Below are 56,709 nucleotides of genomic sequence, written 5' to 3'. Positions count from 1 at the left end.
CTGCCGGTCGAATCCGGCGGGAAGCCCATCGACTTCGAAAACCCGCCGGACGACGCCGAATTCGGCCGCGGCAAGATCGAGGACTTCACCTGGAAGGGCATGCTCGACTTCGCCACCTGTACCGAGTGCGGGCGGTGCCAGTCCCAGTGTCCCGCCTGGAACACTGGGAAGCCGCTCTCACCCAAGCTCGTGATCATGGATCTGCGTGATCACTGGATGGCCAAAGCGCCCTACATCCTCGGTGAGAAGGAATCCCCGCTGGAAAGCACCCCCGAGGGTGGAGTGGGCGAAGAGCTGCGCGGCGAGAAGCACGCCGAGCAGCACCATGTGCCCGAGTCCGGGTTCGGCCGCATCATGGGTTCCGGTCCCGAGCAGGCCACCCGTCCACTGGTTGGCACCGCCGAGCAGGGCGGCGTCATCGACCCGGACGTGCTGTGGTCCTGTGTCACGTGCGGCGCCTGCGTGGAGCAGTGCCCGGTGGACATCGAGCATGTCGACCACATCGTGGATATGCGCCGCTACCAGGTGATGATGGAGTCGGAGTTCCCCTCTGAGCTGTCCGTGCTGTTCAAAAACCTTGAAAACAAGGGCAACCCGTGGGGTCAGAACGCCTCCGATCGCACCGCCTGGATCGACGAGGTCGACTTCGACGTCCCCGTTTACGGAGAAGACGTCGAAAGCTTCGACGGCTACGAGTACCTGTTCTGGGTGGGCTGCGCCGGCGCGTATGACGACAAGGCGAAAAAGACCACCAAGGCTGTTGCCGAACTGCTGTCCATCGCCGGAGTCAAGTACCTGGTGCTGGGCACTGGTGAGACCTGCAATGGGGACTCAGCACGCCGCTCAGGCAACGAGTTCCTGTTCCAGCAACTGGCGCAGCAGGCCGTCGAGACCCTCGACGGGCTGTTCGAGGGCGTCGAGACCGTCGACCGCAAGATCGTCGTCACCTGCCCACACTGCTTCAACACCCTCGGCAAGGAGTACCGCCAGCTCGGCAGCAACTACACGGTGCTGCACCACACTCAGCTGTTGAACCGGCTGGTCCGCGACAACAAGCTGGTGCCGGTGAATTCCGTCTCCCAGGAGATCACCTACCACGACCCGTGCTACCTGGGACGCCACAACAAGGTGTACGAGGCTCCGCGTGAGCTGATTGGCGCCGCCGGAGCCACTCTCACCGAGATGCCCCGCCACGCCGAGCGCAGCTTCTGCTGCGGTGCCGGTGGTGCCCGCATGTGGATGGAAGAGCACATCGGCAAGCGCATCAACCACGAGCGGGTCGACGAGGCGCTGGCCACCAATGCCGCCACCGTCGCCGTCGCGTGTCCGTTCTGCCGGGTGATGGTCACCGACGGCGTCAACGACCGCCAGGAGGAAGCCGGCCGCAGCGGTGTCGAGGTGCTCGACGTGGCCCAGGTGCTGCTCGCCTCGCTCGACCGCGACAGCGTGAAGCTGCCGGAGAAGGGCACGGCGGCGAAAGAAGCCGAAAAGCGGGCAGCCAGGGTGGAGAAGGCCGAGCCCAAGGCCACTGCCGCTGCCCCGGCGGAAGCACCCGCAGAAGAGCCGACCGAGAAGCCCGCCGCGGCGGCGCCCGCAGCGCCGGTCAAGGGCCTGGGTCTGGCAGGCGGAGCTAAGCGTCCCGGAGCCAAGAAAGCACCGGCAGCTGCCGCTTCTCCCGCAACCGTGGAAGCCGCCACCCCGGCCGCCCCCGCCAAGGGGCTCGGGATGGCCGCCGGCGCCAAGCGACCCGGGGCCAAGAAAGCGGCGCCGGCCGCCCAAGCCGGCAAAGCCACCGAGGCGCCCGCGGAGGCTGCGGCGACCGAACCGGCCACGCCTTCTGCTCCCGTCAAGGGTCTGGGCCTGGCCGCCGGCGCAAAGCGTCCCGGCGCCAAGAAGGCGGCCCCCGCAGCGGAGCCGGCCAAGGCGCAGGCGGCGCCCGCGCCTGCTGAAGCCGCCGCCGAACCGGCCACACCGGAAGTGCCGGTGAAGGGGCTGGGAATCGCGGCCGGCGCCAAACGCCCGGGCGCGAAGAAGAGCGCACCCGCAGCACCTGCGGCAGCACCAGCACCGGCCAAGCCCGCCGAGCCGGAGCCGGAAGCGGAAGCCGATGCGAAGCCCGAAGCAAAGGCGGAGCCTGCACCGTCCGCTGAATCCAATGGCGACCCGATGCCGCCTGCAGCGCCGGTCAAGGGCCTGGGTTTGGCCAAGGGTGCACGCCCGCCGGGCAAACGCTGATCAAGACCTTGCACCGATCAGCAAATATCAGTGGACAGCGATGCGACCATGGTTGACGTGACTACGCACCAGCTGCCCGCGCACACCTCCGGCCATCACCGGCAGCGCGTGTTCGCGCAGTCGTCCAAACTGCAGGACGTCCTCTACGAGATCCGCGGTCCCGTGCACCAGCACGCCGCGCGACTGGAGGCTGAGGGACACCGCATCCTCAAGCTCAATATCGGCAACCCTGCGCCGTTCGGATTCGAGGCGCCCGATGTGATCATGCGCGACATGATCCAGGCGCTTCCCTATGCCCAGGGGTATTCCGACTCCAAAGGCATCCTGCCGGCACGCCGCGCGGTCGTCACCCGCTACGAATTGGTGGACGGCTTCCCCCGGTTCGACGTCGACGACGTTTACCTAGGCAACGGGGTGTCGGAGCTGATCACGATGACCCTGCAGGCGCTCCTGGACAATGGCGACCAGGTGCTTATTCCGGCGCCGGACTACCCGCTATGGACGGCGTCGACCTCGTTGGCGGGCGGTACGCCGGTGCACTACCTGTGCGACGAGACCCAGGGCTGGCAACCTGACATCGCGGACCTGGAATCCAAGATCACCGAACGCACCAAGGCATTGGTGGTGATCAACCCGAACAACCCGACCGGAGCAGTATACAGTCGCGAAATCCTCACTCAGATGGTCGATTTGGCGCGCAAGCATCAACTACTACTGCTCGCCGACGAGATTTACGACAAGATCCTGTACGACGACGCCAAGCACATCAACGTGGCGTCGCTGGCACCTGACATGCTCTGCTTGACCTTCAACGGGCTGTCCAAGGCCTACCGGGTGGCCGGATACCGCGCCGGGTGGCTGGCGATCACCGGCCCCAAGGATCACGCCGGCAGCTTCATCGAGGGGATCAGTCTGCTGGCCAACATGCGACTATGCCCGAATGTTCCGGCGCAGCACGCGATCCAGGTCGCCCTGGGCGGCCATCAAAGCATCGAGGACCTGGTGTTGCCCGGAGGTCGCCTACTCGAACAGCGCGATGTTGCCTGGAACAAGCTAAATGAGATACCGGGGGTTTCCTGCACCAAGCCGGAAGGGGCACTTTATGCCTTCCCCCGGTTGGACCCCGAGGTCTACGACATCACCGACGACGAACAACTCGTCCTGGACCTGCTGTTGCAGGAGAAGATCCTGGTCACCCAGGGCACTGGTTTCAATTGGCCCGAACCGGATCATTTGCGCATCGTCACGTTGCCCTGGGCACGTGATCTGGCGGCGGCAATAGAACGCCTGGGAAACTTCTTGGCCAGCTACCGGCAGTAAGGCCGGTCACTCAGGCGATTCCAAGAAGCCCGGACGACCTCGCCCAATAGTGCCCCCGCGTGCGCGGATGGGCATACGATGAAGAATTCACCGTCCCTGGTGACCTGCGGGCCCGAGTTAGCGCCACCATGGTCCCAACCTGTCGGGAGGGTACATGTCCATTGTCAGCGTGGCGCCGGTGCTGCTGTCCGCAGCCGCATCCGACGTTGCCGGTATCGGATCGGTACTCAGCGAAGCCAACGCGGCCGCAGCAATTCCAACGACAGCGGTACTCGCCGCCGGCGCTGACGAGATTTCCGCCGCGGTGTCTGCGATGTTCGGTCTGCACGGGCAGGCCTACCAGGCCCTCAGCGCACAGGTGGCGCAGTTTCATGCTCAGTTTGTGCAGCTATTGACTGGCAACGCCGGCGCGTACGCCAGTGCCGAAGCGGCCAACGCGCAGCAGGTTGTGCTGAACGCCGTCAACTCGCCCATCCAGGCCCTCACCGGGCGTCCGCTGATCGGCAACGGCGCCAACGCGGCGGCAGGGTCGGGGTTGAACGGGTCGCCCGGCGGGTGGTTACTCGGCGACGGCGGGTCCGGCGGGTCTGGGTCCTCAGGACTAGCAGCCGGCCAGCAAGGCGGCAACGGCGGTGCGGCCGGCCTGTTCGGCAACGGAGGCGCGGGCGGCGCCGGCGGCACCGCCTCGACCGGCACTGGCGCAGCAGGCGGCACCGGCGGGGCCGGCGGATTACTGCTGGGCAACGGCGGTGCCGGCGGCACCGGCGGGAGCGGACTCAACGGCGGTGTCGGCGGCAACGGCGGCGGGGGCGGCATGCTCTTCGGTGCCGGCGGGGCCGGCGGATCCGGCGGCATCGGCAGTACCGGGCTAGTCGGCGGCGGAGCCGGCGGCAATGGTGGTGCGGGCGGCTTCTTCGGCGGCGGTGGTGGCGCCGGCGGCTCCGGCGGCCTTGGTAGCGCCGGTCCCGGCGGGGCGGGAGGCACCGGCGGGGCCGGCGGCACCCTCTTCGGCGACGGGGGCGTCGGCGGCACCGGCGGGTTCGGCACCACCATGGGCGGCGCCGGCGGCACCGGCGGAAACGGCGGGCTGATCTCCGGCGCCGGCGGGGCCGGTGGAACAGGCGGGCAAAGCGCCAGCCTCAACGGACCCAGTACAGGGGGTAGCGGAGGCCAAGGCGGCGCCGGCGGCCTATTCGGCAACGGTGGGGTGGGCGGCACCGGCGGCGCCGGATTCGCCAGCTCAGTCGTTGGCATAGCCATTGGCGGTAATGGCGGAGCCGGCGGTGCCGGCGGCACGCTATTCGGTACCGGCGGGGCTGGCGGAAGCGGTGGCGCCGGCCTTGTCAGCAGCACGCTCTTCGGCTACGGCGGCAACGGCGGCACCGGGGGCAAGGGCGGGCTGCTCGGCGACGGCGGTGCCGGCGGCGCCGGTGGGACCCCCGGACCAAACGGCGGGTTCGCTGGAGGCAATGGCGGTAACGGCGGCAACGCCGTGCTGATCGGCAATGGCGGAAATGGCGGCAACGTCGGCAAATCCGGCGACGGGACGCCCGGCAATCCCGGCGCCGGCGGGCTGCTACTCGGCCAGCCCGGGAATCTCGGGTCGTTCTAGGTGAGTAGTTTCAACTTGATCAGTGGTCGTAGGCGATCAGCGACCTCTTGAGGCCATAACGCATTCGCAGCCAACGGTGTTCGCTGTGGGCGCCGAGCAGCGCCTGTGCCACGGCCAGGCACACCAACTCGGCGTCCGTCAATTGCTTCGGCCGTCCGGCGCGCCGCCGGTCGGGTTGCACCCCGTGATCATCGATCCGCCACACACAGTTCGGTCGGGAGAGCATCGAGGCCTGAATTCACAACTGTCCACCGGCGCCCCCCCAGTCACATCCTGACAAGCCGACAAGCCGAGAGTGCAACCACTGCGGGCGCCGCCCGGCGTGTCGCCGCCGCCAGCGCACACTCGGCGCAGCCGGTGCACACTCGGCGAGCGGTAGGGAATTAATCACCTAGGTGGTCCCGAATCACTTGCGCTCCAACAACTCCAGCAGGTAGTCGCCGTACCCCGACTTGACCAGGCTCTGGCCGCGCCGGGCCAACTGCTCGTCGTCGATCCAGCCCAGCCGCCACGCCACCTCTTCGGGAACGCTGACCTTGAGCCCCTGGCGCAGTTCCAGCGTGCGAACGAAATCGGCTGCGTCCAAGAGGGAATCGAAGGTACCGGTGTCCAGCCAGGCCGTCCCGCGGGCCAGCACCTCAACGGCCAGCCGCCCGTGGTTCAGGTAAGTCTGGTTGACTTCGGTGATCTCGTACTCGCCGCGCGCCGATTTCCGCAAGCCCTTGGCGATCTCGATCACGTCGTTGTCGTAGAAGTACAGGCCCGGTACCGCATAGTGCGACTTCGGGGTGGCCGGCTTCTCCTCCAGCGAGACCGCCATTCCACCGGCATCGAACTCCACCACCCCGTACGCCGACGGATTGGCCACCCAGTACGCGAAAATTGCGCCGCCGTCGATGGATTGGAATCGACTCAGATTCGTTCCCAAACCGGGGCCGTAGAAGATGTTGTCTCCCAGCACAAGTGCCACCGAGTCAACGCCGATGTGGTCGGCGCCGACCACGAATGCCTGGGCCAGTCCGTCCGGTCGTTCCTGCACCGCGTAGGTCAGGTTGATCCCGAATTGGCTTCCATCACCGAGCAGTCGGTGAAATCCGGACGCGTCGTGCGGGGTAGTGATCAGCAGAATGTCGCGGATGCCCGCCATCATTAGCGTGGTCAGCGGGTAGTAGATCATCGGCTTGTCGTAAACCGGCAGCAATTGCTTGCTGATTCCCAAGGTGATCGGATACAAACGGGTGCCCGAGCCGCCCGCCAAGATGATCCCGCGCATCGTTGACCCCTCAGTTTCACTCGACCCGGTCGCGCTCGGTGAGTTCGGTAGCAGCCAACGCCGACGCCAGGTCCGCGTGCCGGAACACCGAGGTGACGTGATCGTGGACCACTCGAAACGCTGACGCCGCTGTGGCCAGATTGAAGGGCTTGTTGCGATCGGTGATCGTCTGCTCGACCACCACGATCCCGTCGTGCACATACATCCGGCCAAGCTCCGCGGCGGTCGAAAGCGAGCCCGCCCACCGGCGCAGTGCCGCATGCCCCTGCGCGGCTCCGTGCGCGTCACCGATCTCGATGTCGTCGCTGGACAGGCCGACCAAGGTTTCGAGGTCGGCACTGTTGAGGGCGTCGTGCCAAGCCAGGACGGTGGCGATCTCCGATGTAGTCATGGTCTGCAAGTCTAGAGAGGCGTGCGATCCAGCCATCTTTGCCACACGGCGTCGTCGCCGAACAGCTCGATCCCGGCGTCGGCGAGCGAGACTCGGCGGGTCATCGCCAGCAGCAGTTCGGTGGCCCCGCCGCGCAGCCCGACCGTCGCTTTTCCGTGTTCGTGCGACCACGTGACGACGACATCCTCCACGGCAACCGTCCATTCACCGGCTTCGCCCAGACCAGGATCGCTGGCGTGCAGGTGCAATGTGTCGCCTCCTTCCAGGGGAAGTGCCGTGCCGTCCTTTCCCGCCTGGATCACTATGCGTTCCAGGAACTCATTGATCCCGTCGGCCGCCACTTCGGCTTCCAGGGTGAAGCCAGCACCGACGGCCAGCGCGGCGTCCGCGCGATGCACGGCGTTCTCGTGCAGCCGTCGCCGGATCCACCAATTGGCCGGCCGCGGCCCGAGGAAGGACCAGACCGGTGTTTCGGCTCCGGTTGCCTCGACCGCATCGACCAGCCGCTGGGCACCTCCGTTCAGCCAGGAGATCGCGTCATCGACGTCGGGTGGCGGCGTACCCTCTTCGACGCTGCGGAAGTCGAGGAAGCTGTCCATCCGGTCGCGGACGATTTGCGCGGCCCAACGGTCGCCGCGACCGACGTGGCGGAACAGTTGCTCAAGCGTCCATCCCGGACAGGTGGGCACGGGCGTCGATTGATCGGCCGCGCGGATCAGTTCGCCGAGGACCCGGGTTTCTTCGAGATAAGCCGACACGTAATCCACTGGGGTGACGCTACTCGTCGATCAAGCACATAATCAGAAGATGGCGCCCGAACCCCCGTTCATCGTGACGTTTCGCGGCAGGGAGATCGGCCGCCACGAGACGGCCGAATCGGCGATGGCGGCAGCGCGCTCGGTGATCGATACCGAGTTGGGGCGCCAACTAGGCCGGCCACCCGAGTCCATCCCGCCTGACCTGCCCAGAATCGAGTGGCAGCCACCACGGGTACCGTTTCCCTTCGACGCACCGGGATATTGGCACTGGCGAGCACGGGCGCTGCGCTCCGAGCGACGACCGCCTACCGCGCCGGGCCCGGTGCATGTGCCGAGTCCGCCATCGCCGCCGGGTCCGCCACCGCCACCCGAGCACGTCTTGCCGCCGGGCCGCGACGAGCCGCGGCCCATCGGTCCGACCACTGTGTATGAAGTCCCAGTGCCCCCGGTGCCGTCGCCACCGGCTCCCGTGTACGGCGGGTCTCCTCCGATAGAGGAGCCGGAGTCGGGCAGGAGACGATGGTTCGGCAAAGGTCATGACTGACGTTGCGCTGCACGGTCACGTCGAGGGCTGTCCGTCCCTTCCCGCGTCTGCCGGCATGCCCCGGCTCTCCTCCGAGGACATCCACTGGCCGGCCGGCTGGCCCGCGCTTGAACCGATTGTCTAGTAGGCGGATACGACATTCTTGCGGGCCCAGTCCTTTTCGGCCTCGGATCCACCGGGAGGCGGCACGTACCCGTTGATCATCCAGAGTTCCTCGCTGGTCTCGTCCACGTGGAATTCCCAGTGCAGGTCCGGCTTCCCGGCGAACAACGGTGCCACAATGTCGTTGATCCACCGAGTGATCCGCTGCCGGTGTTCCGTGCTCTGCGAATGCCGGGCAATGTGATCGATGACGATCCTGATGCCCGCCGAGGTCGGCTCACCGCCGACGTAGAAGTTTTCCGGACTGGTCTCGGTGAACAACGTGATCACGTAGAACCGGGGCAGCCCGGCCCTCTCGTAATGGTCAGTGATCCGAGATGCCAATTCGTGCTTCTCGGCGTCGGTGAAGATTCCGGGCGAATGATGAATTGTCCACAATGGCATGGCATTTCCTACTTCGCCAGTGAGAAGGCCAAGTTCTCCACCGGGCCGGACAGTGAGGCTTTGACGTTGACGGTGACGGCGTCGGCGAGAACTTCGGCCGCGCCCGCCTCCAACCCGTCCACGATGCGTGCGGCCACCTCAGCCGGCGACGTTTTCTCCACGGGGATGTTTGCGACCATGTCGGTATCGATGAAACCGGCGTGCACACCCACGACTTGAGTTCCTTGCGATGCCAGCTCGACACGCAGCGAGTTGGTCACCGACCAGATCGCGGCCTTGGAAGCCCCATAGGCGCCACTGCCGGCCAGCCAGGACAACACCGAGTGCACGTTGACCAGCGCTCCGCCGCCGTTGGCCGCGAGGACGGGTGCGAACGCCCGCGCCACACGCAGCGGTCCGAAAACATTGATATCGAAGGTCTCCGTGACGTGATCGAAACTTCCGGTGAGCAACGATTCCGGCAGCAGAACGCCGGCGTTGTTGATCACGATATCGGCGTCGCTTGCTGTTTGCGCGAACGCGGCGACGGAATCAGCGGAACGCACCTCCAATTCGCCGGTCACCACCCGTGGGCGCTCGTCGGTAAAAGCACTTCTGGCCGTGGCGTACACCTTGCGCGCACCGCGCGCCAGGACCTCGTCGACCAGTGCCGCACCCAGCCCTCGTTGTCCCCCTGTCACCACGACCACCTTGTCGGCTACCGAAACCATCTCCTCAATCCTTCCGCTGATCTGACTAACGTTTCCGTTATCTAGATACAAGCACGCTATGCTGGATAACGCAATCGTTAGTCACGTGAGGTGCGTCATGGAGTTCGAGAAGAAACTTCGCGACCGGCAGAAGTGGTCGATCGGCGACGGCTGCTCGATGGCGAAGGTCCTCGACCTGTTGAGTACGAAGACCACATTCCTGGTAGTGCGCGAATGCTTCTACGGCACAACACGATTCGAGGACTTCGTGGAAAGGATCGGCACGTCGGCCCCAGCGGTGTCGCGGGCGATGAAGCAACTGGAGGCAGCCGGAATCATTACCCGAGTGCCCTATCGCGAACCGGGCAGACGGGCGCGGGACGAGTACCTCCTGACCCCGGCCGGAAAGGACCTGCTACCGGTGTTCCTCTCGCTGGTGCAGTGGGGCGACAAGCACCTGCAAAACGGCCGGGGTCCGCTCAGGTTCGTCGATCCCGAAACCGGCCGGACCCTTGGGGTGCAAGTCATCGATGAAATCGGTGAGCCGGCGAGGGATACCGACGGAATAGAGATCCGGTTGAACGCGGCGGCCAGGCGGCGTTGACACGCACGGCGGGTTACGAGCGGGAGATACCGAGGCCGTAACATGGCCCCCGCACCGGGGACGCGCTGCGCGCGTCTGCGTGACTGGGTCGCGCCGGTGCTGGACGCCGATCGCATCGACAGACTAGGTAAGCTGTCCACTCAGTGAGGTGGTCACATTGACTTTCGACGCAGTGGTCGTCAACGGCAGGTGGTTCGACGGCAGCGGGGGGCCTTCGGCAATCCGCAACATCGGGATACGCGACGGCCGCGTGGCTGCCCTCTCCCCCACCCCGCTCGATACCGAGGGGTGTCCGAATGTCATTGACGCCGAGGGCAAGTGGGTAATGCCCGGCATCATCGACATCCATACTCACTACGACGCTGAGATATTGGCGGCGCCCGCGCTGTCGGAATCGGTGCGCCACGGTGTCACCACCATCGTGATGGGATCGTGTTCGCTGTCCACCGTCTATGTCAATGCCAGCGAGGCCGCCGACCTGTTCGGCCGGGTGGAAGCGATCCCGCACGAGCACGTGGTCCGCATCGTCGGCGAGCACAAGTCGTGGACGAATCCGCAGGAGTACATCGACGCACTCGAATCGCTGCCGCTGGGTCCCAACGTGACAGCTTTCATCGGTCACTCCGACATGCGGACGTCAGTGCTGGGCCTGGATCGCGCGACCCGCAAGGACGTCACGCCCACCGCCGCGGAGCAGGCTCGGATGGAGCAGATGCTGAACGACGCGCTGGAGGCCGGTTTTCTCGGAATGTCTTCCCAGCAGCTGCTTTTCGACAAGATCGATGGGGAAACCTGCCGGTCCCGGACGCTGCCCTCGACTTACGCCACGGGCCGCGAGCTGCGTCGGCTCAAGTCGTTGTTGCGGCGCACCGGCCGCGTCCTGCAGTCCGGTCCGGACATCAGTCACCCGCAGAACATCGTCTCGCAAGCGCTGCAGTCACTGGGGATTCGTCGGCCTCTGTTGAAGACCAGCCTGCTGGCGGCTGCCGACATGAAGTCGGCGCCGGGCTCCATCTGGCTGACGAGCGCATTGGCCGCCCTGGTGAATCGGTTCGGCGGCGACTTCCGCTTCCAGCATTTACCGGTGCCCTTTGAGGTGTACGCCGACGGAATCGACCTGGTCGTGTTCGAAGAATTCGGCGCAGGGGCGGCCGCACTGCACCTCAAGGATGAAGTCGAGCGCAACGAACTCATGCGCAACGAGGAGTACCGCCGGCAGTTCCGCAAGGATTACGACACCAAGTTCGCGCCGCGTGCATGGCAGCGGGACTTCTTCGACGCAGAAATCGTCTCCTGCCCCGACGAGTCGGTGGTGGGCAAATCGTTCGGTCAGGTCGGCGTGGAGCGCGGTGGCCTGCATCCGGTTGACGCCTTCCTCGACCTGGTACTCGAGCATGGCACCGCGATCCGCTGGCGCACAACGATTTCCAACCACCGCCCGAAGATGCTGCGCCGACTGGCCCGGATGCACGGCTTGCAGGTGGGGTTCTCCGACGCAGGCGCCCACCTGCGCAACATGGCGTTCTACAACAGCGGGTTGCGCCTGCTGAGGCATGTGCGCGACGCCGAGCGCCAGGGCCACCCGTTCCTCTCGGTCGAGCAGGCGGTGCACCGGCTGACCGGTGAATTGGCCGACTGGTATGGATTGGACGCCGGTCACCTACGGGTGGGCGACTGGGCCGACCTGGTTATTGTCGACCCGCAACGGCTCGACGACTCGTTGGACGAGTACCACGAGGCGAAAGTCGAGGTCTACGACGGCCTTTCACGGATGGTGAATCGCAACGACGCCACGGTGCAAGCCGTGTTCGTGTCGGGCCGAGAGGTGTTCCGCCACGGGCAGCCAACCAAGATTCTGGGACGTCAACGCACCGGCGGCTTCCTGCGCGCCGACGGCCGCCCGCGTAACGTGCCGCAGCCCGTCACCGCGTAGGGCGCCGCGCTCCGAGCCGGAACAGCTGCCAGCCCGCACGTTCCCAGCGGCCCACGTCGAGGCAGTTGCGGCCGTCGACGACGACGCGGGCCCGCACCCGATCGGCGAGGTCGTCGGGGTCGAGGTCGACGAACTCCTGCCACTCGGTGAGCACCAGAACGGCATCCGCACGCTCGCAGGCCTCTTCGACCGAAACCGCGTAAGTCAACGTGGGGAACAGCCGGTTCGCGTTGTCGAGCGCCTTCGGGTCGTAGACGTTGACGGCAGCGCCGTTGAGTTGCAATTGGCCGGCCACGTTCAGCGCGGGCGAATCCCGCACATCGTCGGACTCCGGCTTGAAGGCCGCGCCCAGCACCGCGATGTTCGCCCCGAGCAGGGATCCGCCGCAGGCCGCGGTGGCCAGTTCGACCATGCGGGTCCGGCGCCGCATGTTGATGCTGTCGACCTCGCGCAGGAAGGTGAGCGCCTGGTTGGCGCCGAGCTCCCCGGCGCGGGCCATGAATGCCCGGATGTCCTTGGGCAGGCAGCCGCCGCCGAAGCCGAGACCGGCATTGAGGCATTGCCGTCCGATACGCGGGTCGTATCCCAGCGCATCGGCCAGCAGGCTGACGTCGGCGCCCGCGGCCTCGCACACTTCGGAGATCGCGTTGATGAACGAGATCTTGGTTGCCAGAAAGGCGTTGGCGGAGACCTTGACGAGTTCGGCGGTCTGCAGATCGGTGACCAGGAACGGCACACCCGAGTTCAGCAGCGGTTCGTACAGCTCGCGCACCACGGCCTCGGCGCGGAAGGAATCCGGTTGAACACCAAGCACAATGCGGTCCGGATGCAATGTGTCGTGTACTGCGTAGCCCTCGCGGAGAAACTCCGGATTCCACGCGATCTCGACGTCCAGCCCGGCGGGTGCCAGCGCGGCGGCTCGCTGGCTCAGTTCAGCTGCGGTACCCACCGGCACAGTCGATTTGCCCACCAGGACGGATGTCCTGGTCAACCGGGGCACCAGCGCATCGATGACGGCATGGACGTGCCGGATGTCGGCGCCGTATTCGCCCTTCTTCTGCGGTGTGCCGACTCCGAGGAAATGGACGTCGGCGAAATCGGCCGCCATGTCATAGTCGGTGGTGAACTGCAGCCGCCCGGCAGCAAGATTGGCAGTCAACAGCTTTCGTAAGCCGGGTTCGTAGAAGGGAATGTCGCCACCGGCCAGCTTGGCGACCTTGCCCGGGTCGATGTCAACGCCGACGACCTCATGTCCCAGCTCCGCCATTCCGACAGCGTGGGTGGCGCCGAGATAGCCGGTACCGAAAACGGTGCATCGCATACCACCGTGTGTAGGTGCCCGCGATGAGCGAACCGCATCGCGACGCTGAACGGCAGGTGACAGCTACCCGGCGAAATCAGATGCTCAGAAGCCGGGGATACCGGGGATGTTGAACCCGCCGCGGCCGCCCTTGCCGCCCCGCTCGCCGCCGCCTTTGCCGCCGCCGGGGAACTTCCCGGGTCCCCTGCCCTCGTCGTCGTCGCCGCGGCCGCCACCAACGCCGGGGCCGAAGGGGAATTGCGGGGTGAAGATCTGCGGCAGCTGGGGTATGGGCACAGGGACCGGCACCGGCGCAGGAGCGGCGGGCACCGGCACCGGAGCGGGAGCGGCGGGCACCGGCACCGGAGCGGGTGCCGCGGGCACAGGTGCCGGCGCCGGGGCTTGCGGGACTTCCACGGGTATCCGGGGAGCCTGCGGAGCGGGCGCCGGAGCCTGCTCGGGGACCTGCGGCGTCGGCGCCTGTGGTGCAGGCGCGGGAGCCTGCTCGGGAACCTGCGGCGCCTGTGGTGCAGGCGCGGGAGCCTGCGGCGGTTGACTGGGGGCGACCAGGGCCTGGCCCGGGTCGGGCCGGGCGGTCGAGGTGTTTCGCATGCTTACCCCCAGCGAAACGACCAGCGACGCCACCCCGAGCACAAAGATCGACAGCAGCGCGCTGCCGAGTAGTCCCAGTGGCCGCCGACCTTCGGCCCGCGGCTCGTCCTGATCGACGGCAACGGCGCTGTAGGCCAGCGCGCCATCGGTCGCATCCACGCTTTCGAAGTAGACCGGGTCGAGGCCCAACGCCGTGTAGGCGCCGGTGCCGGGATCCTGAGCGTAGGCGCGCGCGGCGGTCGACGACGACAGCAACGGCGTGTTCGCCGAGGCCAGCGCAGCCCCCCACGCCAGGGCCGTCTCCGGCTCTTCGGGCAGGGTCACCGGAAGCGTGGTGGCGGCGTCGAGGGCCGGCTTGATCATGGGGACGTCGACGCCCGATCCGACGACGAAGACGGCGTCCGGATGCGTCTCCAACGATTCGGCGGTCGACACCAAGTCGGCCAGCCGTGCCACCGCGGCGTCGTCGTCCGCGGGCAGCGGCTCGCGATGGATGTCGGCGAGCGAGCCATCTGCGCTGTTGACCACGGCCAGCGTCGCGGTGTCGGGTTCGATGAAGAGCAGTGCCGTCTGCGCGTAGTTCGTTTCGTTACCCACCGAGTGCGCCAGCGCGGCGGCGGCCAGGAACGCCGAGACCAGCATGACGTTTTCGACTTTGCGACGGGCCAAGGCGTCGCGTAACGCCGCCGCCTGAGCCGGATCCCGCCAGGTGACGCCGGTCGAGGCCAGCTGATAGCCGCCCTCGGCCGCGCCTTCCCTCGTACCCAGTATCGCCGCGATCACCTGATCGGCGGCACCGCGCATGTCGGCATCTTGGTCGGCGGCGACCTCGATGCTGTCTTCGTCGACCAGGGCGCCGTCGCCGTTTTCGCCTTCGACAAGCACCATCCGAACTGCTGTTGGTGCCATCGACACGCCAAGTACGGTGTCCAAAGCTCCCCCAAACTGGTTCTTCGGTTCCCCAACCCTCGCTATACAACGGTACCCGTGTACCGGTGTCATACCCCTTTGAGTTTGCTTTGTGGAAAAACTCACAGGTTCCGTCAGCAGGGACTAATGACGCCCTCCGCCGCCACCGTGTCCGCCACCGAAGCCGCCGCCCCCGCCGCCAAAGCCGCCGCGGCCGCCACCCGGGCCGCCGCCGAACGGGCCGTGCCCACCCGGGCCGCCGCCACCGAACGGGCCCTGGATACCGGGTCCACCGCCGCCGCCGCCGAACGGGCCGTGCCCACCCGGGCCGCCGCCACCAAAGGGACCCTGGCCACCCGGGCCGCGACCGCCGACCGGGCCGTGCCCTCCGGGACCGTCACCGCCGAAAGGCCCCTGACCACCCGGACCACCGCCGAACGGGCCCCGCCCCGGGCTGGGCACCGGCGCCTGCGGGAGTTGAATGATCGGCACCCGCGGGATCGGATTCTCGACGCGCGGCGGGGTCGCCGGAACGGGCGCGCGCGGGACGGGCAGCTGAGGCTGCTGGCGCGGCACCTGCACGGGGACTTGCGCTACCGGGGCCCGGGGTACCAGGTTGGGGATCGCTGGCGGAAGGACCACCGGGTCCGGTACCCGCGGGGCGGGCAGGGCCGGAACGCGCACCGGCGGCGCGGCCGGTGCCGGTACCGGGATCACCGGCGCCACTCGTGCCGGTTCGGCCGGAGCAGCAGCTGCCGGAGCCGGTCGTTGCGGAATCTCGGCGTGCGGTGCTGCCGGCACATCAATCTTGTGCTGCGGCGCGGCCACCTCAGGTGCCGCGGGCGCCGGCTCCATCGGGGCGACGAAGTGGTTTTCGTTCGGCTTGGGCTGCAGGGCAACGGTCGGGCGAATGGTGATCGCCAGCGCCACTTCCAGCGCAACGGCGGCCGCGCACGCAACTACCGCCAAGCCACTACCGAGCAGCAGCGCGGGCCTGCGCCGGCCAGTGTCCTCGTCGGCGACGTCGCTGTCCGCGAACCCGGACACGTCATTGATATCGTCGAAATCCTGCGCATATGCCAGGGCAGCGGTGCTGGCGGCGAACAGCGGGGAACTGCCCGATGCCAGCGCGGCACCGCGGGCCAGCGCCATCTCGGGTTCCTCAGGCACGCTGATGGTCAGGGTGGTGGCCGCGTCCAGCACCGGCTTGATCATGGGCACGTCGACGCCCGAGCCCACCACGTAGAGGCCATCCGGCCGCGGGCGCATCGACTCCGCTGTCGATACCAGCTGCGCCAGTTCGGCCACGGCCGCGTCGTCGTCTTCGTCCAGCGGCTGGTTCAGCACGTCGCACAACGAGCCGTCCTGGTTGTCCACCACCGCCAACGTGGCGCTCTCGGGCTCGACGAACAGAACACCGGTGCGCTCGTAGCCGACGGCAGCCCCTACCGCTTGGCCCATCGCGACCGCCGCCAGGAACGCCGAGACCAGCATCACGTTGTCGACTTTGTGTGCGGCCAGGGCATCGCGTAGCGCGGCCGCCTGGGTTTGATCGGTCCAGCAAACCCCGACGGAGGACAGTCGCAGACCCGCTTCACCGGCACCCTCGCGAGTGCCCAGGATTGCGGCCATCACCCGGTCCGACGCGCAGGTGGCCGCCGTCTCACGAGGCAGGCGGAAACTGTCTTCTTCGACTATGACACCGTCAGCGTCCTCACCCTCGACCAGCGCCATGCGCACAGCCGACGGTGCCATCGAAACCCCCAGTACGACGTCCAAAACCCCTCCCAAGGTTTAGCGGTCTGCGGAGGGACACACGGCACATGATCGCAATTCGATTGTGGACCCGAAGGCTATGCCACAGCTAGGTGGACCGTATGAAGTTCTGGTAGGAGCGCGACGGTGTCGGCCCCCGCTGACCCTGATACTTCGAGCCTACTTGCGAACTGCCGTATGGATGTTCAGATGGGCTGGTTAGTCGCAAGATACATAACTGGCCGATTTTCATGCCGGGCCACAGCGTGATCGGCAGGTTTGCCACATTGGACAGCTCCAGCGTGATGTGGCCGCTGAATCCCGGGTCGATGAAGCCCGCGGTCGAGTGCGTCAGCAACCCCAGTCGGCCCAGCGAAGACTTGCCTTCCAACCTCCCCGCCAGGTCGTCGGGCAGCGTGCACACCTCCAAGGTCGAGCCGAGCACGAACTCGCCGGGGTGTAGTACAAACGGCTCCCCCTCAGCAGGCTCCACCAGGCTGGTCAGTTCGTCCTGCTGCAGGGAGGGATCGATGTGCGTGTAGCGGGTGTTGTTGAAAACGCGGAACAGCGAGTCGAGCCGGACGTCGATGCTGGACGGCTGAACCAAGGCATCGTCGAACGGGTCCAGGCCCAGTCGACCCGCGGCGATTTCGGCTCTGAGGTCGCGATCGGAGAGCAGCATTGGTAGGCAGGGGCGCGGTGTCCGCGTTGCGGATCCGTTTCCCCATCCCCCTTTCAATCCGTGCATGCGGTTTTCCCGCACACGGCTTACCGATGATCTTCTAGACATGGTTACGCTGCCCTGTCCGAAGAGGCTTTCGACACCCCGCTCAGCCCGCCGCGTCTCCACGACAAACCGGGGCCGCTGCCCGGCGCTCCGGTACCTACCGAGACGGGACTCCCACCCGCTAGCCTGATCCAACTTCCAGGACGCACCACCCGACGAGCGTAGCTGTCGGGCCAGCTGAGATCGGCCTAGCGGACGTAGATTTCGTCCCCAGTGGGGTAGCCGCCACCGGTGGTGGTGACGTGGACATGATCGTAGTGGCCGTAGCCGCCGGATTGAGCGCCTCCGCCCGGTGTGTAGTAAACGCCGCGCCAGATGGCGTCCTGGATGCCGAAACGCTCGGCATTCTGCAGCACGAAGGTGACGATCGCGTTGCCGAGCTCGATCCCCGAGTCGGAACCCGGGTCCGGAATCATCACGTCGAGCGCCAGGCCTTCGGGGTGCCAGCGCAGCGCATCCGGCCGAACGCCGCCGATCTGGTGAATCTCGGGAAACAGTGCGCTGATGGCGCGTTCGACCAGGATGGTCTTGACCTGCAGGCCGCTTTCCGGTGCGACGCCGACGGGCAGGATGCGGGGTCTCACATTGGCCCGCGATCTGTCGGCCCGTGATCTCGCCGCCGGCGCCATCTCGTCGATGCTGACTCGGAGATGGGAGGTGTCGATGTTGGGGGATCTTGCTGCTCCGGCGAGCTGAAGACAGCACGCCGGGGACTCGGCGAACAACGGCTTGACTTCCGCGCGGGCGGCGCTGATGGGACTGACGTCACCCCCCGCGGCGAAGTACACAGCGGCTGACGAGAGCACTGCAGCCAGCGCTGCGGGCGATTTCCGCGTCTTCCTAGCTAACTCGTGCCTGCCCACGGAGGGTCACGATACGACGTTACGAATGATAACGAAAGGGTAAACATCACATTTTTAGGATTTGCATTGAATCAACGACCATTCACATTGTGAATTACGTGATGGTCATCAAGCCCGGGTCGGCGGTCAGTCGACCGGCCAGTTCGACGGTTCCTCGAGCATCTGGCGCGCGTAGTTGCCCGAAGGTGGGCGGTGCGGACGTGGCCTAACGCCGCCGCTCAAACATCTTGTAGCGCAGCGTGATTCGATCACCGGTTCCGGCCGCGGTGAAGAGAAACTTGCCTCCGATCCTGGTCAGCAGACCGTTGCAATCCGTGATCTGGTACGTCCACGATTCCTGTTTCGACGCCGACGACGGTCTCGCGAATGCTGCCCCACGGTCCCAACTCAGGAACTCGCGTCTGGCCGGGGGCATCGCGCCAGTCGTCGGTGTCTGGCCCGCTAACTTCCCGGATCGGGGGAATTGGCTCCTACCGGCGGCGGAACATCACGGGAACGTCCATCTCGATGATCCCCCGGAACGCCTGTTCAGGACTCACCGGGAGGGTTCGATTTTGTTCGACCCGCACACCATCGGACATCGACCGATGTTAGCCTTCAGGGGCGACCGCGCCGATGTAGTTCAATGGCAGAACATCAGCTTCCCAAGCTGAATACGCGGGTTCGATTCCCGTCATCGGCTCCATACATGCAGGTCAGGGCCGCAACCCAGTTTGCCGGCAAACCCCAACGAACGAAATCCCGTATTTTCCCCGTAAATTGGGTTAGCCAGCCTTGTTGCTGGCCCATTCCTCAAGCACAGCGCGGGTATCCGGCCCTGCCGTCACCCGCTGCACGTAGTGGCCTTCGGTCGTCGCAAGCTGCGCGTGGCCGAGCTGGTGTTGAGCTGCCTCTACCCCGAGCCCGTCCCTGACGACCGTTCCAGCGGTCCGCCGGAAGCTATGGGGTGTCACCCATCGCAGATGCTCGTGTGGCGCCAGCGACTCCCGCAGCGAGGACCGGATATTCGATAGGCTCACCAGCCCGCCGTCGCGGTTCTTCAACACTGTTCCGTCTGGACCAGTCACCCCGTATAGCTCGGTGAGCACCTGGACGCCGAACTCGGGCAGCGTGACCGTGTGCGCCGGCGCGCGGCCCTTACGTTCGTCCTGCCGGTGCAGCGCCTTGCCCGCGACCCGGCCGGCATCGACGACTGTTCCGTTGACCGTGACGGTCGCCGGGTCTGCGAGCAGGTCGACGTCTGCCCATTGGATCGCCAGCACCTCCCCCGGCCGCGCCCCGGTCGCTGCGAGCAGTTCGACGAATGCGGGCAGCATCAGGCCTCGTCGAGGCCCCGGACCCTTGCGCCCGCAATACGTCTTGACGGCCTGGCGCAGCTGCTCGAACTCCATCGACGTGAGTGCCCGCGCCGGCTTACGTTCCGCCTTGGCGGTCTTGGTCTCGCGCATCGGATTGTGCTTCACGACGTCGAACCGCGCCGCCAGGCTGTACATGCCTGTGAGGATGATGCGGAGGTAGGTGGCCGGCGACGGAGGCAGCGCCTTTAGGTGCGCGTCGGCGCGACTGGTCGATAGCTCCGAGATCCGCAGCGCGCCGAACTGCTGTTCGCCGTGCAGCCGCCATGTGTCCCTGTACAGGGTGACGGTCCGCTCACCGATGCCATCCTCTGCAACCTTGGCGGGAATCCATGCCGTGAACAGTTCGGACAGGGTGGTGCGCTGGTTCATGACGCCGGTTGGTTCCCCAGCTTCGAGTTCGGCCGCGATCCGACGTTTCAGCTCCCGCCGCGCGTCCTCGGCCGACTTTCGCGACGACGCTTGACGCTCTCGGAGCTTTCCGCTGTACAGCCGCAGATACGTTGTGGCGTAGAACAGTTCACCCCGACGGGTGTCTGTCACCTTCCCATGCTCGCCAGGAGCGAGCCGCTGCCTAGGCATCGTCTTCCATCCCACGCAAATCGTCTTTGTACCGGTCTAGCGCTTCCTCAAGCGACTTGATGAGTCCGCGGTAGTGTTCCGCCTCTTTGGCTAGCCGCTCGCGGTACTGGTCGGGCATATTCAGACGTTTAGGGCCTTCCTCGGCCTGGAAAAGGTTGTGACGCTGGGTTTGTAGCTTCTCTTCGACCTCGGCTATCAGCATCCGTAGGACTGCCCGATCGGAGCGGGCGCCGGGAATGTCGACGCCGGCCGTGGCCCTGTCCAGCCACTTGGACCAATCCGCTTCCAGCGCCACGCCCAGCGCGATCAGTTCCGGCAGCGTGACGCCCTGCTCACCCTTCTCAATCCGCGGTATCGCCACCCGGTGAACCGGGGCGCCAATCTTCTCGGTCGCATCGGCCAGGCGGACATACGACATTCCCCGTTCCTCGCGCGCCGACCTGACGGCCTCGCCTACCCGTTCCGCGACTTCCTGTGGCCAACCCCGGCTGTCGTCCATGACGACATCATGGCACAGCCGTTGTTGACTTCCCGACATTCAGCTGTACCTGTCGAGTTCGCGACAGCACGGTCGCGAACGCGACAGGAGATGCAGTGAACAAGAACAACGACCATGCCGCGGTGCGCGCCCAACTCGGCGTCAGCCGGACGGTGGTATTCGCACTCTGGAAGTCGGGCGAATTGGGCTCGGTCACCATCGGGCGCCGGCGTTTCAGCACGGACCGGCAGATCGACGACTATCTGTCGCGGCTTGAGCAGGCCAGCGCGTGATTACCGAAGCGCACCAGATCGCCGCCCACCTCGCGGCGGCAAGCGAAGTGTTCGCGATCAAGAAGACGGACGACTGGGACTCCCGCGCCGATGCGACAGCAGAAGGCAACGTCATCACGGTTGTCGTCACGGACGACCTTGGCCGCGCGAAGCGCGAGTACCGGGCTGTCGTCCAGCGCGTCGCCGAGATTGCACGCACAACGGCCCAGTGAGAATGCGCCGGGGCCTTGCGGTATGACACCGACACAATGGCGAAGCTGGCGGAGACACGTTCTTGCGCATTCCGAGCTGACTGCCGCCCAGAAGCTCGTCTTGCTCGCTTTGGAGACGTTCGCCGATTACCCGGCCGGAACCAATGCTCGGCCTGGGGTCGTACGACTCGCCGAAACCTGCGGACTCAAGGTCCGAGTCGTCGAGGGAACTCTGACCCTTGCGAGGCAACTAGAACTCATCGAGCAGACGGCACGAGCAAACCCCAAACGGGGCCGCGCGGCGTGCTACCGCCTCATTTCAACCCGCACCGACATGCATGTTGAAACTGTTTCTACCCGCACCCGCGTGCAGGCAGGAAGCGGGTTTCAACCCGCACGAAACGAATTTCAACCCGCACGAAACGGCGTTTCAACCCGCACGAGCGTGCAGCCCACCGAGTCAGAACACCAAGTCATTTCACCAATCAGCGCTGGCGCGCTGCGGCGCGCGCGTGGCGAGTCCGTAGACGAAATGATTGAGTCGACCATCAGCGTCAGGCTGCCGGGGCAAACTCGCGCACGGCTCCGCAAAGTCGCTATCGAACTTCTCGAAGAACTCGACGACCCCGAAACCCTTGCGGCGGCACTCACCCGGTGGGGCGAACGGTCCGACGCCGGGCCCGGTTTGCTCCCCGACCTGTACGCCGACGTCGTCCGTGAGTTTGAGCGCAGCGACGCCGCCGCCGAAGTCACAGACTGGGTTAACCGCATAGCGCTTTGCGGCCGCTGCGACGAGGCCGGGTGGCTGACCGGGGCTGACGGAACACCGGCGGAACCCGCGCGGCATTGCGAACACCCAGGCGTCAAGGAGTCGGCGTGAGTCGCCGCAGAGCCGTCGATCAGGCCGCGCGCGAAGAACGGGTAGCTGCGATCCGCCGGTGCCGCCGCTGCGACCCCTGCGGCTGGCAGCTCGGACCGGACCGCACACCCATCGAGCCCGCCGTCCGCTGCGACCACGGCGCACCGGCCACAACGCCCGCAGTTCGCGACATCACCGAGCCAATCCACCATCGCGAGGCCGAGCAGTGAGCATCCGCGCCGTGCTGGTCTGTCACCAGGGCACCGAGACGGGGCCCATTACCGCTGAGTGGACGTACTGGGCTGACGTCGAGGAAGCGCGACAAGCCGAAGCCGAACTCGCCCGCCCTTGCGGTCCGCTGTGCATCGGCGTCCACACCATCGTGCGCCAGCTCGTCGAGCCCGACCGCAGACGCAAGCCGCCGGCGAGGACCAGGACATGACCGACCAACACGATTGCCCGCCGGCACCGCTGCCACCGACACCCGCTGCTGTGGCAGATCCCCGTTGGGCCAGCGGCGACCAGGGCACCCAACCCCCATACCCACCCACGCCGCCGCTCAAAGGCATATGCGACATGCCCTCCCCGAATTTCGGAAGAAAACAACAACGAGAGGAATCCGAAAGTGATTGAGAGAGAGGACTTGTGGGCTGCGGCTCGGGAGTTGTTCGCCGGTGTGGGCAAGCGTCCGCCGGGTCCGCGGTATGAGATGACCCTGGCTGATGTCGAGGACTATTCGCGGCGCTGGGTGGAGAACCGGGGCGCCGGCCGGTTCACGACGACTGACGTGGACATCGTGACCGACGCTGATGGTCGGCCGTTGGCGGTCGGCCGGTCGGTGGAGACGTTCGTGTTCAACAGCCTGTTGCTCGACCAGGCGCACGCTGACCGGCTCGGCATCACGGCGGCTATCGAGGCCGGCGAGTATCCCGGCGTCGAAGTCTTCGATCCGTACAACACGAAGGGCGACAACCGATGAGCACGACCGACACGACGACCACTGACACCGCGACAGTCGAGTCACAGCCCGACGTCGCAGACCTCGACACCACCGCGGCCGACGGCACCGCGGACGAGTCGGAGGGCGACGAGGCGCAGGAGCCCGACGCGGACGCGGACGCGGTCCAGGACGGTGACGCCGACGAGGACGACGACGCCGCCGATGGATCGGGCCGGGAGGCGGCGAAGTATCGCCGGCGGCTGCGAGAGGCTGAGGCTCAGCGCGACGAACTCGCTGCGCGGGTTGAGTCCCTACAGCGGGCCGAGGTCGAACGACTCGCGACGGCCGGCCGGCTGCAGCCGGCGGCGCTGTGGGCGTCCGGCGTCGAGCTGGCGGACCTGCTGACCGACGACGGCACAGTGAACGCGTCCAAAGTATCCGCGGCGATCGAGGCGTCGCGCGAGCAGTTGGGGATCCCGGCGCCGCCCGTCGGCCCGCGGGTGCTGAAGGAGGGACGCAGCTCCGGACGTCCGCCGAAACCATCGGGAAAGGCGGCGATGGTCAGCGTCGTTATGGGGCGTGACGACGCCGACGGCTAGAATCGGATGCCGTGGCCGGGCGCTGATCCCCGCGGGACGCCCCGGCCACAGCGCAGCCCCAGGAGGGCAACCGCGAAAAGCCTTGCAGGCAAGCGGAATTCACCACCCGTTAGGCACCTGTGCCAAATGGCACACCTGCCGCCCTCCTGAGAGGTTTCTCCAATGGCAACCAAGATCACCCCCACGTCGCCGAAGGCGTGGGCACCTGACCAGACGGCGTTTGTGCCGGGCGACGTCATTCCCGACGCGCTGATCCTGAACACGGCGACCGTAGTCGGGCAGATTGAAGGCGACGAGCCGGCCATTCGGGTTCCGTTCGTCGCTGACGATGGCGTCGTCGGTTTCGTCGCGGAAGGCGCCGAGATTCCCGACGCGGACCAGGATTTCGACGAAGTTGTGGTACTGACCGGCAAGGTCGCCGCGCTCGGCAAGTACAGCTTCGAGACGCTGGCGCAGCCCGAGGCCGCGCGGATGGTCGTCGAATCGCTGTCGCGCAGCGTCGTCACGAAGGCGAACGCCGCCTATCTCGGTAACCTCGACGCTGCGCCCGGCCCGACCGGGCTGCTCAACACTCCGGGCATCATCGACTTCGAGACGCCGATCGGGGATGACCTCGACCAGCTGGTCGATGCGGTTTCGTTCATTGAACTGGATGGCGGCTCGGCGACGCACATCATCGCGAATCCGACGGCGTGGGCAACGCTGAGCAAGCTCAAGCGGGGCGCCGACAGTAACGAAGCGTTGCTCGGCGCCGGCACTGCTGCCGGTGAACGTGCGTTGCTTGGATTGCCGGTGCTCGTCACGCCGGCGATGCCCGCCGGTTCGCTGGTGGTCGTCGACAAGACCGCTGTGATCGGGGCGCAGTCGCCGGTCCGCGTGGCCCGCTCCGACGACGCCTACTTCTCGTCGGATTCGATCGGCGTGCGGGTGACGTGGCGTCTGGGCTGGAAGGTCATGCACAGCACGCGCGTCGCGAAGCTGACCATCCAGTAACAGCCTGCGCCGGTGCCGCGTTCCCCTTCTCAGGCGGGCGTCGGCGCACACAACGGTGACGACGGCCGGGGGGATGCCGTGGCCCCGGCCGTCGTCACCCAGGAACGGGAGGCCGCGACCAATGACCGAGCCGACAACGGATCCGGATCCGCTGCTTACACCGGCGGACCTGGCGCCGTTCGCGACCATCGCGAAGGCCAAGGCCGAGCAGATGATCGAAGACGCGCTCGGGATGGCCGAGGTCGTCGCGCCGTGCATCACGGCGGACGGGTTCGCGTTCCGGAGGGCGGCCAAGGCCATTCTCCGGGGCGCGATCCTCCGCTGGAATGAGGCCGGCAACGGTGCCGCGACGACGAAGACGGCCGGTATTTACGGGCAGACCGCGGACACCCGGCAGCCGCGCAAAGCGATGTTCTTCCCGTCGGAAATCGAGCAGCTGCAAAAGCTCTGCCGCTCCGACGACGACACCGGCGGCGCGTACTTCGTGAACCTCTTACCGCGCGGACCGCGGCTGTCCGCCCGCCAACTTTTCGAGTTTGACCTCGATACCGCCCGATGATGCCGACCAGCTGCGGCACCACGGCACCACCAAGGGTGTCCACACTGTGTACGCCCCTTCTCGACGTCGTGGTCCAGGTCGTCGGCGTGGGATCCGATTGCCCGCGCCCGCACGGCTGCATGATGACCGGGTGACGAAGCGCGCGGAATACACGTTCGCGCTGCACGAAGGCTCACTCGCCGATCCCGGCGATCGCAACCCGTATGCCGGCCGGTCGCTGGTCCTCGCGCAGCTGTGGATGCGCGGGTACATGCGGATGATGCAGGCACGGATCGAGGCCGGACCTGCGATGCAGAAATACCTTGCGGGTCGCGGGGGCAACTGCCTGACCTGCGCGCCCAGATACACACTGGCAACGCCGGCTCGGGGACGGCACACTGGAGAGGGAGGCCCCCAACACGCCGCGGCGATTTAGCTGGTCGCGCGCACAGCGCGCTGCGCATGTCTTACCCTAAGGACACAATCGACCACGTATGACCACGTATGACCACGTATGACCACGTATGACCACGTATGACACCCGACGACACCGTTTGACATTGCACGACTGCCTGGGGGTTGAACGATGAATAACGAACAGATTGCCCTCGTCGCCCTCCTTCGCACCCGCCCCAACGGACTCAGTTGGCCCAAGCTGACTGAGGAAGTCATGGCCTGCGGCAGCGCGGTCGCCGTCTGGCAGCAGTACAACCCCGCTCAGCTCATTCCCTCACCCATTGAGACCGCCGCGATGGAAGAAGCGGAGGCCGATCTGGCGAGATGGGAACGTGAGGGTCTGCGCTTTGTGAGCGTGCTGGACAACGACTTTCCGCAGCGACTCCTGGACATCGTTGAGACGCCACCATTTCTTGTCGCTCAAGGCCAGCTAAAAGCAGACGACCCCGGCATGTCAGTGGTCGGGTCACGGAAGGCATCTGAGCGCGGCCTTGAGATGGCAGCGAGCATCGCGCGATTCCTCGTCCAGCAGGGCTTGGGCGTCATCTCCGGTTTGGCCGCAGGCATTGACACCGCCGCGCACACCGCGGCGCTCGGTGAAGGAGGCCGCACGGTGGCCTTCATCGGCACTGGGTCGAACTTCTACTACCCGCCGAAAAATCGCGAGCTACAAGACTCCATAGCGGACTTCGGCCTGGTGCTGTCGCAGTTCTGGCCTGAATCCCCGCCGCAGAAGCACACATTCCTGATGCGCAATGCGCTGATGTCTGGCTACGGGCTGGCGACAATCGTTGTGGAAGCAGGCGAAACCAGCGGTGCGCGCGCCCAAGCGCGAATGGCAGTCGGGCACGGCCGCCCCGTTATCCTGACTGACACCGTCGTGGAGCGAAACGAGTGGGCGCGGACACTGGTGCAGCGACCCGGCGTTCACAGGGTGGCCAGCCTTAAAGAACTCGGGCCGATTGTGGACGAGATTCGATCCGAGCCCCAGCGCACAGAACAGGCGTTGAGGCAGCTTTCGTTCCGGTGACCAATGCTGATGCTGCCTATGCGCAGATCAAGCAGAGCCTTCTCAACAACGCGGGTGGATACCTGCGCAACACTGTGCCGATTGTCGGTGAAACGTGCGCCAATTGTCGTGGCGCGCGGATGAAGGACGGCGAACAAACCTGCTTTCCCTGCGCGTTCTTCTACGACTCCACGACGGCTGATCTGGTGGGCTCGATGGTGTACGCCGTGGGTGGTTCCCAGAGCAACAAACTGATGCGCGGATACAAGGACACGCCGCCGAGCTCCATCTTGGTGCAGAGGGTGACGTCTCTGATTTCGCTCGGCGTGAAGGCGCATTTCGATTGCGCGGAAAGGCTGCTGGGTGGCTCATTGAGTCGGTGGGCGACAGTGCCGTCGCTGAAAACTATCGGGTCCGTTCACCCGCTGCGCTCGAAGATTCTCACCCCGATGCTCGGCGAAGAGTACGAAATCGAAGTGCTTGCGACGGAGAAGGCGAAGGGCAAGACGGAGAAGGAACGCCGCGTCCTGGACCCGGAGTTCTATGCCGTAAACACCGCGGTCCCCCACGGTGCGCATGTGCTGCTCATTGACGACACCTGGACGACGGGCGGGCACATCCAGTCTGTTGCCAAGGCGCTCAAGCAGGCCGGCGCCGCAAAGGTGGCCGCGTTGTCGGTGGCGCGCTGGATGGACCCGTACGAACCGCGGACCAAGCGGGTCTTGGTGGAGCACTTCAAGGACCGGCCCTACGACCCCGACGTTTGCCCTTGGACGGGTGGCAGCTGCCCCTAAGCCCAGGGTGTCGTACCTAGAGTGTCGTGTCGCCGGCACCCCGATCGAGGCCATCGTGTCCGAACCACGCCGGCGGGAACGGTCGCGGCGCCGGCCCGCTCACCGCGACTCGATCAATGCCGCGGCCATGTCGAGCGCCTGGGCGACGCCGGCGCGGTCCTCGCACGGCCACCCGCCGGCACGTACCGTCGAGGCGCGGGCCCGCATCGAGCCGGCCGGATCGGCCCGAAGGCAGACGTCAAAGCTCAGTGCGGCGACCAGAAGTTCGCCGTCGTCGACCGGCAGGCCGGTGAACACGCCCGCGGCCTCGAGGTCCGCGAGGATTGCATCAGTGGTTGTCATATGGTGAAGCTAACCGCATCAAACGCGAATTGCCAAGTGCCACAACGAAAGTCGACATATGCCGCTACCAGCGCAAACGCCGGAAACGGAAATAATGCCGGATTGACGCATATGCCAAGCCCGGCGAACGAACGACCTCATCCTTTTCAGCTCGGCCTCAGCCGTGTCGGCTCGCTCGCCCGAGCACAGCAGAGCATTTGCCCGCGCTCCGCATTTTCCCCGCATAAACGTGCCTTAACTGGCACAAACTTACCCGTACCTCGCCGTACTAGGTAGCCGCGAAAGATGCTGCCTCACAACACTTTCACAAACTTACGCGTACTCTAATTGACGGGCAGATGCCAAGCTGAATACGCGGGTTCGATTCCCGTCATCGGCTCCACGGCCTATCGGGACAAACGAAGCTCGACCTCTAACGCATGCAGTTGGCGTTCGCCAATAACCCCCGCCCACCCAAACCACGGGTCAGCCTCGTCGCCCCGCGCGTTCGGCGAAAGCGTCGAGCGCGCCGAGCACTTCGGCAGAACGCCACACTCGGTTGCGGGGTCCACTCGTCGTCTCGATGAGAATTTCCGCTTCGGTGAGCGGCTTCAGGTAGCGGTGCGCGTTGGTTGACTCGATGCCCAGCTCCTGCGCAAGTAGCGCAGCGTTCACAACCGGACGGCGCGTCAACAAATCGGCGACCCTCCACACCGCCGAATCGGACCGCGCGGTGATCACGTCGTTCCAGGTCTCCCGGATATGGCGAAGCTCGGCGACCAATTGACGCCCGTTGGCGATAGCCAGGACGGTGGCCTCCGAGAAGCGCTCGACAATCGGCGCAGCGTCGCCAGCGCGATAGCTGGTCAACGCAGCAAAGTATGCGTCCGTGTCGGCCAGTAGCCCGGCCGAGACCGGCACCGTCACCTGGCGAGTTAGCCCTTTGTTGCGCAGCATGGCTTGTACCAGTGCGCGGCCCGTGCGCCCGTTCCCGTCGGTGAAGGGGTGAATGGTTTCGAACTGGGCATGGGCCACCGCCACCTGCGCCAGCGTGGGAACGTCGCGGCGCTGCACGAAGGCGATCAGGTCGCCAATCGCGCCAGGGATCGCCTCGTGCTGCGGGCCGACGAATGTCGCGCCGATGGGGGTGGAGCCGCCGCCGATCCACACTGGCTCGGTGCGCAATTCGCCCGGAGTATGTCGCGGCTCGTTGACCATCAATGCGCGGTGCATCGCGAGAACGGCGTTGGCGTCAATGGTGTCCGACCGGGCGAGCGCCGCCTGCAGTGCGGCGGTGTTGGCGACGATCATCTCAGCGTTGCGCTTGGCCTTGCCGCCGGGCAGCTCGGCCTCGGCGATCTCGCGAGCCGATGCGGTCAGGTTCTCGACTTGCGAGCTTGCGGCGGACTCCGACCGCAGCAGCACGGCGGCAAACGGACCGATTTCGCCTCCGAGTTCGGCATCGAAACGTGTGATCTCGTGGCTGGCGGACTCCGCGTCTGCAAACACGGACAGCGGCAAGTCCAGAACCAGGTCAGCAATGGTGGCCGGCACTGCAGGGTGGTACGTGCCGTACCTGGGCAGCGCCGCGCCGGCGTACCGCCGTCCCTGTGGTTCCCAGCGAACGTCCTCGTAGGTGACGGGGCGAAGTGACGTCATCAACTAAATGAAGTTAACGGGATCAGTTGACTTCAGTTGTCGCGGGACGGCCGCATTATCCGGTAGCTCCGTAATACCCCAGCCGCAGCAACTCCGTGATCTCACTAACCAGCGGCATCCGGGGGTTGGTCCGGTTACTGAGGTCCTCGAACGCCGTCATCGCCAGCGCCGGCAGCGCCGCAACGAACTCGTCTTCGGGGATGCCCATGGCGCGCAGCGAGCGCGGCATGTCGACGCGGTCCAGCAGGTCCTCGACTCCCTGGAACAGTCGGCTGCGGCTGTCTTCGGGCTCGTGGCCACCGAAGATGAGCTGACCGATTTGGGCGTACTTGTCAGGAGCGATGTAGGCCGAATAGCCGGGAGCCGGCATGAATTTGCTTGGCAGGCCCGAGTTGTAGCGAAGCACATGCGGCAGGAAGATCGCGTTCGCCCGGCCGTGCGCAATGCCGAATTTGGCACCGACGGCGTGCGCCAGCGCATGGTTGGTCCCCACGAATGCGTTCGAGAAGGCAAGCCCGGCCAACGTCGCCGCGTTCGCCATGTCGGTGCGCGCGGCCAGATCGTCGGGATCCCGGTACGCCCGGGGCAATCCCTCGAAGATCAGCCGCGCCGCCTGTGCGCACAACGCGTCGGTGTAGGGCGAGGCGAAGATGGAGACCGCCGCCTCCAGTGCATGCGTGAGCGCGTCGATACCGGTGTCCGCGGTCAGCACCGGCGGCATCGACGCCGCCAGCTCCGGATCGATGATGGCCAGATCGGGCACCAGGCTGTAGTCGACGAGCGTCTCCTTGCGGCCGTTCACGGTCAGCACCGCTGCCGGCGACACCTCCGAGCCGGTGCCCGAAGTCGTTGGGATGGCGACCAATTGGAGACGGTGCCGGTCAGTCGGATAGTCCGCCACCCGCTTGCGGGGGTCGAGGAAGGGCATGGTCAACTCGTCGAGAGTCTTCTCCGGGTGCTCGTAGAACAGCCGCATCGCCTTGCCGGCATCGAGCACCGAACCGCCGCCCACAGCGATGAGGACCTCGGGTTGCACGCGTTGCAGCAGCTCGACGCCGCGGCGGATCGTCGTCTCGTCCGGCTCCGGCGTCACTTCGGCGAACACCTGCACGTGGCGGGTGCGCATCTTGCCGCGCACCAGGTCGACCACCCCACGCCCGTCGCTGACCGAATCGGTAACCACCACGACGGTGTCGCAGTCGAGGTCGCGCAGGTTCTCCAGTGCACCGGCGTTGAAGTAGGTGTTGGAGGGGACGCGGAACCACTGCGGCGGGGTTCGGCGCTTCGCGACGGTCTTGATGTTGAGCAGCTGGCGATAGTTGACGTTCTCGGTCGTGCTCGACCCGCCCCATGTTCCGCATCCCAGCGAGAAGGTCGGGGTCAGATTGTTGTATACGCCGCCGAGAGCCCCGACCGCGGTCGGGGAGTTCACCAGGATGCGGCCGGTACGCACCGCTGCGCTGTACGCGTCGATCACCGCCTGATCGTTGGCGTAGACCGCCGACGTGTGGCCCAGCCCACCGTGCTCGGTGACCAGTACCGCGACATCGATCGCATGCTGGACGTCGCGTGCCCGAACCACGCCGAGGACGGGCATCAACTTCTCCTGCACCAGCGGGTGCGCGGCGAGTTCTTCGAGGTCCGCAGGCAGCGGGGCCAGCAGTACCTTCGCCGTCGGCGGCACCGAAAACCCTGCTCGCGCAGCAAGTTCCGGAGCCTTCTGGCCCAGCGCGTCGAGGGAGATCTTGTCGCCACAGCCGAACGCGAACCGGGTTATCGCGGCGGCCTCGTCGTCGGTGAGCAGCCTGGCGCCCATCCGCTCGAACTCGGCGCTCATCGCGTCGTATACGTCGTCGTCGATGATGCATGTCTGTTCCGCGGGGCAGATCACCGAGGAGTCAAAGGTTTTCGAGATGAGGATGTCGACGACGGCACCCCTGACGTCGGCGGTCTTGTGGATGTAGATGGGGGCATTTCCGGGTCCCACGCAGAGCCCCGGTTTCCCGGTCGCGCTTGCCAGCGCCACGATCTTCGGTCCGCCGGTCACCCAGATGAAGTCGATCTTGGGATGCTTGAACAGATAATGCGTCACCTCGTGGGCGGCGTCCGGGATGATCTGCAGCGCACCGACCGGCATCCCCGCTGCTTCGGCCGCCGCGCGCATGATCTCGACGCTGCGTTCGCAGGACCGCACCGCGTACGGCGACGGCCGGAACACGATGGCGTTGCGTGTCTTAGCGGCCACGATCGCTTTGAACAGCACCGTCGACGTCGGGTTGGTCACCGGGGTAATCGCGAGCACCACGCCTATCGGTTCGGCGACGTGGACGATGTTGTTCTCGATGTCCTCATCGATGACGCCCACCGACTTCTTGTCGCGCAGATAGTCATGGAGGAACTCGGTCGCCACGTAGTTCTTCACGACCTTGTCCTCGAAGACTCCGAACCCGGTTTCCTCGATCGCCAAGCCCGCCAACTCGGCCGCGGCACGGAGTCCGGCGCGCACCATCGCCTCGACGATACGGTCGACCTGGACCTGATCGAGCTTGCGGAATTCGGCGGCCGCGGCAGCGGCGACGTCCACGATCGCGTCGATCTCGTGGTGGCGCCGGTCGCCGTTGTCGGACGTATCGCTGTTGGCGGTGGTACCTGCGGCTGTTAACGCCGGAGCCGCCCCCTCTTTCGTCGGCATTGTGCGAACCTCTCATTCAGCCGCATTCCTAGCTGGCTGTCGGTGCTATCTTCGGTCACCTTCGCCTGGGCGGATAGAGGCTAAAGTCCGTGCCGTTCGTCGCCGCCGACCGCGGCGCACGATCAATTCAGCCACTAAACAAATCGCGCTGAAGTGGTCATGATGATTGCCATGGCTGATGAACACTCCCACCCCGATGTCGTGGTTGTGGGCGCCGGCTTCGCCGGCCTGTACTCCGCGTACCGTCTTCGGCTCGCGGGTCTGTCGATGCGCATATTCGAGGCCGGCGACGACGTCGGCGGCACCTGGTACTGGAACCGCTATCCCGGCGCACGGGTCGACATCCCGAGCGTCGACTACATGTTCAGCTTCGATGCGGACTGGGCTCAAGAGTGGCAGTGGTCGGAGAAGTACGCCACCCAACCCGAGATCCTGCGTTATCTCAACCACGTGGCCGACAAGCACGACCTCCGTCGCGACATCCAGTTCGGCACCCGGGTCACGCACGCGCACTGGGACGACAACCTATCTGGCTACCGGGTGCGCACCGACCGCGGCGAAGAGGTCACCTGTCGCTACTTGGTGATGGCGACTGGTTGCCTCTCAGTGCCCAAGGACCTCGACATCGACGGCGTCGAAGATCTCGCCGGTGAGGTGTATTTCACCAGCCGGTGGCCCCACGAGCCCGTCGATTTCACCGGTAAGCGCGTCGGCGTCGTCGGGACCGGTTCGTCGGGAATTCAGTCGATTCCGCTGATCGCGGCGCAGGCAGCGCACGTGGTGGTCTTCCAACGCACGCCATGTTTTTCGATCCCGGCGCAGAACGGCCCGATTTCGCCGGACAAGCTCGCGCAGATGGCCGACGAATCGGCCTACCGGCAGGCGGCGAAATACTCCTTCGGTGGCGTGCCGGCTGAGCGCACGATCACTCCGGCGTTCTCGGTGTCCGCCGACGAACGCCGGCAGCGCTACGAACGCGCCTGGCAACGCGGCGAACTGCTGGAGGTACTCAACCTCTACGCCGACGTGATGAGCAATCCGTTGGCCAACAAGGACTTTGCCGACTTCATCCACGGCAAGATCCGCGGCATCGTGCGCGACCCGAAGACGGCCGATGCGCTGTGCCCCACAACCTATCCGGTCGGGGCCAAGCGGCTGTGCCTGGACACCAGCTACTACGCGACGTTCAACCTGCCGCACGTGCGACTGGTCAACCTGCAGGACCAGCCGTTGGTCGGCGTGACCCAGACCGGAATCGACACGGCCGGTGAGTCTTTCGAGTTCGACGCGATTGTTTTCGCCACCGGCTTCGACGCGATCACCGGCGCCGTCGCGGCGATCGACATCGTCGGGCGCGACGGGCTTGCGCTGAAGGACAAGTGGTCGCACGGTCCAACCACCTACCTAGGCCTGATGACCGAGGGATTCCCCAACCTGTTCCTGATCGCAGGACCCCAGAGCCCGTCGGTGTTGTCGAACATGGCGGTGTCCATCGAGCAGCACGTCGATTTCGTCGCCGATGCTCTGACGTACCTGCGCGGCCACGGCTTCGACCGCATCGAGCCCACCAAGCTCGCCGAGGCCGGCTGGATGCAGCACGTGGACGATGCCGCATCGATAACCCTCTTCCCCCAGGCTAATTCGTGGTACGTCGGCGCAAACATACCGGGCAAGCCACGGACGTTCATGGCCTACGCCGCCGGCGTCGACTTCTACCGGATGGCGTGTGACGAGGTGGTGGCGCGGGACTATTTGGGCTTCGCGTTGTCCGGGCCGGGTGGTACCCAGTGCAACGACGGCGTGGTGCGGCGCCTGCAACCGGACGTTCAGATGGTCCTCGAGCAGATGGCGCTGCTGGACCTGCCGACGCTGGAGTCGATGGCGCCCGAGCAGGCGCGCGCGTTCACGGGGGAGATGAGCCTGGCACGTCCACCGGGCCCGGACGTCGCTGAAGTCGTTGACGGAACCCTGCCCGGCGCCGCAGGGCCGCTGGCCTACCGCCTGTACCGACCGACCATCCCCGGCCCGCACCCCCTCGTGGTGTACTTCCACGGCGGCGGGTGGGTTCTCGGTGATCACACCTCCGACGATCCGTTGTGCCGGGATCTGTGCGTGCGCAGCGATGCCCTGGTCATGTCTGTGGATTACCGGCACGCTCCCGAACATCGTTTCCCCGCCGCGCTCGACGATGGTTGGGCGGCGGTGTGCTGGATCGCCGAGCACGCCGAAGAGCTCGGAGGCATTCCGGGTCGCCTCGCGGTGTGCGGTTGGAGTGCCGGCGCCGGCATCGCCACCGTGGTCTGCCGCCTGGCCAGGGACACCGGCTGGCCGACGATCACCGGCCAAGCGTTGCTGACGCCGGTGGTCGATTCCGATCAGACCCGCGGCTCCTACGTCGAGAATGCAGATGGCTACGGTCTCACCGCCGCGCTGATGCGGTGGTTCTTCGATCACTACGCCGATCCGGACGTGCGGGATGACCCCAGGATCGCACCGCTGCGTGCCCGTGACCTCTCGGGCCTGCCTCCGGCGATCGTCGTCACAGCGGAGTTCGACCCGCTGCGCGACGAGGGCGACGCGTACGCCAAAGCGCTTGCCGCAGCGGGGGTTTCAACCGAGCACGTGCAGGCTCGCGGACATACGCACTTGTCGCTGTCGATGGTCGACGTGGTCCTCTCCGGGGCACCGATCCGGGCCCGGATCGCGGACGCGCTGCGGGGGTTTTCCGCGGCTGACACCGCCACGAGAGCGCCGGCGGGAACTGCAAGCTAGACCGGACAGCTGAGCTGGCGCGTCGGTTTCCTACGCGCGACCGCAGGCAAACACGGGTTGACGGGTGTCCAGGATCAGGCTTGACCACAGCGCCGATTGTTGGAACCATTGTGATGTACGCCATATGACCACTGGTCACAACGAGCAGGAAGGTGGCAGCTCATGACCACCAGGGACAAATACACAACCGTTCCCACGCCGTACTCGTGGGAGGTCCCCAGTGCCGGCGATGCCCGATTTACCTGGGAGTATGACGAGGGGCGTGCGCGGCTGCTGTCCCTGTACCAGAAGGGGAAGGACAAGCAGTGGGACGCCCAGTCGCGGATCGACTGGGCGCAGGACGTCAACCCGACGAACCCGATCGGGCTCCCCGACGAGTTCAATCCGCTGTTCGGCAGCCCGATGTGGGAGGCCGCGGACGACGCACGGCGCGATGAGATGCGCCAGCACTTCCAGGCCTGGCAGTTCTCCCAATTCCTGCATGGCGAGCAGGGGGCGATGGTGTGTGCGGCCAAGATCGTCGAGGTGGTACCGGACCTGGACGCGAAGTTCTACGCGGCCACCCAGACCATGGACGAGGCCCGGCACGTCGAGGCGTTCTCACGGTTCCTGCAGGAGAAAATCGGCTTGGTCTACCCGATCAACAAGAACCTGACCGCCCTGCTCGACGACACCTTGCGCGACTCGCGCTGGGACATGCCGTACCTGGGGATGCAGGTCCTCATCGAAGGGCTCGCACTCGCCGCCTTCGGGGTGCTGCGCGACATGGCGGCGCCAGACTCACTGGCCAAGCAGGTGCTGGCCTACGTCATGCAGGACGAGGCCCGGCACGTCGCCTTCGGCCGAATCTCGTTGAAGGACTACTACTCCGCGCTCACCGAAGCCGAACGTGACGAGCGCGAGGAGTTCGTTGTGGACGCCTGCTACCTGATGCGCGACCGGTTCCGCGGCGAGGAAGTCTTCGAAACCCTCGGCATGGATGTGCAAGCGTGCGCCGAGTGGGTGGACACTTCGCCGCTGATGATCCAATTCCGCTCTCACCTGTTCAGCCGGATCGTGCCGATCGTCAAGGACATCGGGTTGTGGGGCGACAAAGTGCAAAAGGCGTTCAGAGACATGGGCGTTCACGATATGGCCGCCTTCGACATCGAGGCGCTGATGAAGGCCGATGAAGATCAGGCCGAGGCGCTGGACAAGGCACACGCCGAGATGGCCGAGCGGGCGCTCGAGGTGGACCAGGTGATCGCGGCGGGCGCGAGCTGAACAAACGGCTGGGGCGGATGACTCTGCGCTCCTCCGGTGATGTTCCCCCGCGACGTAGCCTGCGGGGTACGCACCAATCCAATCTGCCTGTCCTTCAACGTCATCGTGGTCGATCAGCTTCGGTTGCCTGCGGCCGGTAAGCGCCGTGCTCGGTGACGACGGCGGTGATGAGCTCGGCCGGAGTCACGTCGAAGGCCGGATTGAACACGTCCGCGTCGGGCGGGGTGACCAGGCGGCCGGTGAACGTTCTGACTTCTTCGGGCGGCCGTTCCTCGATGACGATCTCGGCACCAGTAGCCAGCGACCTGTCGATCGAGGACGACGGCGCGACCACGACGAGCGGCACGTGGTGATGACGCGCCGCGATGGCCAGGCCGTACGTGCCGATCTTGTTCGCGACGTCGCCGTTGGCCGCGATCCGGTCAGCGCCGACGAGTACGCAGTCGACAAGGCCGCGTGCCATCGCCGCCGCGGCGGCGCTGTCCGGCTGCACCCGGTAGGGCACGCCGGCTTGCGCCAGCTCCCACGCCGTGAACCGAGCGCCCTGCAACAGTGGTCGAGTCTCGTCGACCAGCACAGATCCCACCAGCCCGCGCTCGTGCAGGTGCCAGACGACGCCGAGCGCACTACCCCAGGCCACAGTGGCGAGGTGACCCGCGTTGCAGTGACTGAGTAGCTGCAGCGGGCGGCGCCCACACAATTCGAGCACGATATCCGCGGCGTTGGCGGACGCGGTGCGGTTGAGGCGTTCGTCCTCGTCGAGGATTGCCAGCGCCTCGGCGAGCACCGCATCCGGACCGCCATCGAGTCTGCCCAGTGCGCGCGCAACTCCCCAGCCAAGGTTGACTGCGGTCGGTCGTGCCCTGGCGACACGTTCGGCAGAGCATCTGAGGTCACCTCCTTCGCGGATCGCGAGCACCACGCCGAGCGCGCCCGCCGCACCGAGCGCCGGAGCGCCGCGCACCGCCAGGCGCTGGATTGCGTCGATCAGTTCGTCGACGGTCTGCAAACGGACAACGCGGTACTCGGTTGGCAGCGCGGTCTGGTCGATGATCGTGACCGCGTCACCGTCCCAATCGATGGTCCTGCGCACGAGCTGACCCTAGTCCTCGGCCGGCGGCTCAGGCTTGACCGTTCGATTCACCCCGGATTGCGAATGCGGCGGCCAGTTTTCATACGCCTGCCGCACAAAGCTTTTCGCGATACGCGAGGCACCACCGCGCTGCGGGCCCGGTGGGTTCAGTTGCCATTTCCGCACTGCATCGCGTTAATTGATACGCGACGTGCAGAGGTGGGACTCAGCATGACGGTAGCCGAGCCGAGGGAAACGCGTGAAACAGACGACTACCACGCTGCCGCCCGCGGTCCTGCTCACCCTCGCGAACGGGTTCCTGGACGCCCACACCTTCCTCGAACTCGGCGGGGTCTTCGCCAACGTCCAGACCGCCAACGTGATCTTCTTTGCGCTCGATCTCGTTCAACAGAACTGGGCCCCGGCGTTTTCCCGGCTCTGGCCGATCTTCGCCTTCATGGTCGGCGTCGCGGTCGCCGCGCACATCAAATCCGGACGAGTGCAGAAAGTCACTTCCTACCCGCTGCGCTGGACTATGGGCTTTCAAGCCGCCTTCTTCATCGGCGTCGGGTTCCTCGGGACGGTGTCGGCGAGCTTTGTCACAGTGCCGATCGCGTTCTTGGCCGGCATACAGATCGGCTTGTTTCGCAGTATCGGCGACCTCAATTACCTGCCGGTCGCCACCACGGGCAACCTGATGCGGCTGGTGGAGGCAGGCTATACGGGGTTCGTTGATGGACAAAGCAAATCCCGTCGAGCCTTTCGGGTCTACGCCACGCTGATCGGAGCATTCGCGGTCGGCGCCGGAATCGGCACTGCAGCCAGCCGGGCATACGGCCATCACGCGATCTGGATACCGGCCGGCTGTCTGGTGGTCACGCTGGTGTTGGTCGTGTCGGACGAGCGCGCCGGAAGGGCCGGTTAACGCCGCGCGGCTTAGAGCGCGTGGCATTAGCCCTTCGCTATTGCTTGCCGCCGGAGCTACCACTGCCACCGCCGGTGCTCAGCGAGCCTCCGCCGCCGATGGAACTGCTGCCGCCCAGCGACCCGCCGCCGCCGACGGAACCCCCACCCGATGATCCTCCGCCGCCGATGGAACTACCGCCGCCCAACGACCCGCCCCCGGCCCCGGGCGAGCCGATGCCCGCTCCGGGCAAGCCGCCACCGGCGGGCGCTCCACCACTGCCCCCCAACGCGACACCGCCGCCTTCGGAGACCGGTGACGGCCCCAGCGCCGGTGATGGACCCGACACCGGCGGAGTCAGCGGACGCGGCATCTCCGGCACTCCCGCGGGCGCCTCCTGGCCAGGTAGGCCACCGAGTCCCGGCGAACCGGGAGTCGCAGGAACCTGCGGAACCGGCTGATTGAGGACCGGTGGAGCTTCCAGACCGGGAACGCCAGTGACCGCCGGGACCTCCGGAGCCGGAGCATGAAGGGGCGCAGGCGGTTCGGGGATGCGGAACGCAGGTGGTGCCACCGGAACCGGCCTTGGCGGCTGGGACACCGGAACATATGTGGGCGGTGGTGTCACCGGGCCGGGGTCGGGTGGCTGAGATACCGGCACCGACGCGGGCGGCTGAGATACCGGCGCCCTGGTCGGCTGCGGTGATTCAGGGGTTTGTGACGCCGGGACGGTAGTCGGGGTCTGCGACGCAGGGGTTTGTGACGCCGGGACTGTAGTCGGCGACACCGCCGGCGTGGTGGAGGGTTGTGCCGGAATGTGCGGAAGCTGTCGGGTCGGAAGACTCGGCGCGGCAGTCGCAGGCGGCGCAACCGGCAGCGGCAGGAGAATCGGGTAGTTCGGATAGTCGGCATCCGGCGTCTTCAGCGGCACAGCGGGATTCGGCATCAGGACGGGAAGCGCCAGCAGAGCCGGCGCGCTCCCGCCGGAAGGAGCAATGCCGGTAGGGCCCGGGACGTTCCCTGGGGGACCCGACGGCCGAACCGATATCGGATGCGGGACAGCGGTGCCAGGCAACGGCGCGAGCGGCATCAACGGCGCCGCAACAATGCGATTCTCACCGGGGATGTGATGCAAACCGACAGCTGCGGGTCGGATACCGAGTCCAAGTGAAACTTCCAGCGCCACAACCACACTGATGAGGACAACTGCCCCCGTGCTGCCCAGCAGCAGGACCGGCCTGCGCCGCTGCGGACTCTCGTACAGACCGGCGTCGTCGGCGAAACCCTCGTCAACAGTCTCAGCATCGGCAGAGACGCATTGCGCATCACAAGAATTCTCGGCAGAAACCCGCGCGTACGCAAATGCCTCCGTGGACAGGGACGACTGTGGCGCACTGACGGAAACCAGCGCCGCACCCCGGGCCAGCGCGGTCTCCGGATCTTCTGCCGCGCCCACCGCGAGCGAAGTCGCCGCGGCGACTTGCTGTTTGATCCACCCGAGATTCATCCCGGAACCGAGGACGAACACCCCATCCGGAGGCGTCTCGAGCGCCTCTGTCCCAGCTGCCAAATCCATGAGCGCCTTCATCGCCCCACCGGCGGTCCCGAGAGATTCGGTCCGGATACCGGTGATCGCTGCGTCCGCGCTCCCCACGCCTGCCATCGTCGCCGCCTCGGCTTCCAGGTACAGCAAAGCGGTGCGCTCATAACCGGCCGATTGCCCGACCTCCCGAGCCCACGCCGCGGCGGCACGGAACGGCGGGGCGATCGTGACGTGATCCACGCCGCGAGCCGATAGTGCATCGCACAGCCCAGCGGCCTCGATCGGCTCGGTACACGTCACTCCGACCGAGGTGACTCGGTTGCCGGCCGCGGCAGCTTCCGCTCTGGCATCGAGGATCGCGGCTGCAGCCAGATCAATTGCCGAATCGGTAGCGACGTCGGCCGGCAACGTGCGTTCCGCGACGGTCACGCCATCCGCGTTCTGCCCCTCAACCAGCACCATGCGCACCGCCGCCGGTGTCATCGATAGCCCGAGTACGATGTCCACTTCTTCTCCCATTGCGTTTGCTGACGGGGCCGGCCCGGCGAACACGAACGTGTCACCCGCAGATCAAAGATATCACCGCATCGGATTTATCTACGTATCCGGACTTAGGTAGAAGCTATGAATTTTGCAGCGCGGCCAGCGTCCGGCCCGCATTGGGCATCACGACACCGGCAAGGAAGGCGATGCCAGGCAAAGCGGCGCGGCAGCTACAGCTTGCCGGCGACGAAGCCGGCGGCCTGGTCCACCAGCCCCGAGTCGATGTACGAGGGCTGCAGATGCGAGGGCCAATTCGTGCCCCGGCCGCAAATGGGGTCCCCGGCTGCGCACTGGTCGATCGTCTTGCCCGCGAAGGCCGGAGCGAGTCCACGGGTGCCGTTGCCGAACAACGCCACCGCGGCGACGTGCTGATCCACACCCGGCGGCAACAGGTTGGTGAACCCGAATACCGGGCGCCCCCCAGTGACCAGGTCGGCCACCTCGGCGCCCAGCGAATAGCCGCCGAGCACTATGCGCGTGTTCGGGCAATCTCTGGCCATCGATTGCACATGAGCGCTCATATCGTTGGCGCCGCTGCCGGTGGTGATGTTGGCCGGGTAGTTGACTCCGTAGACGCCGATCGACATACGCGTCTTGCCCCGCAGCGAATTGACCAGGGCATCGCCGACGGCGCCGACGCCGGGCGGTTCCTCCCGGCCGCGAGCGAAAACCACTTCGGCGTCGGGGCAGGCCGCCGACGCCCTGGGAAGCAACGCCGCCGGACCAATGACCGCCGCACCCAGCAGGGCGGCCACCGCCAAGCTGAGGACACCCCGCGCGCCTGGTGTTATCGCAACAAGCCTCATGACGGTATGTTACGGATCTATCCGACAGTACGTCGGGCACGCCGCCCGAGGCCGTGTTAGATCTCCACCATGGGCGAACGTGTCACGTTCCAGAGCTCGACGGGCCCGAACCTGGCGGGAATCCTCGACACACCCGAAGGTGCGGTGCGCGGCTGGGGTGTCTTCGCCCACGGGTTCACCCTCGGCAAGGAGTCACCGGCCGCAGCCCGCATCTGCAAGCAACTGGCCACCGACGGAATCGGCATGCTGCGCTTCGACGCCCTGGGCCTCAGCGGGTCGGAGGGAGACTGGGGCGACGGGTCGTTCACCGTCAAGGTCAACGACATCATCAGGGCATGCGAATTCATGGCCGACCGCGGAACTCCGGCTGACATACTGGTTGGACATTCATGGGGCGGCGCGGCAGTACTCGCCGCCGCCCGCCACTGCTCCAGCGTGCGGTCGGTCGTTACCGTGGCGGCGCCAATTGATCCGAGCCACGTCGAAAAGCATTACGACGCAGTGGTTGACCGGTGTCTGTCCGAGGGCAGTGCCGAGTGGATGGTCGGCGGTCGCACGCTGACCCTGAAGCGGGCCTTCGTCGAGGATGTCCGCGCAGCCCATCTGCACGACAAGATCAAAGGATTGCGGCTGCCGCTGCTGATCCTGCACTCCCCCACCGACAACACCGTCGGCATCCAGAACGCGACGGAGATCTTCCGGTTGGCCCGCCACCCCCGCAGCTTCGTTTCGCTCGAGGGCTCCGATCACCTACTCACCACCCGCGGCCAGGCTCGTCGGGCCGCCCGAATCATCGGCGCCTGGGCCGACGCGTACCTGGATGAGGACTAACTGCGGCTTATTTGCGCTACAGCAGAGCCGCGAGCTCGGTCTCATCGGCCGGCAACGGCTGCAGGTCCAGGCACTCGGACCCGGCGCCGTGCCACACCGGAATTGACCGACACCCTGTCCTGCGCCTCAAGAATCCGCCAAGGCGGCTGTTGAACCCTGGCGACCATGAACCCGATTGACCTTCTCATCGTGGCAGTTCTTTGCGGAGCCTTCGCCTTATCGGCGGCGCGGTACGCGCCCAAAGCGGTGCCGGGAATCGGTCTGGCCGCCCAGGGCGTGCTCGGCGTGTACACCGGGCTGATGGTGCGAGACATCTCGTTCGCCGCGCTGGGCTCGCACTGGCCGGTCGTCGTCGCGGTCGCCGTCAGCACCCTCGTCTTCAGCGTCGCCGGCGGCGCGCTACTCGGCCTGCACCGGGACATCACCCCGCTGACCGGTGGCCTCGCTCTGGTGGCCGGAGGCTCGGCCGGGCTGGTCGCCATCGCGCGCGAACTCGGCGGTGACGACCGCGTCGTCGCGGCAGTCCAGTATCTGCGCGTTGCACTGATCACGGCCGCCATGCCCGTCGTCGCCACCGCCTTCTACCACAGCACTCCGTCCCACAGTGCTCAGATCGGTGAAAAGGCCTCCCTGTCTTGGTATTTCACACTTCCCCTGATCGCAGCCATCGTCCTGATCGGCGCGGTGGCCGGACGTCGGCTACGGCTGCCCGGCGGCGGGCTGATCGGCCCGATGGTGATCACCTTCGGCCTGGAATTCGCCGGCCTGACCGACCGGCTCGCGGTTCCGATGCCGCTGTTCCAGGCCGGAATCGTGCTGATCGTCCTGCAGACGGTGTTGGCGCTGGACCGTGAGTCGCTACGGGCGATTCGCCGGATCCTGCCCGGCGCGTTCGCGTTGATCATGGTGCTCAACGTCGCCGCGGCCGGCATGGGTGTGGTGCTGGCCCACTCGGCCGGACTGAGCATGCTCGACGGCTACCTGGCGACCAGCCCCGGCGGTGTCTACGCGGTGCTCGGCACCGCCGCAGGGTCGGGCTCGAACGTGACCTTCGTAATGGCAGCCCAGGTGATCCGGGTGGTGCTGATGTTGGCAGCGGCACCCTTCGTGGCACGGTTGTTCATCCGGTTCACTCCCCAGACCTCGCCCGCTGCGCCGGTGCGCTCCGGGCTCGTTCCGGTTCCCGCGTGAGCAGGGCGTCGATGAGCGCCGTCGCGATGAACTTGCCGTACCGGGCCGCCGACCAACCCCGTTCCAGCACCAGAAGCTCGTAGAGTTCGGGCGCGTGGTAGGTCCAGAGCACATCGCGCGCCTCGACGGCGCTGACGCGTAACTGGTCGGTATGCGCCAGATCGGCGGCGAACATGCGCATCGCGGTCAAGGTTTCGCGGCGGATCTGTTTCCAGACGCAGCGCCGTCCGATCGCCGCACCGACGGTCTGGGACCACTCCAGCCTGCAAGCCTGGGACTACATGATCGCAGTCGAACCGCAGCACGCTGCGGCCTGCTTGCGGATCCGTGACCGGCTGCGGCGCTCGGGCAGGCGCCTGGACAGCATCGAGGCGTCGGACTTTCAGGAGCCGGAGCTGGTGGAGATCGCCCGTGGCATCCGGCAGTGCCTGCGGCTGGGTCCTGGCTTCTGCGTGCTGCGCGGTCTGCCTCTGCAGGACTGGTCGGACGAAGAGGCGTCGATGCTCTACTGGGGACTGGGCACCTACCTGGGCGGCCCGCAACCGCAGAACCGCCACGGCGACCGGGTTTACCTGGTCCACGACACCGGCCAGTCGGTCGCGGAGGCCCGCGGCTCGAAAACCAACTCGGAGTTAATCTTTCACACGGACTCGGCGTGCGCCTACGCCGGGAGCCGCCCCGACGTACTGGGCCTGCTGTGCCTGCGTAAAGCCGTGACCGGCGGGGAGTCGGTCATGGTGAGCGGTCACACCGCCTACAACGCGCTCCTGGCGTCCCAGCCGGAGTTGGTCGAAGAACTCTACGGGCAGTTCTGCTTCGACCGTTCGCACGAGACGCAGCCCGGCGAGGACCCGTTCACCTATGGATCGGTCCTCACCGACACCCCGGACGTGTGCAGATCCGCTACAACCGCCTGCACATCGAGTTGGGCCACTACCGCAGTGGTCGGCCGATGAGCGACCGCCAGCGGCAGGCACTCGACGCGCTGGACCGGGCTCTCAACGACCCGGCAAACCACGTCGAATTCACTCTCGACCCGGGTGACGTGTTCTTTGCCGACAATCACGCGACACTGCACAACCGCCGTGCCTTCGTCGACTCACCGCAGGTCGGTGAGCGGCGCTGCCTGGTGCGGCTGTGGCTTGCCGGCGAGCCAAGCAACTGAGCTCGTCACGGTGCCATCTCTGCCGAGAAAGTTCCAAGGCACACTCGCCAGACTCCTGAAATCAGTGCAACGATCTCCGGGGAAAGGCAACTGAGATGTTGAGGCGATTAGCCGAGAACTCCGTGCGGCGCCCCAAGACGGTGCTCGTCGCTGTGCTGATCCTGCTCGGGATCAGCGTCGCGCTCGGTGGCTCGGTGTCCGACAAGCTCGGTACGGGCGGCAACACCGACCCCAGTTCGGAATCGTCCCAGGCCGACGATTTTCTCGACCGGCATTTCGCCTCGACCGCGAATCTGGTGATCCAGCTATTGCCGCGCCAGGGCAGTATCGACAGCGCTGAGGTCGCCGCGGTCCGGGATCGAGTGCGCCAACTCATCGCCACCGAGCCGAGTGCCAAGCTCACCAGGTCATTCGGCGACCAGGGTGCGGCCGATCTGGGCAGCAAAGACGGCCGCTCCGGCCTGATGCTGGTACATGTCGGGGGAACCGGGGATCAAGCCGCGGAAACGGCCAAGCGGATCATCGCGAACCTGCCGAAGGACCCGAACGTCACAGTCCGCGCTGGTGGCGCTCTCGGTGTCCAGCAGGAGATCCGGGACAAGGTCAAACACGATCTGAAGACCAGCGAGAGCATCGCGGTTCCCGTCTCGCTCGCCGTGCTGGTCATCGTGTTCGGAGGTCTGATCGCGGCACTGTTGCCGGTGGTGGTCGGCATCGTCTCGATCGTGTCGACCCTGTCGGTGTTGCTGCTCCTGACGACCCTCACCGAGGTGTCAGTTCACGCCCTCACGGTCACCACCGCCTTCGGCCTGGGGTTGTCGATCGACTTCGGCCTGCTCATGGTTTCGCGCTTCCGTGAGGAACTGGCCAACGGGAAAGAACACCATCACGCGATCGTCGCCACCGTCGCCACGGCGGGGCGAACCATCCTGTTCAGTGCGGCAACGGTCACTCTGGCGATGATCAGCCTGCTGGTGTTCCCCACCTACTTCCTGCGGTCGGTCGGCCTGGCCGCGACGGCCACCGTCCTGCTGTCGGCGTTCAGCGCAATCATTGTGCTGCCCGCATTGCTGGCCCTGCTGGGCAAGCGCGTCGACTCGCTCTCGGTCATTCGCCGCAAGGTGCCTCCCTCAGCCGATTCGCTGTTCTGGCGACACTTCGCCGAGGTGGTGACCCGCCACCCGTTCGTGTACGCCCTGCCCGTCGTCGCAACGCTGTTGGGACTGGGGATTCCGTTTCTCGACGTCCAGTTCGCCACGCCCGACGAGCGGGCGCTGCCCACGAATTCAAGTGCCCGCCTGGTGGCCGAGTCACTGCAGCAAGACTTCTCCCTGGACCCCTCGCAGGCGATCACGCTGGTCACCCGCAATGACGCCGGCGCGCTGCAGAACATGGCTCCCGACGTATCGCGGATGGACGGTGTCGCATTGGTCACCGGCCCGATCGGCCGTTACGAGCACGGCGACGTGGTCGGGCAGGCACCCGCGGTGTCCGGGGCCAGCTACGCGATCGTCTACCTGACGGTTCAGGCGGATTCCGGCACCGCTCAACACCTCGTTCGCGACATCCGGGCGAAGGTCAGCAACCATCAGGTGGAGGTGGGCGGGCCGACCGCCACTCTGATCGACAGCCAGGCAGCGATCGGCAAGAAGCTGCCATTGGCGATCGGCCTGATCGCCGTGTCCACGTTCGTCCTGCTGTTCCTGTTCACCGGGAGCGTCGTTGTCCCGGTGAAGGCACTGAGTCTGAATCTGCTTGTGCTGAGCGCGGTTCTGGGCATCATGGTCTGGGTCTTCCAGCAGGGCCATCTGGCCTCCCTACTGGGAATCACTCCCGCGCCGCTGAATCTGTCCATGGTCGTCCTGCTGTGCGCTATCGCCTTCAGCCTGTCCGTCGACTACGAGATCTTCTTGCTCAGCCGCATCAAAGAAGCCCGCGACTCCGGGCTGTCGAACACCGCGTCGACCGTCATCGGGCTCGGCCGGGTGGGCCGGATCGTCACCAGCGCGGCGCTGCTGCTGACGATCACATTGATCTCGTTCGCCAACGGGCTGTCCTTCATGAAGATGTTCGGCATCGGCACCGCGCTCGCCGTTGTCATCGACGCGACGATCATCCGCGGCGTCGTCGTGCCGGCGTTCCTGCGCCTGGCCGGTGACCTCAACTGGTGGGCGCCCGCGCCGCTGCGGTGGTTGCACTCGCGCATCGGGATCAGCGAAGGACCGTCCGACGCCGTCGAGAAAGTGCCGGCCGCGGCGCCGGTGGAGGCACCCACGGCACTCGACGACCTGGCGCTTCGGGCCGCGATGCAGGCAGCCGAGGAACTCGCCGAAGTCTCCTCGGCGCCGCCCAGGACGCCGAGCGAGATCGAAGTCCTGCCCGGCCGGCACCTGGTCGCCACTGTGAACGGCACGGTGATCGTTGTCGCCCACCGGGATCGGACGCCGCTCTCGCAACACTCGCTGGCCGCGCGGCAGATGGCGGCACTGGTCGAACTCGTCCGGCGCACGGACCCGCAAAAGTTGGTGAGCGCCTTCGCCAAACTCTCCCGAGAGCCGTGGGATCACACGCTGGTGGACATCGGCATCGTCATGCCCGTCGCCACCGGCCTCGAGATATTGCTCTGCGGCAGTGTCACGGTGGCGCTCGACGACGGCACCGGACAGACGGTGTTGCGCGGCCGCGGACGCCTGCTGCACCAATCCATGCCGGTCCCCGCGGTTGCGACGGTCATTACCGTCGACGATTTCGGCGAGCGGTCACCCGCGGCGGCCGAGGCAGGCGGGGTATACCGGCTCACCGAGGGAACCGTGCCCGGGCACGGGGCGGTCATCTGGTCGTCGGCTCAGGCGGCCCAGGTTGCGCGGAAGCCCAGTGACCGAGTTCCCGCCGCCCCCCCGGTCGCGTCATCCCGGCTGCAGCGCTGGGTGGTCCTGGACGACAACTCCCGATTCGACCTCCAACGGGACTGCGTCATCGGCCGGGACCCGCACGGGTCGGACGCCGCACAACGCGGACTTCGACCGGTGACCATCGACGACCCCGCGGGTATGACGTCGCGTGCGCACGTGGAAGTGCACATCGGCGACGTTGACGTGTTCGTCATCGACCGCGGCTCGACCAATGGCGTCTACCTGCGCGAACCGGCCCAACACAGCTGGACCAAACTCATCCCCTGGGAGCCCACCGCATGGGAGCCCGGCGCATACGTGCAAATCGGCGGACGGATCCTGCGGCTGCACGCCTCGACCGCAGCTCAAGACGGTCCGCGGGTGAGTGTGCAGCCCCACGGACCGGCACCTCAGCGGTTCGGCACGCACTCCTAGGTGAGTTCGACCTCCTAAGTGAGTTCGACCCCGTCGAGTTGCCCATGCCCATTAATTCCGCACCGAACATCAAGGTCGGCGCGCGTGATAGATCGAGATCGATCCGGTCACCGTCTTGATGACCACCCTCTCGGCGACGTCGGCGAAACCCGCCTGCTCGATCAAGCGCGGCACGATCCCGTCCGCATTGGGTTGAGTGTCGCGCTTGCCGTCAGCCCACTGGACCAAACGAAAGCCCAGCCGCATCAGCGCGTCGCGCTGCAGTCCGAAGTCCGCGACGACGAGGTCGCCTCCAGGCTTCAACAGACCGAACATGTTGGCGGTGATGGCTGTCTTCATCGCCACCGGACACTGGTGCAGCACCAGAGTGGAGACCACTTTCTCGGCGATGGCCGGCCCGATGAGTTCGACGGCCCTGTCGCCCATCCCGGGTACGAATTCGACCTCGACGCCGGCCTTGCGAACCTTGGCACCCGCGATGGCGAGCACCTCAGGGTCGGGATCAACCCCTATCACCCGCGCTTGAGGCTGCCGCTGCTTCATCCTCAACGCCAAAGATCCAGTGCCACAGCCGATATCGACAACGGTATCCCCGGGTTGCAGGTCGAGCTGCCGGATCACGGCCGAGCGCCAGGTGTTTTCGCGCGTCACCAGGGCTATCACGCCGTCGTAGTACTTGGTGTATCTGGGATTTCCCGCGGCGGGCGTAAACGACTGCGCTGACATGACACTCAGTCGTACCATCGGAGGCCTATGACATTCTCTGCACAGACGGCCAGAGTCTTGTCTTGCGCGGACACGCCCGTGCTGATCGACATGCGGCAGGGTGCAGCCTGCACCGCGGGCGCGTTTGTCTACGAGGGGCAGCGGGTAACCACAGCGCGCCATGCCCACGACCTGCACCAGCTCGAGTACGTCGTCCAGGGCCTTTTGGAAGTCGAGACGGATGCTGGTGCTTATGTGTTGTCCGAGCGGCAGGCCGCCTGGATCCCGGCCGGGCTGGGCCATATCAGCACGATCGACACGCGGGTACGGTCGGTGTCGATATTCCTGCACCCGGTTCATCTGCAACCGAGCCGGCCGGGTGCCGGCATCGTGGCAGTCTCTCCGCTCATTCGGCAGATGATCATGTACGCCTGCCGCTGGCCCATTGACCGCCCGTCGTCCGACGCGGTCGCCGATACGTACTTCGCGTGCTTCGCCGCGCTGCTGGCCGAACTGCTCCAGTCACAGCGCCCCGTCAGCCTGCCCACGACCACTCATCCGCAGCTGGCCGCGGCGCTCACGTATACGCGTAACCGGATGGCGGACATCACCATTGACGACGCTGCTGCCGCCGCCGGCATGTCGCCCCGCTCGCTGCGGCGATTGTGCCGGCGCGAGTTGCAAATGACCTGGCGCGATTACACCCAGCACGCGCGCCTGATGCGGGCGGCCGCGCTGCTCGCCGACCCGCAGTTGAGCGTGCTGCAGGTCGCGACCAGAGTTGGGTTCGACAGCGCCAGCTCGTTCACCCGGGCGTTCCGCAGCGCGTGGGGCCGCCCACCATCGGCCTATCGCCGCCTTGGCAACGAGCTGCCGGCATGAAGCTCAACGCGCAGAACCTCAGCGCATTACCTATACCCACGCCGACCTACGATCGCAGCCGAATCAAGGTCGGCATTGTGCATTTCGGCGTCGGCGGATTTCACCGCGCACACCAGGCGATGTACATCGACCGGCTGCTGAGCCACGGGCTGGCACGAAAATGGGGAATCTGCGGGGTTGGCGTGCTGCCCGGCGACCGTCGCATGCGCGACGCGTTACGCTGCCAGGACTACTTGTACACCCTGACTCTCGCGCACCCGGACGGCACCCGGGAGTCGCGAGTCATCGGCTCCATCGTCGACTTTCGTTACGCGCCAGACGATCCCGAGGCAGTGATCGAGCTGCTCGCCGATCGCGCCGTGCGCATCATCTCGCTCACCATCACCGAGGGTGGTTACAACGAACCGTTCAGCGCGGTCTTCCCCTTGGTCACCGAGGCGCTCAATCGGCGTCGGCTGCGGGGCTTGAAGTCGCCGACGATCGTGTCCTGCGACAACATCGCCGGAAACGGGCGCATAGCACGGCAGGCGTTCACTTCCTACGCGGAAGCGTCCAATCCCTTACTGGGACAGTGGATGGACGAGAACACCAGGTTCCCGAACTCGATGGTGGATCGGATCACTCCGGTCACCACGCCCGAGCTGATCGACAGGTTGAGAGCGGATTTCGGTATCCACGACGCCTGCCCGGTGGCCGCGGAACCGTTCGTCATGTGGGCGCTCGAGGACGACTTCGCGGACGGGCGACCACCGCTGGAGCGCGCGGGTGTCACCGTCGTCGACGACGTGGCGCCGTACGAAGCCATGAAGCTGCGGCTGCTCAACGCCGGCCACCAGGCCCTGTGCTACTTCGCCTACCTGGCCGGCTACCGCCTGGTACATGACGCCGCACAGGACCCGCTGTTCGCCGAACTCCTCAGGCGCTACCTGGATTGCGAGGCGATGCCGACCCTGGCGCCGCTCGAGGTGTTACCGAAGTTCAAGGATCAGTTGCTGCCCAGGTTCACCAACGCCTACGTGCGTGACACGGTGGCCCGGCTCTGCGCCGAATCGTCGGATCGCATTCCCAAGTGGCTGCTGCCAGTGGTGCGCGACAACCTGCGCTCGGGTGGTCCGGTTCGCCTGTCCGCGGCCGTCGTCGCCAGCTGGGCCCGCTATGCCGAGGGCGTCGACGAACAGGGCCGGCCGATCGAGGTCGTGGACCCGCGCGCGGACACCCTGATTCCGACCGCCCGCTCGTGGCGAGCAGACCCCGCGGCGTTTCTGGCGAATCGCTCCGTCTTCGGCAACCTGATCGAGGAACCGCGCTTCGTGGAGCCCTACCTGTGGACACTCGACTCGCTGCACCGCGACGGCGCCCGGGTGACCGTCGAGAAGCTGCTGCAGTCGTGACCCTGGTCGCCGGCATCGACTCCTCCACCCAGTCCTGCAAGGTGCTGGTGTGTGAAGCAGAGACCGGCGCGGTGCTCCGCACGGGTCGCGCCGCCCATCCCGATGGCACCGAGATCGACCCGGCCGCATGGGAATCGGCGGCCCGGCAGGCGATCGCCGCAGCAGGTGGGATCGACGATGTCGATGCGGTCGCGATCGGCGCGCAGCAGCACGGCATGGTCTGTCTGGACGCGGCCGGGCGATCGGTCCGCCCGGCTCTGCTGTGGAACGACGTGCGCTCGGCCGACGCGGCGCGCGACCTGGTGGACGAACTGGGCGGGACGCAGGCGTGGGCGCACGCCGTCGGACTGGTGCCCCTGGCCGCGGTGACCGTCGCCAAACTGCGCTGGCTCGCCGATCACGAACCCCGGCATGCCGACCGCACGGCCGCGGTGTGCCTGCCGCATGACTGGCTGACGTGGCGGCTGCGCGACGAGTCCGACGTCACCGCACTGACCACGGATCGCAGCGATGCCAGCGGGACGGGTTACTTCGACGCCGAAAGCAACCGCTATCGCATCGATCTCGTGAAGATGGCCCTGCGCGGGCGGGATCCGGTGCTGCCGCGCGTCCTGCGACCCGCCGAATCAATCGACGGTGCAACACGATTCGGGGCCGGGCTGGGCGACAATGCCGCGGCGGCGCTGGGCCTGGGAGCCGGCGAGGGCGACGTGATCGTCTCGATCGGGACCTCGGGTGTGGTGTGTGCCGTGGCCGCCGGGCCGGTGCGCGACGAGCAGGGGTCGGTGGCCGGGTTCGCCGACGGCACCGGCCGCTACCTCCCTCTGGTGTGCACGCTCAACGCGGCGCGGGTGCTCGATGCGGCGGCGACGATGCTGCGCGTCGACCACGCCGAGCTGTCCGGGCTGGCACTGTCGGCGCCACCGGGCAGCGGGGGCCTGGTCCTCGTCCCCTACCTGGAAGGTGAGCGAACACCCAACCGGCCCAACGCTACTGGTGCACTGCACGGGCTGCGGGTCTCGAACTCGACACCGGCCAACCTGGCCAGGGCGGCGGTGGAAGGCATGCTCTGCGCACTGGCCGAGGGCCTCGCCCGGCTCACCACTCACGGCGTCGGCGTGCGCCGCATCCTGCTGATCGGTGGCGGCGCGCAGTCCCGCGCGGTGTGCGAGATAGCGCCGAGCGTTTTCGGCATGCCCGTGTCGGTTCCCACTGCGGCCGAATACGTCGCACTGGGCGCGGCGCGGCAGGCGGCCTGGGCATGCAGTGGATCACCAGAACCACCCGCGTGGTCACCGCCGGCGGCGCGCCAGTACGCGGCCGATCCCGCACCGGACGTGCTGCAGCGCTATGCGCAGGTCCGAGACCTCACCGAATGAGCGGAAGCGGACGGTAGACCGGCAGGGCCCGGTACTTCGAGGCGAAAGTGGCTTTGTCGTACTTCTCGCCGATCTCGCCGTCATGGGCGACCACGGTGGGTCCGTCGACAGCGGTGAAGGTGAACTCCGGCACCTGCATCTCGTGATACAGCGGGCTGCGTTCCAGCCGGCCGAGCGCCAGCGCGGTCAGGATCCTGGTCCTGGCCAGCCGGCGGCCGGTCTCCAGGATGCGCACATCGATCAGGCCGTCGTCCATCCGGGTGCGCCGCGACGGCGCGAATCCCGTTGGCAGATAGAGGGAATTGCCGATGAACATGAACGACGTCTCCAGCGTCTTGTTGTCGTAGCTGATGCGCACGGGCTGGCCGTTGCGCAGTGTGTGCAGCATCGCGTACATGCTCGCCAGGGGCTTGCCGATGCGCTTTTCCAGCTTCTCTCGCTGCTGGACGAACGCGGGGTAGGCGCCGATGCTGGCGGTGTTGACCACCATCTGGCTCTCGTTCAAGCACATCAGGTCGACGTAGGCCACGCTGCCGCGCCGGATCGCATCGATGGTCTTGGCGGTGGAGTCGCAGCCGATGTCCTTGGCGAAGTGGTTGAAGGTTCCGCCGGGGAAGACCGCCAGCGGCACGCCTGCGTCGGCAGCGACCGCCGCAGCGGCTGCCACGGTGCCGTCGCCCCCGCCGACCGCGAGCACCTCGGCCCGTTCGGCCGCGTCGCGCAACATCTGCACCGGGTCGTCATCGCTGCCGAGTTCGACGATCTCCGCCTCGGGCAACTGGTCACGAACCTCCTCGGCGACGCGGGCGCCGCTGCCACTGTTCGACGCCGGGTTGACGACCAGGACCACCCCGGAGCCCTCGGGGCGTTCCGGGACGTCCGCCCTGAGCGGTTCCGTTTTCGGCAGTGCGGTCTCGACGATCGGTGGGACCAGTCGGCTGCCCAGAACGGCGATGCCGGACCCGATACCAAACCCGATGACGACATCGCCGGGGTAGTGCGCACCGACCGCCACCCGGGACAACCCGACCAGGCCCGCCAGCAACGCCAGCCCGAAGCCCAGCGTCGGATTCTCCAGCCCCACCCCGACGGCGAATGCGGCGGCGCTGGCGGAGTGCCCGGACGGCAGCGAGTTGGACGTGGGGCGGCGGCGGACGCGCCGGACCAGCGGCACCGAATCGTAGAGCGGCCGTGGCCGCCGGCGGACGCGCTTGGCGACCTGATTCGTCACCAGGCTGGTAACAGCCAGCGACACCAGGCCGCGGGTGGCCCCGCGCTGCGCCGAATGTTTCCCGGACGCGAGCAACAACGCGCCGATGCCGAACCACAGCTTGGAATGGTCGGCGGCCCGCGTCAGCGGCGGCATGGCCTTGTCGAGCAGCGGGGTCGGGCTCTCGGCGACCGCCTCGAACAGTTCGCGATCCAGCGCGCCCAAACCGCGGGTGATCTGTTTGACGCTGCGCAGCGGTCGCACGGGCCGTTCCCTCATTCGGTCCACCCTAACGGTGGGCATGGGCAGAACCTCACGGCCGCTCACCTTTTCGGCGCAGCGTCCAGGCGGGTACCCAGTGCGTCACCGGCTTCTGCCGGGCCCCGAACTCCACCGGGTAAGTCACGAGCCCCCACCAGTCGCCCTGTTCGCACAGGCCCCAGCAGCTCAGCTTGCCCTCGACCACCTTGTGCAGCTGCAGGCCGTTCGGCTGGTACCGGCCGGAGCGGTGCGGCTCGCGCGGAAACAGCACCGTCAGGTCCACCAGCACCGGGACGGGCGGGCGCACCGGACGGAAGGGGCCCCGCAGGGGTTGCCCGTTGTACCCGATCGACACGAGCCGCCCCATCGATCGATCATACGTTCGAATGGGCGACGGCCACAGTTTGACCGGTGCGCAATTCGGTAATCCGAGCGCTAACAATTTCGAGAAGGGGGCTCGCAGATGAAGACCATGTTCGCTGCCGGGATTCTGACCGCTGGCGCGGCGTTGTTCACCACGGCCGTTGCGGTGGCCAATGCCGACGAGGTGCAGGTGGAGGGCAGCTACGCGACGCTAGCGGCATGCCAGGCCGACGGCCCGCACGTGGAGATCACCCAGAACGACGGCTTGTACACGCACTGGGACTGCCGTCAGGGCGACGACGGGCTGTGGCACCTGCACCTGTCGAACTAGGTCGTCAGAAGACGCGCACCCAGTCCACGAGCATGTCCTGCGGGTAGGTGCCGGCGGCCGGGTCGCCGCCACCGGAGCCACCCACCGCCAGGTTCAGGACCGGGAACACGGTGTAATCCGGGTCGTTGAACGGCCATTCCCGGAAGGGCTCGTCCAGGTTCTCGATGCCGGTAGCCGGCACCGAGAAGTACGGGGCCATGCCCTCGGCGTAGTCCACCCAGAAGTACATGCCGGTGACGTCCCACCTGACGCGCCAGTTGTGCCAACCACCGTCAACGCCGATCGGGTTGGTCTCGAACGCGGTGCCGTCCGGGTTCGCGTGCACCGTGGTGCCCGATGGCCAGGTGCCGTTGCCGTACCACTCGATCAGGTCGATCTCGCCGCTGCGGCCCGGGTCGTCATTGGACAACCACCACGCCGGCCACATACCGGGTGACAGACAGTTGAATTTGATCCGTGCCTCCCAGGTGGTGCCGACGCCGCCGCGCCACAGGCCGTGCACGAGGCCTCCGAAATAGCCGCCGTTGCCATCGTGGGTAGCGCGCAACACCAGGTTGGATTTGCCGTCGAGGAACACATTCTGGCGGCTGTCGCGGTACTGCCCCCAGAACTGCGGCTGGTCGAACCCGACCGGATTGCGGATCGGGGTGCGGAAGTTGGACACCGACCACTTCGACGGATCGGGGGCCGACCCGGCCGGTCCGTCGAACTCGTCGCGCCAGATGAATCCACCGGTCGCTCCGGCCGCGGGTGCGGCCGGTGCCGGCGCGGGACCGGCGGGTGCGGCCGGCCGAGACGGGCTGGCGTTTGCTGTCGGGGCCGCCGTCGCGGCCGCCAGTGCGCTGAATCCCGCCAGCATGAGCATGCGGCGACGGTCCATCTGTGGCATGGCAAGGAAGATAGCAGCCCGCTCGGCGTCGCGTGGACTCCGGCGAGGCGGTGTCGTCGTAGCTCCAGGTCAGTGCGGCAAGCTTTTCGCGCGGTGGCTAAAGATAGCGTGTGGTGAGCTGAATCCGGCACTCAACTCGGCTCGCTCAGCTTGACCAACGTCTTGCCGATGTTGGCACCGGTGAAGAGCCCGTTGAGGGCGTCGACGCACGACTCGATGCCCTCGTAGACGGTCTGACGATGCCGCAGGCGGCCTTCGGACTCCCACTGACGCAAATTGGCGAACGCCTCATCGAAGCGGCCCCACTGGTCGAGCGCATTGAAACCTTGCATGGACGCCGTTTTGGCCAGCAGGTTGACGTAGTTGGCCGGTCCCGGGTGCTCGCCGGTGAGGTAACTGGAGATGACGCCGCAGAGCACCACGCGCGCCTTCGACGCGAGCCGGCCCAGCACCGCGTTGAGGATGGGTCCGCCGACATTGTCGAAGTAGACGTCGACGCGGCGCGGGCAGTGCTGTTTGAGCGCGGCGACCACATCGTCGTTCTTGTAGTCGATGCACGAGTCGAACCCGAAGTCTTCGACCACCGCCCGGCACTTCTCGGGCCCCCCGGCGATCCCCACCACCCGGGCGCCGGCGATCTTCGCGATCTGCCCGGCCACCGATCCGGTGGCGCCCGCCGCGGCGGAGACCACCACGGTCTCGCCGGGCTGCGGGCGGCCGATGTCTGTCATGCCGAAGTAGGCGGTGGCGCCCGTCGGGCCGTACACCGACATGATCGCCAACTGGTCATCCTCGCCCGGGATCGGTGTGCTGAAGATGTCGTCCCGGATGACCACGTACTCCTGGAAGCCGGTGAGCGTGGTGACGATATCGCCGATAGCGTAAGTGTCGCAACGCGTTTCGACGACTTCGCCGATCCCCGCCGCCCGGATGACCTCGCCGAGTCGCACCGGCGGTAGATAGCTGGGTTGGTCGTCGAGCCAGGTGCGGGCGGCGGCGTCGATGCCGACGTAGGTGGTGCGCAGCAATGCCTCCCCCTCCCCGAGTGCCGGCGCCGGCTGGGTGATCAGCTCGGTGTCGTCGGACTGCACCAGACCAGAGGGGCGGCGACGCAACAGGACCTGGCGATTAGGCAACTGCGGCACGCTGCCGAGCCTATTCCGCAGCGTCGCGGATATGGGAGCATCTCAGGCATGAAACCAGAGGATGACCCGGAAGCCCGTATCCGGGAGCTCGAGCAGCCGCTGGCTGATCAGGCACGCGCATCCGAGTCGACCTCCGACCTGGGATCCGCCGGCGGTTACAACTATCCGCCGCCTCCGCCGGGACCGGTGCCGCCGCCCCCGATGTCACCCTCTGCCTACGGCTACGGCAGCCCGTACCCCGGTGCCACGCCTCGGTCGTCGTCGGGCATGCGCTGGTTCTGGATCCTGGCCGCGGTCGGTGTCCTCGGCGTGCTGGTACTGGTGGGCGGCATCGCCGCCTACGCCGCACACCAGTTCTCCCATGAGGATCTCGTGGTGCCCTCCCCCACCGAGAGCACGTCGTCCGGTCCGGCGCCGAGCCGGACCGCCCCATCAACCGGGAAGACGCGCACGCCCAGCGCCGGCCCGTCGCCGTCGGCCACCGCGCCGGCGGGCGAGGAGGTCACGGTCTCGGGCATCAACGAGAACAGGACCATCGCCTGCAACGGCAACGTCATCACCATCAGCGGCATCTCGAACACCGTGGTGCTGACCGGGCACTGCGCGACGGTCAACGTATCCGGGCTGCAGAACGTCGTCACCGTCGACACCGTCGACACCGTCGAAGCGTCCGGACTGAACAACAAAGTGACCTACCACTCCGGCTCGCCGAAAATCAGCAAGAGTGGGAGCGGGAACGTGGTGGTGCAGGGCTGATCGGTTGGCGTTCAGTCCCGTTGAGGCGCCGGCCAACCCGCCTGCATCAGCCTAGTTACCGGATGGTGGTGGTTGGGGTTGGAAGGGGTCA

General features: G+C 66.5%; 55 protein-coding genes, 1 tRNA gene and 1 pseudogene (1 of these 57 only partly in view). 32 read left to right on the top strand and 25 right to left on the bottom strand.

The features are described 5' to 3' along the window. The 3 genes from ACX9NE_RS25460 to ACX9NE_RS25450 form a co-directional block, all read left to right on the top strand. Positions 1-2,235 carry the 3' portion of a (Fe-S)-binding protein gene (locus ACX9NE_RS25460; protein ID WP_459364395.1) on the top strand. 771 nt of this gene lie to the left of the window's left edge, so only the last 2,235 of its 3,006 coding nucleotides appear in the window; the start codon falls outside the window, past its left edge; its stop codon occupies positions 2,233-2,235. Positions 2,236-2,265: 30 nt separating this feature from the next. Beyond that, a complete protein-coding gene (locus ACX9NE_RS25455; protein ID WP_459364396.1) occupies positions 2,266-3,555 on the top strand; it encodes a pyridoxal phosphate-dependent aminotransferase in 1,290 nt (429 codons plus the stop codon). A 154-nt stretch (positions 3,556-3,709) separates the two neighbouring features. Then, positions 3,710-5,167, top strand: a complete 1,458-nt coding sequence (locus ACX9NE_RS25450; protein ID WP_459364397.1) for a PE family protein — start codon at positions 3,710-3,712, stop codon at positions 5,165-5,167. A gap of 64 nt (positions 5,168-5,231) precedes the next feature. Here the strand turns inward: ACX9NE_RS25450 and ACX9NE_RS25445 are convergent. The 4 genes and pseudogenes from ACX9NE_RS25445 to ACX9NE_RS25430 all read right to left on the bottom strand — a co-directional run. Further along, a pseudogene (locus tag ACX9NE_RS25445) lies at positions 5,232-5,409 on the bottom strand (IS982 family transposase); the annotation flags it as partial. Between the two features lie 164 nt (positions 5,410-5,573). Beyond that, positions 5,574-6,440 carry a glucose-1-phosphate thymidylyltransferase RfbA gene (gene rfbA, locus ACX9NE_RS25440; RefSeq protein WP_459364398.1) on the bottom strand — a complete coding sequence of 289 codons (867 nt, stop codon included), beginning with the start codon at positions 6,438-6,440 and terminating at the stop codon, positions 5,574-5,576. Between the two features lie 16 nt (positions 6,441-6,456). Next, entirely contained in the window at positions 6,457-6,831 is a 375-nt protein-coding gene (locus tag ACX9NE_RS25435) for a nuclear transport factor 2 family protein (protein WP_459364399.1), read from the bottom strand. Positions 6,832-6,842: 11 nt separating this feature from the next. Next, positions 6,843-7,598 (bottom strand): maleylpyruvate isomerase family mycothiol-dependent enzyme, encoded by a 756-nt coding sequence (locus ACX9NE_RS25430; RefSeq protein ID WP_459364400.1) that lies wholly within the window; start codon positions 7,596-7,598, stop codon positions 6,843-6,845. A gap of 40 nt (positions 7,599-7,638) precedes the next feature. Here ACX9NE_RS25430 and ACX9NE_RS25425 point away from each other — a divergent pair, with 40 nt between their 5' ends. Next, a complete protein-coding gene (locus ACX9NE_RS25425; protein WP_459364401.1) occupies positions 7,639-8,133 on the top strand; it encodes a hypothetical protein in 495 nt (164 codons plus the stop codon). Between the two features lie 120 nt (positions 8,134-8,253). On the opposite strand, the gene ACX9NE_RS25420 is transcribed toward ACX9NE_RS25425, so the two are convergent. Together ACX9NE_RS25420 and ACX9NE_RS25415 are read right to left on the bottom strand one after the other, a co-directional pair. After that, the gene (locus tag ACX9NE_RS25420; protein ID WP_459364402.1) at positions 8,254-8,679 is read right to left on the bottom strand and encodes a tautomerase family protein; all 426 of its coding nucleotides are present in this window, start codon (positions 8,677-8,679) and stop codon (positions 8,254-8,256) included. 8 nt (positions 8,680-8,687) lie between these two features. Next, entirely contained in the window at positions 8,688-9,389 is a 702-nt protein-coding gene (locus tag ACX9NE_RS25415) for an SDR family oxidoreductase (protein WP_459364403.1), read from the bottom strand. Positions 9,390-9,486: 97 nt separating this feature from the next. On the opposite strand from ACX9NE_RS25415, the gene ACX9NE_RS25410 reads away from it, so the two are divergent. Both ACX9NE_RS25410 and ACX9NE_RS25405 read left to right on the top strand, forming a co-directional pair. Next, the gene (locus tag ACX9NE_RS25410) at positions 9,487-9,972 is read left to right on the top strand and encodes a winged helix-turn-helix transcriptional regulator (RefSeq protein ID WP_459364404.1); all 486 of its coding nucleotides are present in this window, start codon (positions 9,487-9,489) and stop codon (positions 9,970-9,972) included. 157 nt (positions 9,973-10,129) lie between these two features. Further along, positions 10,130-11,905 carry an N-acyl-D-amino-acid deacylase family protein gene (locus ACX9NE_RS25405; protein ID WP_459364405.1) on the top strand — a complete coding sequence of 592 codons (1,776 nt, stop codon included), beginning with the start codon at positions 10,130-10,132 and terminating at the stop codon, positions 11,903-11,905. Here the strand turns inward: ACX9NE_RS25405 and ACX9NE_RS25400 are convergent. The 5 genes from ACX9NE_RS25400 to ACX9NE_RS25380 form a co-directional block, all read right to left on the bottom strand. After that, complete coding sequence (locus ACX9NE_RS25400; protein ID WP_459364406.1) at positions 11,895-13,226, bottom strand: UDP-glucose dehydrogenase family protein; 1,332 nt, start codon at positions 13,224-13,226, stop codon at positions 11,895-11,897. The two genes, ACX9NE_RS25405 and ACX9NE_RS25400, sit on opposite strands and share 11 nt — an antisense overlap. An 84-nt stretch (positions 13,227-13,310) precedes the next feature. Further along, entirely contained in the window at positions 13,311-14,750 is a 1,440-nt protein-coding gene (locus ACX9NE_RS25395) for a DUF7159 family protein (RefSeq protein ID WP_459364407.1), read from the bottom strand. A gap of 120 nt (positions 14,751-14,870) precedes the next feature. Beyond that, positions 14,871-16,505, bottom strand: a complete 1,635-nt coding sequence (locus ACX9NE_RS25390; protein WP_459364408.1) for a DUF7159 family protein — start codon at positions 16,503-16,505, stop codon at positions 14,871-14,873. A gap of 85 nt (positions 16,506-16,590) precedes the next feature. Then, positions 16,591-17,163 carry a dCTP deaminase gene (gene dcd, locus ACX9NE_RS25385; protein ID WP_459364409.1) on the bottom strand — a complete coding sequence of 191 codons (573 nt, stop codon included), beginning with the start codon at positions 17,161-17,163 and terminating at the stop codon, positions 16,591-16,593. A 293-nt stretch (positions 17,164-17,456) separates the two neighbouring features. Continuing rightward, positions 17,457-18,131 carry a hypothetical protein gene (locus ACX9NE_RS25380; RefSeq protein ID WP_459364410.1) on the bottom strand — a complete coding sequence of 225 codons (675 nt, stop codon included), beginning with the start codon at positions 18,129-18,131 and terminating at the stop codon, positions 17,457-17,459. A gap of 611 nt (positions 18,132-18,742) precedes the next feature. Between ACX9NE_RS25380 and ACX9NE_RS25375 the strand changes: the two genes are divergently transcribed. Further along, positions 18,743-18,816: transfer RNA gene (locus ACX9NE_RS25375), tRNA-Gly, on the top strand. Positions 18,817-18,895: 79 nt separating this feature from the next. Here ACX9NE_RS25375 and ACX9NE_RS25370 read toward each other — a convergent pair. Further along, positions 18,896-20,068, bottom strand: coding sequence for a tyrosine-type recombinase/integrase (locus ACX9NE_RS25370; protein WP_459364411.1), 1,173 nt, complete (start codon positions 20,066-20,068; stop codon positions 18,896-18,898). Further along, positions 20,061-20,567 carry a hypothetical protein gene (locus ACX9NE_RS25365; RefSeq protein WP_459364412.1) on the bottom strand — a complete coding sequence of 169 codons (507 nt, stop codon included), beginning with the start codon at positions 20,565-20,567 and terminating at the stop codon, positions 20,061-20,063. Before ACX9NE_RS25365 ends, ACX9NE_RS25370 begins: the two co-directional genes overlap by 8 nt. Positions 20,568-20,662: 95 nt before the next feature. On the opposite strand from ACX9NE_RS25365, the gene ACX9NE_RS25360 reads away from it, so the two are divergent. The 12 genes from ACX9NE_RS25360 to ACX9NE_RS25305 all read left to right on the top strand — a co-directional run bounded on the left by ACX9NE_RS25360 (position 20,663) and on the right by ACX9NE_RS25305 (position 27,218). Next, positions 20,663-20,839 (top strand): hypothetical protein, encoded by a 177-nt coding sequence (locus ACX9NE_RS25360; protein WP_459364413.1) that lies wholly within the window; start codon positions 20,663-20,665, stop codon positions 20,837-20,839. Next, positions 20,836-21,051 carry a hypothetical protein gene (locus ACX9NE_RS25355; RefSeq protein ID WP_459364414.1) on the top strand — a complete coding sequence of 72 codons (216 nt, stop codon included), beginning with the start codon at positions 20,836-20,838 and terminating at the stop codon, positions 21,049-21,051. The genes ACX9NE_RS25360 and ACX9NE_RS25355 overlap by 4 nt, the downstream gene beginning before the upstream one ends. 100 nt (positions 21,052-21,151) lie before the next feature. Next, positions 21,152-21,910 (top strand): hypothetical protein, encoded by a 759-nt coding sequence (locus ACX9NE_RS25350; RefSeq protein WP_459364415.1) that lies wholly within the window; start codon positions 21,152-21,154, stop codon positions 21,908-21,910. Then, on the top strand, positions 21,907-22,119 hold the full coding sequence (locus ACX9NE_RS25345) for a hypothetical protein (RefSeq protein ID WP_459364416.1): 213 nt from the start codon (positions 21,907-21,909) through the stop codon (positions 22,117-22,119). Before ACX9NE_RS25350 ends, ACX9NE_RS25345 begins: the two co-directional genes overlap by 4 nt. Further along, positions 22,116-22,331: a hypothetical protein gene (locus ACX9NE_RS25340; RefSeq protein ID WP_459364417.1), complete on the top strand. Its 216-nt coding sequence runs from the start codon at positions 22,116-22,118 to the stop codon at positions 22,329-22,331. The genes ACX9NE_RS25345 and ACX9NE_RS25340 overlap by 4 nt, the downstream gene beginning before the upstream one ends. Positions 22,332-22,514: 183 nt before the next feature. Next, on the top strand, positions 22,515-22,868 hold the full coding sequence (locus ACX9NE_RS25335) for a hypothetical protein (protein WP_459364418.1): 354 nt from the start codon (positions 22,515-22,517) through the stop codon (positions 22,866-22,868). After that, positions 22,865-23,428, top strand: coding sequence for a hypothetical protein (locus ACX9NE_RS25330; protein WP_459364419.1), 564 nt, complete (start codon positions 22,865-22,867; stop codon positions 23,426-23,428). The genes ACX9NE_RS25335 and ACX9NE_RS25330 overlap by 4 nt, the downstream gene beginning before the upstream one ends. A gap of 222 nt (positions 23,429-23,650) precedes the next feature. Continuing rightward, positions 23,651-24,421 (top strand): phage major capsid protein, encoded by a 771-nt coding sequence (locus tag ACX9NE_RS25325; RefSeq protein WP_459364420.1) that lies wholly within the window; start codon positions 23,651-23,653, stop codon positions 24,419-24,421. A gap of 121 nt (positions 24,422-24,542) precedes the next feature. Further along, a complete protein-coding gene (locus ACX9NE_RS25320) occupies positions 24,543-24,980 on the top strand; it encodes a hypothetical protein (protein ID WP_459364421.1) in 438 nt (145 codons plus the stop codon). A gap of 130 nt (positions 24,981-25,110) precedes the next feature. Next, a complete protein-coding gene (locus ACX9NE_RS25315; protein ID WP_459364422.1) occupies positions 25,111-25,395 on the top strand; it encodes a ribosome modulation factor in 285 nt (94 codons plus the stop codon). Positions 25,396-25,545: 150 nt separating this feature from the next. After that, complete coding sequence (locus ACX9NE_RS25310; protein WP_459364423.1) at positions 25,546-26,445, top strand: DNA-processing protein DprA; 900 nt, start codon at positions 25,546-25,548, stop codon at positions 26,443-26,445. Next, complete coding sequence (locus ACX9NE_RS25305) at positions 26,442-27,218, top strand: ComF family protein (RefSeq protein WP_459364424.1); 777 nt, start codon at positions 26,442-26,444, stop codon at positions 27,216-27,218. Before ACX9NE_RS25310 ends, ACX9NE_RS25305 begins: the two co-directional genes overlap by 4 nt. A 99-nt stretch (positions 27,219-27,317) precedes the next feature. Here ACX9NE_RS25305 and ACX9NE_RS25300 read toward each other — a convergent pair whose 3' ends face one another. The 3 genes from ACX9NE_RS25300 to adhE all read right to left on the bottom strand — a co-directional run bounded on the left by ACX9NE_RS25300 (position 27,318) and on the right by adhE (position 31,890). Next, the gene (locus ACX9NE_RS25300; protein ID WP_459364425.1) at positions 27,318-27,560 is read right to left on the bottom strand and encodes a hypothetical protein; all 243 of its coding nucleotides are present in this window, start codon (positions 27,558-27,560) and stop codon (positions 27,318-27,320) included. 465 nt (positions 27,561-28,025) lie between these two features. Next, positions 28,026-29,198 carry a Fic family protein gene (locus ACX9NE_RS25295; RefSeq protein WP_459364426.1) on the bottom strand — a complete coding sequence of 391 codons (1,173 nt, stop codon included), beginning with the start codon at positions 29,196-29,198 and terminating at the stop codon, positions 28,026-28,028. 55 nt (positions 29,199-29,253) lie between these two features. Then, positions 29,254-31,890: a bifunctional acetaldehyde-CoA/alcohol dehydrogenase gene (gene adhE, locus ACX9NE_RS25290; protein ID WP_459364427.1), complete on the bottom strand. Its 2,637-nt coding sequence runs from the start codon at positions 31,888-31,890 to the stop codon at positions 29,254-29,256. Positions 31,891-32,061: 171 nt separating this feature from the next. Between adhE and ACX9NE_RS25285 the strand changes: the two genes are divergently transcribed. Together ACX9NE_RS25285 and ACX9NE_RS25280 are read left to right on the top strand one after the other, a co-directional pair. Continuing rightward, on the top strand, positions 32,062-34,662 hold the full coding sequence (locus ACX9NE_RS25285) for a flavin-containing monooxygenase (RefSeq protein WP_459370835.1): 2,601 nt from the start codon (positions 32,062-32,064) through the stop codon (positions 34,660-34,662). Positions 34,663-34,824: 162 nt separating this feature from the next. After that, on the top strand, positions 34,825-35,925 hold the full coding sequence (locus ACX9NE_RS25280; RefSeq protein WP_459364429.1) for a ferritin-like domain-containing protein: 1,101 nt from the start codon (positions 34,825-34,827) through the stop codon (positions 35,923-35,925). Between the two features lie 100 nt (positions 35,926-36,025). Here the strand turns inward: ACX9NE_RS25280 and mtnA are convergent, their stop codons facing one another. Further along, positions 36,026-37,018, bottom strand: a complete 993-nt coding sequence (mtnA, locus tag ACX9NE_RS25275) for an S-methyl-5-thioribose-1-phosphate isomerase (protein ID WP_459364430.1) — start codon at positions 37,016-37,018, stop codon at positions 36,026-36,028. 238 nt (positions 37,019-37,256) lie between these two features. Here mtnA and ACX9NE_RS25270 point away from each other — a divergent pair, with 238 nt between their 5' ends. Next, the gene (locus ACX9NE_RS25270; protein ID WP_459364431.1) at positions 37,257-37,922 is read left to right on the top strand and encodes a YoaK family protein; all 666 of its coding nucleotides are present in this window, start codon (positions 37,257-37,259) and stop codon (positions 37,920-37,922) included. A 37-nt stretch (positions 37,923-37,959) separates the two neighbouring features. Here the strand turns inward: ACX9NE_RS25270 and ACX9NE_RS25265 are convergent, their stop codons facing one another. After that, on the bottom strand, positions 37,960-39,951 hold the full coding sequence (locus ACX9NE_RS25265; protein ID WP_459364432.1) for a DUF7159 family protein: 1,992 nt from the start codon (positions 39,949-39,951) through the stop codon (positions 37,960-37,962). Positions 39,952-40,157: 206 nt separating this feature from the next. Continuing rightward, a complete protein-coding gene (locus ACX9NE_RS25260; protein WP_459364433.1) occupies positions 40,158-40,793 on the bottom strand; it encodes a cutinase family protein in 636 nt (211 codons plus the stop codon). Between the two features lie 69 nt (positions 40,794-40,862). Between ACX9NE_RS25260 and ACX9NE_RS25255 the strand changes: the two genes are divergently transcribed. Both ACX9NE_RS25255 and ACX9NE_RS25250 read left to right on the top strand, forming a co-directional pair. Further along, a complete protein-coding gene (locus ACX9NE_RS25255) occupies positions 40,863-41,624 on the top strand; it encodes an alpha/beta hydrolase family protein (RefSeq protein WP_459364434.1) in 762 nt (253 codons plus the stop codon). 165 nt (positions 41,625-41,789) lie between these two features. Continuing rightward, positions 41,790-42,815, top strand: coding sequence for an AbrB family transcriptional regulator (locus tag ACX9NE_RS25250; RefSeq protein WP_459364435.1), 1,026 nt, complete (start codon positions 41,790-41,792; stop codon positions 42,813-42,815). On the opposite strand, the gene ACX9NE_RS25245 is transcribed toward ACX9NE_RS25250, so the two are convergent. Then, positions 42,754-42,996, bottom strand: coding sequence for a hypothetical protein (locus ACX9NE_RS25245; RefSeq protein ID WP_459364436.1), 243 nt, complete (start codon positions 42,994-42,996; stop codon positions 42,754-42,756). The two genes, ACX9NE_RS25250 and ACX9NE_RS25245, sit on opposite strands and share 62 nt — an antisense overlap. Here ACX9NE_RS25245 and ACX9NE_RS25240 point away from each other — a divergent pair. From ACX9NE_RS25240 to ACX9NE_RS25230, 3 genes are all read left to right on the top strand, one after another. Then, the gene (locus ACX9NE_RS25240) at positions 42,989-43,771 is read left to right on the top strand and encodes a TauD/TfdA family dioxygenase (protein WP_459364437.1); all 783 of its coding nucleotides are present in this window, start codon (positions 42,989-42,991) and stop codon (positions 43,769-43,771) included. The two genes, ACX9NE_RS25245 and ACX9NE_RS25240, sit on opposite strands and share 8 nt — an antisense overlap. Beyond that, positions 43,708-43,980 carry a TauD/TfdA family dioxygenase gene (locus ACX9NE_RS25235; RefSeq protein WP_459364438.1) on the top strand — a complete coding sequence of 91 codons (273 nt, stop codon included), beginning with the start codon at positions 43,708-43,710 and terminating at the stop codon, positions 43,978-43,980. Before ACX9NE_RS25240 ends, ACX9NE_RS25235 begins: the two co-directional genes overlap by 64 nt. Before the next feature lie 95 nt (positions 43,981-44,075). Then, the gene (locus ACX9NE_RS25230; protein WP_459364439.1) at positions 44,076-47,306 is read left to right on the top strand and encodes an MMPL family transporter; all 3,231 of its coding nucleotides are present in this window, start codon (positions 44,076-44,078) and stop codon (positions 47,304-47,306) included. Positions 47,307-47,375: 69 nt separating this feature from the next. Here the strand turns inward: ACX9NE_RS25230 and ACX9NE_RS25225 are convergent, their stop codons facing one another. After that, a complete protein-coding gene (locus tag ACX9NE_RS25225) occupies positions 47,376-48,032 on the bottom strand; it encodes a class I SAM-dependent methyltransferase (RefSeq protein WP_459364440.1) in 657 nt (218 codons plus the stop codon). Positions 48,033-48,110: 78 nt separating this feature from the next. Here ACX9NE_RS25225 and ACX9NE_RS25220 point away from each other — a divergent pair, with 78 nt between their 5' ends. From ACX9NE_RS25220 to xylB, 3 genes are read left to right on the top strand one after another with little or no spacing between them, the layout of a single operon-like run. Further along, positions 48,111-48,893, top strand: a complete 783-nt coding sequence (locus ACX9NE_RS25220) for a helix-turn-helix transcriptional regulator (protein WP_459364441.1) — start codon at positions 48,111-48,113, stop codon at positions 48,891-48,893. Then, positions 48,890-50,284, top strand: a complete 1,395-nt coding sequence (locus ACX9NE_RS25215) for a mannitol dehydrogenase family protein (protein WP_459364442.1) — start codon at positions 48,890-48,892, stop codon at positions 50,282-50,284. The genes ACX9NE_RS25220 and ACX9NE_RS25215 overlap by 4 nt, the downstream gene beginning before the upstream one ends. Then, positions 50,281-51,663 carry a xylulokinase gene (gene xylB / locus ACX9NE_RS25210; RefSeq protein WP_459364443.1) on the top strand — a complete coding sequence of 461 codons (1,383 nt, stop codon included), beginning with the start codon at positions 50,281-50,283 and terminating at the stop codon, positions 51,661-51,663. Before ACX9NE_RS25215 ends, xylB begins: the two co-directional genes overlap by 4 nt. Here xylB and ACX9NE_RS25205 read toward each other — a convergent pair. After that, positions 51,653-53,152 (bottom strand): diacylglycerol kinase family protein, encoded by a 1,500-nt coding sequence (locus ACX9NE_RS25205; RefSeq protein WP_459364444.1) that lies wholly within the window; start codon positions 53,150-53,152, stop codon positions 51,653-51,655. The two genes, xylB and ACX9NE_RS25205, sit on opposite strands and share 11 nt — an antisense overlap. Positions 53,153-53,186: 34 nt before the next feature. Next, positions 53,187-53,501 (bottom strand): hypothetical protein, encoded by a 315-nt coding sequence (locus ACX9NE_RS25200; protein WP_459364445.1) that lies wholly within the window; start codon positions 53,499-53,501, stop codon positions 53,187-53,189. Between the two features lie 96 nt (positions 53,502-53,597). On the opposite strand from ACX9NE_RS25200, the gene ACX9NE_RS25195 reads away from it, so the two are divergent. Next, positions 53,598-53,828, top strand: coding sequence for a hypothetical protein (locus tag ACX9NE_RS25195; protein WP_459364446.1), 231 nt, complete (start codon positions 53,598-53,600; stop codon positions 53,826-53,828). A gap of 4 nt (positions 53,829-53,832) precedes the next feature. Here ACX9NE_RS25195 and ACX9NE_RS25190 read toward each other — a convergent pair whose 3' ends face one another. Together ACX9NE_RS25190 and ACX9NE_RS25185 are read right to left on the bottom strand one after the other, a co-directional pair. Further along, complete coding sequence (locus ACX9NE_RS25190; protein ID WP_459364450.1) at positions 53,833-54,708, bottom strand: glycoside hydrolase family 16 protein; 876 nt, start codon at positions 54,706-54,708, stop codon at positions 53,833-53,835. Positions 54,709-54,848: 140 nt separating this feature from the next. After that, positions 54,849-55,862: an NADP-dependent oxidoreductase gene (locus ACX9NE_RS25185; RefSeq protein WP_459364447.1), complete on the bottom strand. Its 1,014-nt coding sequence runs from the start codon at positions 55,860-55,862 to the stop codon at positions 54,849-54,851. A 48-nt stretch (positions 55,863-55,910) separates the two neighbouring features. Here ACX9NE_RS25185 and ACX9NE_RS25180 point away from each other — a divergent pair, with 48 nt between their 5' ends. Further along, positions 55,911-56,618 (top strand): DUF3060 domain-containing protein, encoded by a 708-nt coding sequence (locus tag ACX9NE_RS25180; protein ID WP_459364448.1) that lies wholly within the window; start codon positions 55,911-55,913, stop codon positions 56,616-56,618. Positions 56,619-56,709: the final 91 nt, after the last annotated feature.

The sequence above is a fragment of the Mycobacterium sp. ML4 genome (assembly GCF_054515735.1).
The sequence above is the reverse complement of the archived record's forward strand: the minus strand, read 5'-3'. Positions and strand labels throughout refer to the sequence as shown.

Coding starts and splice junctions, on each gene's coding strand:
- ACX9NE_RS25450 (WP_459364397.1), top strand. CDS start 3,710: ATGTCCATTGTCAGCGTGGCGCCGGTGCTGCTGTCCGCAGCCGCATCC.
- rfbA (WP_459364398.1), bottom strand. CDS start 6,440: ATGCGCGGGATCATCTTGGCGGGCGGCTCGGGCACCCGTTTGTATCCG.
- ACX9NE_RS25435 (WP_459364399.1), bottom strand. CDS start 6,831: ATGACTACATCGGAGATCGCCACCGTCCTGGCTTGGCACGACGCCCTC.
- ACX9NE_RS25425 (WP_459364401.1), top strand. CDS start 7,639: ATGGCGCCCGAACCCCCGTTCATCGTGACGTTTCGCGGCAGGGAGATC.
- ACX9NE_RS25420 (WP_459364402.1), bottom strand. CDS start 8,679: ATGCCATTGTGGACAATTCATCATTCGCCCGGAATCTTCACCGACGCC.
- ACX9NE_RS25415 (WP_459364403.1), bottom strand. CDS start 9,389: ATGGTTTCGGTAGCCGACAAGGTGGTCGTGGTGACAGGGGGACAACGA.
- ACX9NE_RS25410 (WP_459364404.1), top strand. CDS start 9,487: ATGGAGTTCGAGAAGAAACTTCGCGACCGGCAGAAGTGGTCGATCGGC.
- ACX9NE_RS25400 (WP_459364406.1), bottom strand. CDS start 13,226: ATGCGATGCACCGTTTTCGGTACCGGCTATCTCGGCGCCACCCACGCT.
- dcd (WP_459364409.1), bottom strand. CDS start 17,163: ATGCTGCTCTCCGATCGCGACCTCAGAGCCGAAATCGCCGCGGGTCGA.
- ACX9NE_RS25370 (WP_459364411.1), bottom strand. CDS start 20,068: ATGCCTAGGCAGCGGCTCGCTCCTGGCGAGCATGGGAAGGTGACAGAC.
- ACX9NE_RS25365 (WP_459364412.1), bottom strand. CDS start 20,567: ATGGACGACAGCCGGGGTTGGCCACAGGAAGTCGCGGAACGGGTAGGC.
- ACX9NE_RS25330 (WP_459364419.1), top strand. CDS start 22,865: ATGAGCACGACCGACACGACGACCACTGACACCGCGACAGTCGAGTCA.
- ACX9NE_RS25320 (WP_459364421.1), top strand. CDS start 24,543: ATGACCGAGCCGACAACGGATCCGGATCCGCTGCTTACACCGGCGGAC.
- ACX9NE_RS25310 (WP_459364423.1), top strand. CDS start 25,546: ATGAATAACGAACAGATTGCCCTCGTCGCCCTCCTTCGCACCCGCCCC.
- ACX9NE_RS25300 (WP_459364425.1), bottom strand. CDS start 27,560: ATGACAACCACTGATGCAATCCTCGCGGACCTCGAGGCCGCGGGCGTG.
- ACX9NE_RS25295 (WP_459364426.1), bottom strand. CDS start 29,198: ATGACGTCACTTCGCCCCGTCACCTACGAGGACGTTCGCTGGGAACCA.
- adhE (WP_459364427.1), bottom strand. CDS start 31,890: ATGCCGACGAAAGAGGGGGCGGCTCCGGCGTTAACAGCCGCAGGTACC.
- ACX9NE_RS25285 (WP_459370835.1), top strand. CDS start 32,062: ATGGCTGATGAACACTCCCACCCCGATGTCGTGGTTGTGGGCGCCGGC.
- ACX9NE_RS25280 (WP_459364429.1), top strand. CDS start 34,825: ATGACCACCAGGGACAAATACACAACCGTTCCCACGCCGTACTCGTGG.
- ACX9NE_RS25260 (WP_459364433.1), bottom strand. CDS start 40,793: ATGAGGCTTGTTGCGATAACACCAGGCGCGCGGGGTGTCCTCAGCTTG.
- ACX9NE_RS25255 (WP_459364434.1), top strand. CDS start 40,863: ATGGGCGAACGTGTCACGTTCCAGAGCTCGACGGGCCCGAACCTGGCG.
- ACX9NE_RS25250 (WP_459364435.1), top strand. CDS start 41,790: ATGAACCCGATTGACCTTCTCATCGTGGCAGTTCTTTGCGGAGCCTTC.
- ACX9NE_RS25240 (WP_459364437.1), top strand. CDS start 42,989: ATGCGCATCGCGGTCAAGGTTTCGCGGCGGATCTGTTTCCAGACGCAG.
- ACX9NE_RS25245 (WP_459364436.1), bottom strand. CDS start 42,996: ATGCGCATGTTCGCCGCCGATCTGGCGCATACCGACCAGTTACGCGTC.
- ACX9NE_RS25230 (WP_459364439.1), top strand. CDS start 44,076: ATGTTGAGGCGATTAGCCGAGAACTCCGTGCGGCGCCCCAAGACGGTG.
- ACX9NE_RS25225 (WP_459364440.1), bottom strand. CDS start 48,032: ATGTCAGCGCAGTCGTTTACGCCCGCCGCGGGAAATCCCAGATACACC.
- ACX9NE_RS25215 (WP_459364442.1), top strand. CDS start 48,890: ATGAAGCTCAACGCGCAGAACCTCAGCGCATTACCTATACCCACGCCG.
- ACX9NE_RS25205 (WP_459364444.1), bottom strand. CDS start 53,152: ATGAGGGAACGGCCCGTGCGACCGCTGCGCAGCGTCAAACAGATCACC.
- ACX9NE_RS25200 (WP_459364445.1), bottom strand. CDS start 53,501: ATGGGGCGGCTCGTGTCGATCGGGTACAACGGGCAACCCCTGCGGGGC.
- ACX9NE_RS25195 (WP_459364446.1), top strand. CDS start 53,598: ATGAAGACCATGTTCGCTGCCGGGATTCTGACCGCTGGCGCGGCGTTG.
- ACX9NE_RS25190 (WP_459364450.1), bottom strand. CDS start 54,708: ATGGACCGTCGCCGCATGCTCATGCTGGCGGGATTCAGCGCACTGGCG.
- ACX9NE_RS25180 (WP_459364448.1), top strand. CDS start 55,911: ATGAAACCAGAGGATGACCCGGAAGCCCGTATCCGGGAGCTCGAGCAG.